This window comes from Microcoleus sp. B3-A4 (genome assembly GCF_036705385.1).
Classification (GTDB): domain Bacteria; phylum Cyanobacteriota; class Cyanobacteriia; order Cyanobacteriales; family Microcoleaceae; genus Microcoleus.
The window spans coordinates 1-56,506 of record NZ_JAUBUI010000040.1 but is presented as its reverse complement, the minus strand read 5'-3'; the positions used below and the strand labels follow the sequence as shown (position 1 = coordinate 56,506).

Here is a 56,506-nt window from a genome sequence, read left to right as displayed (position 1 = left end):
AAGACTCAGGTGTGCATATTTAAATAACCACATTAAACTCAGTATTTCTGCTTAGTTAAAAAGCGGGATGCTCCCCAACCGCACCGCCATTTCGCACCCGTGGCGGTGCAATTTTTCCGATCGAAGGCAATCGCTGGCAGGTGCTTCTCATCGGGGGCGATCGCGATTATCCGCCCGCAGACGAAGCAGGTTTTCTAGAATTTGCCCGCACTTTGCCAACCCCGACAATTTATGATGCAATTAAAGACGCAGAAGCGATAACACCTGTTTATAGTTATCGAGGTACAGAAAACCGTTTGCGCCACTACGAGCGGCTCCCTCGTTACCCTGAAAACTTAATAATTATCGGTCATGCAGTTTGCGCTTTTAACCCGATATACGGACAGGGAATGACGGTTGCTGCGCTGGATGCTCAGATGCTAGATGAATGTTTGCAAAAGCAAAGAAAGCAGTATCCAGAGGGCGATTTAACAGGCTTTGCACGACAATTTCAACAAAAACTAGCAAAAATACACACTATTCCCTGGATATTTGCCATCAGTCAGGATTCTCGCTATCCGGGAAGTGAAGGTGCAAAACTAAACCTCGCTACGAGGCTGACAATTGATTACATGGATCTGGTGTTAAAACTGCTCGTCAGAGATGCTAAAGTTTGTCAAGCTTTTTTGGAAGTTCTGCACATGATTGAGTCGCCGACGGTACTTTTTTCTCCCAGTATTGCGCTTAAGGCGATCGGGCAATTAGTCACCGGAAGTCAGAAGGCGGAATTAAAATAAAGAGTTTATACAGAATCAGGTTATTTTTGCCAATTCTATTTTTTCAGTACCGATGAAGGGAGATAAACGCAAATGAAACTCTTTTCAGCTACGTTTATTTAAGCTGATATTATGTCTGCTCAAACCTGCATGATAAAAAGCGTGATCTTTTTGACTGCGGTTTTCTGGTATTTCACGTAATAAGATGGGTAAAATACAATTTCGTACCCCTCTTGTCGCTTTGTGAAATAAATTTAATAATTTATTTCACAAATTATTTGTAGTTAGGACTTAGCTACCAAACTCAAGAAACCGGATTTTTTACCCATACCTCTCGCGCTTTACGCTATATTGTGGTAAAAAAATCGGTTTCTGCATCCTAGACTAATATAGACTTGTGCAATTCTCAATTCCCAGCCAAACAATCTAATTGTTCTTGCATTTGGGCGGTAACTCGATCGAAACAAGCATCAACATAATCGCGATCGCGCGCCGCCTCCGAACCGTACCTCTCAAATACAATCGGTTCGCACACGCGAGTCCGAATTTGCACGGGTAAAGGCAAGTTTGGCAAAGGCCCAATACTCAATCCCCAAGGCAATCCCAAATACACCGGAAAAACCACCGGATCGATGCCCAACAACCACGGCATCCCCCATTCATGCAATTGCTTAACTTGTTCGTACAAATCTGCCAAAACTATCAAAGTATCGTGTGCACCGTGCGATACAATCGGTACAATTGGCACTTCTTCTCTCAATGCTAATTTGATAAATCCCTTGCGTCCCGCAAAGTAGATTCGATCGCGCAAATGGTGGGGGCGAAAAACATCTTGGGCGCCGCCCGGATAGACGAGAACTGCGGCATTTTTCCGCAAAGCTGCGATCGCCATTTTCGGATGTGCCTTGAGGGCTCCACACTGAACCGCCATGCTAGCAATATCAGGAGAAACTTGCCAAATCGTCGGGTGCATCAATCCGTAGGCCAAGCGTTCCGTGCCGTACCTGCGAAACCATTCGTAGAGGAACATAAACATATCTGGAGCGGCTATTCCCCCGTTGTGAGAACCGACAACGAGCATTTTTCCGTTCGCGGGTACGTGGTGCCAGCCGTCGCTTTGTACGCGAAAATAGTAGCGGTACAGCCATTCCCAGATTGGCAACAAAAGCTCAATGAAGTCGGGATTGCGATCGTCTAAAGATAGACCGTCAAAGGGATACTTAGAGGATTTGCCGTCTTTTTTGTTAGTAGTTTTTGTCACTGCAAAAATATTTAACGTTTTGGTCATTGTATAGCAGAAGGAAGAAAGCTTGAGCTATCTAAGAGAGAAAGAAGAAGAGAGAATCTCAGTTGTGCTTTTACTTTTCTTGTGCGTGCGAGCGGGAAGCTCGCACGCACAAAAAAGGATTTTTACTCTCATTAATATGCTCCCCTTCAGAAGGAACCTACCTCATTAGTTTCAGCAAGAAAAAACGTTCTAACTGTCGAGTGCGGTTGCTATATCAATATAATTAAATCAGAAATTGCACCAATATTTGGTTTCTAATTTGAGCGGGCTGGTTTTGTTCGGAGGTTTTGTGCGGGTTGTCTATTTTGTTGGCTCAACCTGCCTTTTGTATCTTTAAACAGACAGGTGATCGAACCGCAGCAGGCAAAGTAAAGCGTCAGCGAGTAAATATAAAGAAACCATCCAAGTTCCTTACTTAAGAGCCAGAACCAAGGCCACCCGAAGTCGAGGAACTACAAGCCGGCGTTGCTGCGACTAGAATCCTTAATGGAAATGTCTCCACAGGAACAAAACTGTTTGGAAACAGCTACAGCAACTGTAGTTGGCCGATCGCGCGGCGGCTTTAGCCACAAAAACACAACCCTGCCTAAAGCCCATTGGTTTCCGTTTTGGAAGATTTTATCAAATTGAGGCCACCCATCGGGTCAATGCTAGCGATTTGCGCTGTTTGCCGCAATTTTAAGTAAGGTGCGATCGACATTTGAGTTATGCCAGCGAGATCGAAGAACTGTATGCGGCTTGCGGCACCCGACTAGGACGATGGGGTCGATCGCACCAATCGCCTGTCACTCAGAATCTTGGAGGATCTCAAGCACCATCTCGCTCTCGAAGCTGCCAAGAATTCACCGGAAATGCAGAAAAATATTACTCAACTGCAACAACTGGCAGCTAAATGGTTTAACGAACACCTGACAAGATCTTGACGGACAACAAATGACTTGCATTCCTAGTAAACTCTCACCCATTTAAATAGTTAACAGTTAACTTTTGACAGTTGACTTTCCCACTCCCTTACTCTCCCGCTTTCCCCCTCTCGTCTTCTCCCCCTCCCCCGCTCTGCCATAACGAGCAATTTATAGGCGCAGCAGCTTAATTTTTGTTGGCTTAACTCTCAGCAAAAAATAAATTATATAGATAAAACTTGACTTACAGGCATAAAAAATGTTATGTAGAGCTTTTTCCTGGAAGACAAATCGATTTTTTTGCTATATTGACCTGCAATAAAGATAATAGTTTTGATCAGATGAGGAGTTGAACGGATGAAAAACTTGAGTTACTGGAACAAACCCGCTGCATTGCTGGGCGCGATCGCGATCGCAGCCGGAAGTTTGCAAGCAAATGCGGCAAATGTTGCCACCCCATCAACATCCACTGCCCGTCAGGATGCTGAAAATAGTTCATTTGAAAATAGCGCCACCTTTCAAATAGCCCAAGCTGGCAACACTTGCCGCAAAGTCACTCCCAAAGAAGGTTTGACCGTTCGCCAGAACCCAGACCCCAAATCCCCTAGAGTTGGCGGTGTACCAATTAACACTCAGGTAACGCTCTCCCAGGGCGCTACTTCAGTTAAAGCCTCCGACGGCCGCCTCTGGATTCCAATTACCGCTCCCGTAAAAGGGTATGTAGCTAGCGGATACCCCAACAACGAGGCTAATTTAGGTTCGTGCACGACAGCAAGCACAATTAGTCAAACTTCCCCTAGTCCGGCACCAGCACCGGCACCTGCTGCGACACCTGCACCGGCCCCTGCTGCGACACCTGCACCGACACCGAGTCCAAGTCCTGCACCTGCTGCGACACCTGCACCGGCACGGACTCCAAGTCCTGCACCGGCACCAGCACCAGCACCGGCACCAGCACCAGCACCAGCGCCTGCACCAGCGCCTGCACCAGCACCAGCACCAGCGCCCGCACCAGCACCAGCACCAGCGCCAGCACCAGCGCCAGCACCAGCGCCTGCACCAGCGCCTGCACCTGCAACGGGTCCCGTAAGTCTGTGCCGCCAAGTAGAACCTCGCGTAGCGCCGAGGGGTCTAGCTATCCGCACCGAGCCTTCCAAGACTTCTGTGGTTAAAGGCGGTGTGGCAGCTAACGGTCAAGTAACGCTTGTGCCGAATTTCCAGTTAGTGAAAGATAAGAATGGAGAAGACCGCAATTGGGTTGAGATTTCAGCCCCTGTGGCCGGATTCATCTCGGCTGGAAATTTGATCATGTGTAAGTAAACTTGTGAGTTCGATCGCTCTTTTTGACTAAAAGAGCGATCGACACCAAAAATAGTTTTAAGATTGTCGCGCAGCCAGGGAACAACGCCGAGCCCAGACTGCTTCTGGGGCTTACGAATGAATAACTTATTTCTATCGGGAAGCAGGGGTAGCGAATCTTTCTGTGCGTCTGTTTTTCGTGACTAGCGTCAAGTCCTAGCTTGGTTCCTCGCAACCCACGCGGGATGAATGAATTTAAGCAAAAAGCCGATCGACCTTTCTACTGACAGCGGCCGCTTGCCCAATCTTGGTCTCCGCGATTTGGTTGACACTTCGATTGTCGGCCAATCCAGACAATTTCCCACTTATTTTGCCTGAGTCTGAGTTCGATGCGGTGCGGCATTCCGGCAACAGAATCGTCAGCTAAACCGACGACGGTTTGGACAATTACCGCTGTTTCTCGCGTGGGATATTCAACCGAAATTTGGTCGCTTTTTCTGCCTTCAGATTCTTCATCGAGAATAAAGAGTTTTGCTGCGATATCTTTGGGATTGGAGACGGTAATTTTGCGATCGGCAAGGAAGTGTTTAGCGTTAATTGCTTCGTAGTTCGATCGGGCGGCGGGCTGCCCCATTGCTGCAATGGGAATTTGGATGCTGGCGAAAATAGCTAGGAAAAAGAGCGATCGCTTGAGAGTTGATTAGTTCATTAGGCTTCAGATTGTGCCAGAAACTTTTGTCTTCGAGATGCGAAAGCCGCCAAATCTGCCTCGGTGAATTGAGTTTGCTGCCATGAGGGGCGGACAAGCAGTCGATCGCACCAAGCTTGAATTTTTGGATAACCGTCTATGGATACACCAACCTGCGACGACAGCAAAGGCACGACGGTACCGGCAGTGCACTCGGCAAACGTCACATTGTTGCTACCGAAAAAAGGGCGATCGTCCAACAAACCTTCAAAAAATGCCAGCACAGTATTGACTTTTTCCTTCGCCTTTTTTATTGCTTGAGGTTCAGGATTCCCCCAGCCCATTTTTTCGCTGATGAGGGGGGAAAGGGCCGGCCCAAGTTCGTTAATCGTGACCAATTCTACCATTTTCACAACTGCCAAATCTTGCGGTTCTTTCGGGAGCATTGCCGGTTCGGGATACTTCGTTTCTAGATAGTCAAGAATTGCCAGAGACTCGAAGACGGTGAAGCCATCATCGACCAAAACAGGGATGCGGTGAAAAGGATTGATTGCCACAAATTCAGACTGCAAGTGATCGCCGTCTAAGTGGATTTCTATTAATTCAAAATCGAGGTTTTTTTCTAAAAGGGCAACCCACACGCGGCGGGAGTTGGTGGAAATGGGAGTGTGATAAAGTTTCATAATTGGTGTGCCTGGTTATTCAAAGGTAATAAAAGCCACATTTTGATTGTGCACCTTAACTCTCATTTGATTTATTCTCTCCAACTTTGTCCTCTCCAGTTTCACCGTCTCCACTGTCGGCTAAGTTGTTACTTTTATCTGAAACTTCATAATTATCCATAATTTCGAGCAATAAACGCTTTAGATTCTGATCCGGTGGGCGTTTTTCAAATTCTGCGTGCGTGTAAATCCATATAAATCCCACTTTTTTTTCAATACAATTGATGAGATATATAAGTCGCCCTTGTCCTGCTTCTCCACTAGAAATTTGAGGCATTTTAAATTCTAATTTCCACAATTCCCATCCATCACGGCTAGTGCCTTTAGGCCACTGCTCCAAATGTCCTAAAGGTGGACGAGGACGAGGTTCAATACTCAAAATTTTGATAAATTTTTCAATAAGGGCGACAAATTCCGCTTTTCCTTGTGGATTTTTGCGATATCGATCGCGGAGCAGTTTTTGCTGCGTTTTTTCAAAGTTCGTTAAAAGCTTGATCTGAAATTTGCCTGAGTCGTTCACACGCTTCCTCCGCACTCATATCTTTACTATTTTCCCAATCTGTAAAAGCCTCTTCTATTGCTTCAGATAGTGCTTTTTGATAAGCCAGATCTTCGCGTTCAACTCCACTCAAAATCGCATTAACAAGTCTGTCAAAAGCATTCTTATAAGCTACATAACTATCAAATTCACCTTTAAGTGCAATCCAAGGTAAAATAATAGCCAAAGAAAAACGACGTAAAAGTTCTATAAAAAATCCCTTAATCCCTTGATGAGGTTCAATTAAGGCATAGGCAAAAATTTTGAGTAATTCTCTCGTTTCAGGGGGAATCTGCTCCCAACGAGCGTCAATTATTACAGCTAAATTGTTTGCTTTTTGAGTCAATTCCCAAAACTGTGAAGCGCTAGACCTGCGCGGCTGAAATATCTGCCGAATTTCACTGGGAGTAATTGTGATAGTGGCTGACATTTACCTGACCTCTTGCGATGCGATCGCTTTACGGATACTCAATAATTCTTAGTATATCAGTCAGGCCCTAAAAAAAATTTAGCTGTCATTACCAGTACACAGGTCATTATGAAAAAGGCGGGCCCTAGAGCCCGCCCCATCAAACGATCGATTAATTAGTAATCGAAGTCGCCGCCACCCATGCCGCCGCCAGCGCCAGCAGCAGCAGCGCCATCCTTCGGTTCAGGCTTGTCAACGACGATGCACTCGGTTGTCAGCACCATACCAGCAATAGATGCTGCATTTTGCAGAGCAGAACGAGTCACCTTCGCAGGGTCAACAATACCAGCTTCAAACATATCGACAAACTCATTTGTCGCTGCGTTGAAACCAACGTTGAACGGCTTTTCTTTGACGCGCTCAGCAATCACAGCGCCATTCAAACCAGCGTTTTCAGCAATCCGCTTCAGAGGAGCAGCCAGAGCCCGTGCCACAATCAATGCACCGGTCAATTCTTCGCCCTTCAGGCTGCTGTTAGCCCACTCTTCCAATTGAGGAGTTAGGTGAGCCAAAGTTGTACCGCCACCGGGGACAATTCCTTCTTCTACTGCAGCTTTGGTAGCGTTAATCGCATCTTCCAAACGCAGTTTGCGATCCTTCATTTCTGTTTCGGTAGCCGCGCCGACTTTGATCACTGCGACGCCGCCAGCCAATTTGGCCAAACGTTCTTGCAGCTTTTCTTTGTCGTAGGAAGACTCGGTTTCGTCCATTTGACGGCGAATTTGTTCGCAGCGGGACTTGACCGCAGCTTCGTTACCTTCGGCAACAATTGTGGTGCTGTCTTTGGTGATGGTGATGCGGCGGGCTTTGCCGATCATGTCGAGCTTGGTATTTTCCAGTTTCAAACCGGCATCTTCGGTGATTAGTTGACCGCCGGTCAATACGGCGATATCTTCTAACATGGCTTTGCGTCGATCGCCAAAACCAGGTGCTTTAACAGCAGTCACGTTCAACACACCGCGCAGTTTGTTGACAACGAGGGTAGCTAGAGCTTCTTTCTCAATGTCTTCTGCAATGATCAACAGCGGGCGGCCGGAACGAGCTACTTGTTCGAGCACGGGTACTAAATCTTGTACCAAAGCGATTTTCTTGTCTGTCAGCAAGATGAAGGGTTCTTCTAGAATCGCTTCCATCCGCTCAGTGTCGGTGACGAAGTAGGGAGAAATGTAGCCTTTATCGAAGCGCATCCCTTCGGTGATTTCCAATTCGGTGGTCATAGACTTCCCTTCTTCCAGGGAAATCACGCCTTCCTTGCCCACCTTGTCCATTGCGTTAGCAATCATTTGGCCGACTTCATCGTCGTTACCAGCAGAGATGGAGCCGACTTGAGCGATGGCTTTGGAATCTTCTACTTGTTTGGCGTGTTCGGCAATTTTTTCTACCAAAAACGTGGTTGCTTTGTCAACACCGCGCTTGAGGGCGATCGCATTTGCGCCGGCTGCTACGTTCCGCAGACCTTCTTTGACCATTGCGTGAGCCAAAACGGTAGCTGTTGTGGTACCGTCGCCTGCTGCGTCGTTGGTTTTGGAAGCTGCTTGACGGATCAGGGCAACGCCTGTATTTTCTACGTGGTCTTCTAGTTCGATTTCTTTGGCGATGGTAACACCGTCATTAACGATCTGAGGAGCTCCGAATTTCTTTTCTAGAACCACGTTACGGCCTTTGGGGCCGAGGGTTACGGCCACTGCTTCGGCCAAAATGTCCATACCGCGTTCGAGGGCGCGACGTGCATTTTCGTTGTAGATGATACGCTTAGCCATAGTTTTTGGGGATGAGAGGGTTTAAGATTTTGGATTGGGGATGATGGATTTTAGTCATTTGTCCCGTGTCATTAGTTGTTTGGCGGCGTTCGCTTTAAACTAATGACTGATGACTAAGGACTGATGACTAATGATTAATTAGTTAACGATCGCCAGAATGTCTTTTTCTGCAAGCAAGACGTATTCGTCTGTGCCGAGTTTGATGTCGGTGCCGGCGTATTTCGAGTAGAGAACTTTGTCGCCGACTTTGACTTCCATTTCAGTGCGGCTGCCGTCGTCATTGCGCTTGCCAGGGCCCACGGCCGCGACTTCGCCTACTTGGGGCTTTTCTTTCGCTGTGTCGGGCAGAAGGATGCCGCCGGCGGTTTTTTCTTCGCTAGCGCTTACTTTTACGAACACGCGCTCGCCTAACGGTTTAACGGTAGAAACACTCAGTGATACTGCTGCCATAAATAAATCTCCAGATTACAGATTGTCGTGAGTCAGTCGTCAGGGGTCACGATGAAAGCAACAGCGGACTACTTACAACTGACATATTAGCACTCTCGACTCCTGAGTGCTAATTTAGCTTTAGTCAGGGTCGATCGCAACTTAGTTGTCAGTACGGGTTCCCGAACCGAGCATGAGTTGGAGGCAAGGAGAGGTGGGAGTGGGGGCTATGGTGATGACTTTAGACCGCTAACCAATTACTTTTGATTGATGAAGACAATGACAGAAAATAACGAGGAATCTTGCAGCCAAGGCTTGAGCGCTTGCGTCCAAAGCCTGGGAATCGCTCAAATCGAGCGGCATATTTTTATTTGTGCCGACCAAACCGTGCCCAAGTGCTGCGATCGGCAAACCAGTCTGGAGGCGTGGAATTACTTAAAAAAACGCTTGCAAGAATTGGGGTTGGACAAGCCAAGTGCCACTCGACCAACCTGCGTCTTTCGCACGAAAGCCAATTGCCTGCGAGTATGCGCGTCTGGCCCGATTATGGTAGTCTATCCAGACGGAGTGTGGTATCGCGACGTTACTCCACCCGTCATTGAGAGAATTATTCAGGAACATCTCCTAAACTCAAAGGTAGTTCAAGAATACGCTTTCTTGACTCATCCTTTGCCTGCGCCTCGTGAGGCGGAGCCAAACATTTAAGTGTAGCGCTGTTTAAAGTACAGGGTTATAGGTAAAGTGTTAAATTTAAGGTTAAGGGTGAGAATTTGAGACAGTTTGGCGTCCGGGCGATCGCACCTGCTACAGTTCAATAAAACTGTAGTTAGGTTCTTGTCTTCCTTGTGCGGCTTCCCGTGTTCCTTGTGTTTCTCAAAAGGTACAGTAAAAAAAATCGATCCGAGGAACTGTGAAATTTTGTGCAAAAATTTCTCAGTGGCAGACACTAAGCAGGTTGCCAAACTACACTAGAAACAGTTAAATACGTAAGTAGGGAGTCTGCTTAAATTTCTCTATATCAGAAGTACCATTTAAAACCGGGGCATTAACCTGAAATTGAACCGATCGAGATTAAATATTTAACTTGGGCTCTGTTAGGGAGTTTCCAATCAATCAAGGCTGATCTTGATAGGGCGATCGTGAATTACAGGTTTGGGCTGCATTCCAGGTTGTAAGACACTCACGAACAGCCCTCAATTATAGGTTGGAAAGCGGTAATACCCGCCCCGCTTTCCCTCACCGCCATCCCTTCAGCCGACCGTCGTCCTCCACCCCCAGCCGGGTGGCGGGGGACTGACGGAAAAAACAGAAGTGAAAACAAGGAAGCGTGCGGGATACTTTAGCGGGAATAAACATGACAAAGGACAATAATTCAGGAGAGCAAAAACGGCTGATGCTGGTTGACGACGACCCCAACTTGATCTTGCTCGTCAAGGACTACTTGGAGTTTCGGGGTTACAACGTCATTACAGCAGAAAACGGCAGAGACGCTCTGGAAAAACTAGAACTAGAAGTTCCCGACTTGATTATCTGCGATGTGATGATGCCGGAAATGGACGGCTACACTTTAGTCAAACACATCAGAGAAGACCCTCGCACTAACTGGATTCCGGTTCTTTTCTTGTCCGCAAAAGGTCAAAGTTCAGACCGAGTAAAAGGCTTGAGCACTGGGGCTGACGTTTATATAGTCAAGCCTTTTGAACCAGAAGAACTGGTAGCCCAAGTGGAATCTTCTCTGAAAGCAGCATCCCGCTTGATTCGCCACTCAAATCCCGGTATGGAGAGTGGCCCAAAAATTAAGGCGCGCCGCAATGTCGAATTGACTCCCACTGAGTTAAAGGTGGTACAGTTGCTAGCCCAGGGTATGGCAAACCGCCAGATCGCAGACGTGATGAATGTCAGCCAGCGGACTATCGAAAGCCACGTCAGCAATATGCTGGGCAAAACAGGTCTGCACAACCGGACAGAGTTAGCTCGCTGGGCTCTTGAAAGCAAAAAGGCTTGAGCGGAGGTACTCTGCGCTATGAAATCAGGGGAGCAAAATCTACTGCTATGCGCTTCGGTATGCCTGCTTGGCGGTAGGGCGGTGGGCGCGGTAGTTTGAAGGCGCCATTAACCTTGACACGGCAGCCGGTATTGAGTTACTAGGCGTATATTTTTTGAGGGTACCTCGCTCAAATGCAAGCAGGCTTAAAAGAACCCTCTGGCGGTAGAGCCGAAAATATGAAATACTGGGGAGATGGAGTTTTCTGAAGTTTAATCTATTGCCTCAGTTAGCTCCATGTTGCTAAAATGTGATATTTAGATTAACTTCTTTCTACAATTATTAGGTCTAAGTTTCTATGACAAACTTAATGAACCGCCTTTCTATTTTTGTGGACGGGAACAATATGTTCTACGCTCAACAAAAGAACGGCTGGTTTTTTGATCCTCGCAGGGTGCTCGAATATTTCAAAACTTCGCAGCCGAATGTCATCTTGATCAATGCTTTCTGGTATACGGGCCTGAAAGACCCCCAAGATCAAAGGGGATTTCGAGATGCTTTGATCAGTCTAGGTTACACGGTTCGCACTAAAATTCTTAAGGAATATTACGACGATGCTTCGGGCAGATATTCTCAAAAGGCTAATTTAGACATAGAAATTGTGGTTGATATGTTTAATACCGTGGATCAATACGACCAAGTTGTGCTGTTTAGCGGGGATGGGGATTTTGAGCGGGCGATCGAGCTGCTCCGCTCGAAAAATACTCATATTACTGTGGTATCAACCGAAGGAATGATTGCTAGAGAGTTAAGAAATGCTACAGATAGGTATATAGACCTAAATGAAATTAGGGAACATATCGAGAAGATGGATTATTAGTCAGTAGTCATTAGTTATTAGTCATTAGTCATTAGTTATTAGTCATTAGTCATTAGTCAGCAGTCATTAGTCAGTAGTTATGGGTTAGGGGTTATTAATTATTCGTTATTGGCGCGAGACAGGGGACTGGTGACTGGAGGCTAAAATCCAGAAAAACGGACAAGTAAAAATCAGGAAAACACTTTTTAGAGCTATGAAAACTCAACCAAGTCAAGACCGGATTATTATTTTCGATACGACTTTGCGGGACGGAGAACAATCTCCGGGTGCATCTCTGAATGTTGATGAAAAGCTGACGATCGCTCGCCAGTTAGCGAGATTGGGCGTGGATGTGATTGAAGCGGGTTTCCCTTTCACCAGCACGGGAGATTTCGAGGCAGTCCAAAAAATAGCCCGATCGGTTGGCACGGAAGATGGTCCGACAATTTGCGGTTTAGCACGGGCGAGAAAGCCGGATATTAAAAGAGCAGCAGAGGCTCTGAAACCAGCAGTAAATTCGCGAATTCATACGTTTCTGGCTACGTCTGATATTCACTTGGAGCATAAGTTGAAAAAGACGCGGGCTGAGATTCTGGAAATTGTGCCGGAAATGGTGGCTTACGCTAAGTCTTTTGTGGATGATGTGGAGTTTTCGCCGGAAGATGCTTGTCGCTCGGAACCGGAGTTTTTGTATCAGGTTCTAGAACGGGCGATCGCAGCCGGTGCGACTACTGTTAATATTCCCGATACTGTAGGCTACACGACTCCGAGCGAGTTTGGGGCTTTGATTCGGGGAATTAAGGAAAATGTGCCCAATATCGATCGCGCAATTATTTCGGTTCACGGTCACAATGACTTAGGATTGGCTGTTGCTAACTTTTTGGAAGCTGTGAAAAATGGCGCCAGACAGTTAGAATGCACGATTAACGGGATTGGGGAACGGGCGGGAAATGCAGCTCTGGAAGAGTTGGTAATGGCGCTGTACGTGCGGCGCCAATATTATAATCCTTTCTTGGGCAGGCCTGCGGATTCTGAGGAACCGCTGACAAATATTGACTCGCGCCAAATTTACAAAACCTCGCGCTTGGTTTCCAATTTGACGGGGATGTTGGTGCAGCCAAATAAGGCGATTGTGGGAGCAAATGCTTTCGCTCACGAGTCGGGAATTCACCAAGACGGGGTGCTGAAAAATAAGCGGACATACGAGATTATGGACGCTGAGTCGATCGGCTTGACGGAAAATCAAATCGTCTTGGGTAAATTATCCGGCCGCCACGCTTTTCACACTCGCTTGAAAGAGTTGGGTTTTGAAATGGCAGACGATGAGCTAAATAAGGCTTTTGTCAAGTTTAAAGATTTGGCAGACAAGAAAAAAGAGATTACTGATTGGGATTTAGAGGCGATCGCCAATAACGAAGTGCACCAAGCACCGGAACTTTTCCGCTTAGAATTGGTGCAAGTTTCCTGCGGCGACAAATCTCGCCCGACAGCAACTGTCACTGTGCGGAATCCGGCGGGGGAAGAATTGACCGATGCTGCGATCGGCACTGGGCCTGTGGATGCGATTTACAGGGCAATTAACCGGGTGGTAAACGTACCCAACGAGTTAATCGAGTTTTCTGTACAATCGGTGACAGCAGGAATTGATGCGATCGGCGAAGTAACAATTCGCTTGCGCCACGAAGGCAAAGTATTTTCCGGTCACTCAGCAAATACCGACATTATCGTAGCCTCCGCAGAAGCATACATCAGCGCTTTAAATCGCCTGTATCAGGCATTGCAGCATAGTGCTGAAAAATCCTCCGAACAGCCCACTCAGATCAGAAATGAAGTTGTTGCAGAAGCACAGCGCTGATAAATTTCTTGTCAGCCATTTTTCTTGAAACAAACCGCAGACGAACCCAGATCGAAGCAGATAAATCTCAATTAATCTGCCTTGCTCCGGGTTTATCTGCGGTTTAAAATTACTTTTTTTTCCTCATAACCAACTATTGAAAAATGCAAGACGAAACTTTAAAAAAAGAGCGGCAATTCCACGATGCTTGGGCATCCACAATCGATATTGACGGCATTCGAGTCAATGATTATTTTGAAGCTTGTACCGCCCCAGAAAATAGATTTATCGTCCAGCAAATGGGCGATATTACAGGCAAACGCCTGTTAGATTTAGGCTGCGGCGCGGGAGAAAATAGCGTTTATTTTGCTAAAAAAGGTGCGGATTGTGTGGCGGCCGACTATTCTCAGGGCATGGTAGAAGTTGCTCTGAAATTGGCAGAGAAAAACGGCGTCAAAATAGAGGGTTGCACGGTGAATGCAATGGCGCTGGATTTCCCGGATAATAGTTTTGATATTGTTTACGCTTCTAATTTGCTGCACCATTTGCCGGAACCTGAAAAGGCAATTCGCGAAATGCACCGCGTGCTGAAGCCTGGGGGAAAAGCTTGTTTTTGGGACCCGATGAAGCACAATCCGGTGATTAATGTTTACCGCAGGATGGCTACTGAGGTGCGGACTGAGGATGAAACTCCTTTGGATATTAATATTGTGAATTTTGTCAAGTCTTTGTTTTCCGAGACGGCTTACGATACGTTTTGGCTGACATCGCTTTGGATTTTTTTGCGCTTTTATTTAATAGAAAAAGTGCATCCTAATGAGGAGCGTTATTGGAAAAAAATTATCATTGAACAAGAGAGATTGAAACCGGAATACTCTCGATTAGAAGGGTTGGATGGGTTTTTGAAGAAGTTGCCTTTGATGAAGCGTTTGGCTTGGAATTTGGCTGTGGTGGCAACGAAGTAATTAAAAAAAGTACAATAAGTCAAAGCATTTAATTAAGAGGGTAATTATGCCAGAAACTATTACTGCTATCTACGAAAACGGGGTTTTGCGTCCCCTGAGCCCTTTGTCATTGAATGATGGGGAAACTGTGCAGATCAAAATTGTAACGGAAGTGTCGCCGGAAGAGCTCAAGGGCGATCGCGAAAAGGCGATTACGTTGATGGATGTACGAAAATTGATGGGTTTGCCAACAAAACAGTTTAAGCTAGATGCAGCCGCAGAACAAAAGCGGCGCGAACTGTTTGAAAAACTCAAGGGAAGAGTGGGGAAACCTCTTTCTGAAATCGTTATTGAGGATCGCGGCCCATGGTAAATGCCTATTTCTTAGACACCAGCGCTTTGGTTAAACGGTATGTGCCTGAATTGGGAAGTAATTGGATTCAATCAATTACTGTTCCTGCAGCAGGTAACTTTCTCGCGATTTCTCAGATTACTTGGGTGGAGGTATGCAGCGCTTTTTCACGCCGTCAACGAGAGGGTAGTCTATCTGTCGATGAGGTTGACCAACTTATGGGAGATTTCCGCACGGATTTTGACAACCAGTATGAAGTTCTTGAAGTAGATCGCACTTTGATAGAAACAGCGGGCGCACTGGTGATGCAAAACCCGCTGCGGGCTTATGATTCTGTGCAATTAGCGTCAGCTTTGCGTGTTCAATCTACTCTCCTTTCCGTGCCAGATACTCAACTGGTTTTTGTTTCGGCGGACAACAGATTGCTGGATATTGCTCAGTCGGCAGGGTTGGCGACTGATAATCCTAATAATTATCCGTAATCAACCTGTTTGTAGTGAGGAATGCAAGTCTTCATACAAATCAGAGGGCTAAAGTCCTCACTAGAAAATAATTTTAGTGCGATCGTTATTTAGATAATTTCTTTCAAAATTTTAACTAAGATTTGATTCTGTTCTTCCGTACCTACACTAATCCGCAATTTGTCTTCCAATCGCGGCTGATTGAAGTATCGAATCAATATTCCCTGTACTTTCAGTGTTTGATAAATTCTTTCTGCATCGCCGTTTGGTGGCCTAACTAACAAAAAGTTGGTTTGCGAGGGCCAAACGTCAAAGCCTAATTCCTTGAAGCTAACAGCTAGTTTTGCTCGCGAAGCCTTAATCTTTTCAGAGTTGGCTATTTTGTGGTCTTGATCTGCGATCGCAGCCGCCCCCACTGCATAGGCTAAAGCATCCACATTATAGCTGTCTTTGATTTTATTTAATTCTGCCAGCAGTGCCGGATTTGCTATGCCAAAACCCAGCCTCAATCCTGCGAGGGAATAACCTTTTGAAAGCGTTCTCAAAACTATAACATTACTGTATTTTTTTGTCAATTCCAAAGCATTTTCTTCGGCGAAATCTACATAAGCTTCGTCGATCACAAGAATGCCCAATAACTCTTTAGCCAGTTTCTCCAAATCTGCAAGAGATATGGCTGTTCCCGATGGACTGTTTGGCGAAGCTACAAATGTCACTGCACCCTGGGCTGCTATTAGCAAATCGACTGGTAACTTGTAGTCGTCTGGATAAGGAACCTCAACAAATTCTGCATCTTGAATTGCTGCCAAAGTGCGGTACAATACATAGGTTGGCGCGGGACAAACAATCTGTTTTCCAGATTCCCCCACAGCGCGAACTATCAAATTTAATAAATCGTCGCTGCCGTTACCTACAACAATCCAATCGTCAGCCACTCCAAAAACTTTACTAGCAGCAATGCGGAAAACTTTGCCAGTTGGATCGGGATAGCGCCGCAGCATTTCTCCGTCTATTTTCTGAAGCACTTTTAAGGCTTTGGGAGAAGGCGGATAGGGATTTTCATTAGAATTTAGTTTAATAATTTTTGTGCCTAGCGGTGGCTGTTCCCCTGGCACATAGCCAGACATTTCGTGGATGCTTTTGCGAAAGTAATTCATCTATTATCTGCGTTTATCTGCCTTCATCTGCGGTTAAAAAAATCATATCAAACAATTAGTGACTATCCGCGTTATACCCAAATCAAGTAACTTTTGCATATCTGGTCGATCGTCCACCGTCCACGCCACAATGTCAACTCCCTGACTCCGGCTTTCTTGAATTAGCGCGGGGTTTTCCAGCAACACGCGATACAGACTGCTAATCAAATTATCCTGATGGGCTACAGCTTGAGCTAATTGAGTTTTGTATGCTTCTAGATTAGCAACAATGTGTCCGATCGCCAAATCGCCAGATAGCCGCCGCACTTGTTCCAGAAATCCATCGTTAAAGGAAGTAATAACGCATTTTTGTTGGATTTCTTCGCCCTTCAAAGTATTGACAAAATCCGCGACATCTGCATCAGACCACTCGCAGTGAGGTTTGACATCAAAGTAAAGAAATTTGTCAACATTTTTGAGGATAGCTAATGATTCTTTTAAGGTAGGAATTTTTTCTTGTGAAAATTCATCGCTAAACCATTTTCCCGCATTAAGTGTCTGCAATTGAGACAGAGTGTTTTCCCTAACTTTGCCAGAAACTCCAGTGATTCTATCTAATGTGGCGTCGTGAAAAATTACTGGTACGTTGTCGGCGGATAGCTGGATGTCAAATTCGATCGAATGAGCTCCACGGGCGATCGCCAGTTCAAAAGCTGCTAAAGTATTCTCCGGGGCGATCGCCGAAAATCCCCGATGTGCGATAATTTCTACATTCACTGTCTTGCACCCTCTAAAAAATCTGCCACAGTTTGATTAAAAGTTTCCGGTTGAGTCAAAAAAGACCAGTGATTCCCCGGTACTTTTGCAACGGTAAGATTTTTCAAGTATCTCTTGTATGGCTGCATTTGCCAAGCCATGCGATTTACGCCTTTTTCCGGCTGTACAAACAAAGTCGGTATCTCAATATTTTCAGTTAAACCGGCAACTTTCATCACTTCTGCAAATATCTGATTTCTGGCTGCAATCGCAAATTTACTGCCCCAACTTCCGTCGGATTTTTGTTCGATTTGGTGTTGGAATACCATTTGCTGCACGTCACTCCAATCTGCGTATTCTCCCGATTGTTTTGCTGCTGCTTCTGCTTGCGATAAAGTCGCAAACGGGCCCACACATTTGAGACAGTCTAATTTTCGGTAAACAATTGGCAGGGTGAGTTTCATCGCGGCGGGCATTTTGGTGATGAAGATGGGGTCTACTAAAATCATACTGCAAAAGCGCTCGGGATTTTGCCTCGCCCAAATCGCTGCTAGTTTTCCCGTCCAAGAATGTCCTAAAATGTGGGCGTTTGGCCAGTTGAGATGTGCCATCAAAGCTTCTAAATCTGCGATCGCACTTTCAAAAGTATAGTCTGTTTTCGGTTTGCTACTCTCTCCGTGACCGCGCATATCTGGCGCTACAATATGATAGCGGTTGGAGAAATAATTGCCCAAGCTATTCCAGACACACGCACTATCTGCTAAACCGTGTAACAGCAGCAAACGCGGAACTTTTTCTTTCCCTGTTTCTGCCGGCCATTCTAGGTAGGAGAGTTCGATGTCTGGTAAGTGCAAAGTCTTACGAGTTGGCATAATTAGGGTATTTTATAGTTGAATAAATGTGATTTAATTTTTTTTAGGAACAGGCAAGATGCCTGTTCCACAAAGAGTGAAGTTTATTGGACTGTTTTCCTAAACAGGCTTTTCGGCTTATTTCACAAATAATAAGTCTTTTTCTTGTGGGGAGTAGGGATTGGGCTTCTAGCCCGCCCTTCTGACCTAATTTTTGGTTTTCAAACTCAACAAAATAAACTGAGTTTTCTGCGCTTCATCAAAATTGTCGTCACTGACCAAAACTACACTTTTGCTGCCATCTGGCAACTGCGGTCCGAGGGTCATTCCCTCTAAATTGTACAGCGGAATTCCGAGTTCGCTTAAGTCTAGCAGCAACTTTTTTTTAACAGGTTCGACGGCAACTCGTCCTTTAAAACTCTGAATTCTCGAAGTATCTGTAGCCGCCCCAACCGCTAATTGATAAATCCTAGCGCTGTATCCCGACAGCCCAAAAGAACGTTCTAAACTCAGAATCTGACCGCCACCGACTGTTACTAATTCTGTTAAACCGTTCAAAATAGTCAGGGGAACTTGGTCTAAATTGTAAAGATTTTCCGAGACTAATTGCGGCGTTTTATCGACTATGACATAATGTAAAAGACGGAGTTTCTTTTCCTTTTCTGGGTCTAAATCTTGCATTAACGGCGCTTCCGTAGCTGCGAACAAACGAAACGGATCGAGACCGCCCGGACTAAAGGTTTCTGGGTCAATGCTTAAAGATTCAAAACCTAAATTTTCCAGCACTCCTTGCTGCTGTTTTTCATCGCTGGTATCGGGAATATAGCGCTTTGGTATCGGCAATTTTCCCCGCATTTGCCCTGTTTTGAGGTCGAATTCTCCGAGAAAAGGAGGGATGCCAGCATGAGTGACGCCTTCGTTGGCGACAAATACTGAGTTGCGGGGAGAAAGGGCGATGCCTTCGGGATTGATGGAACCCCAAGAGAAGGTTTCACCGTCTGCTTTTTTGAGGGAGGTAACGCCGTCAACGGTAACTTTTTTCAGACGAATATTGCCGGGGTCACTTGATGTGAGGTCGAGTCGGAGACTATAAAATCTCGCTTCTCCATTTTCGCTGGGGTCGTCGGAAAGAGCGTAAAAGCGATAAGCTTTGGAAGTGACTGCGCTAATACCTTTGGGGTCGTAGGTAATTCCTGACAAACCGCCGACTGGTACTCCTTCAAAATTCATTTTTGGCAATTCGTACTCGCCCAAAAATTCTAGGGACATTTCTGGAAAAGAGCGGTCTTTTGCAACTGCGGGAGGGGGGGCGCAAGCTGTGCAAACAGTTAAGAGAATTAGGGCTAGACTAAATAAGCGTAAAATACGTTGGCGAAGCCCTCGAAGAGGATCGCCCAGCGTCTTTAAATGCCCATAATTGCTCAGTACGGTAATTTTTATTTTGTTGCTCTTGTTGAACAGTTTGCTTTTGTGCCATCTTTGTGACATAATTTATACCGTTTTGTAGATATGCAAAACTTGATGTTTCGAGAAGGAATGCCGAATCGCGGCAACCAAATTTTGAGAATGAGAAGTTCTGTACCAATTGGGTGCTTGCTTTTCCTGTGGCTGTGTGCTGGTTCTATTGCTAGCGCCCAAACTAATCCACCAGCCCTCGATCAATTTTCTCCTAATCCTCTAGAAATTACCACACCCGATCCCCTAACTCCCGCTAATGAATCTTTGAGCAGCACTCAGCGGGACGAACTGACAGCGGCTTTGGAAGAGTTAAACTTAGAAGCAGTGGCTAAACTGCAAGCTGGAGACGGCGCGGGTGCTTTTGAAATTTGGTTCCGAGAATTGCGGCTGCGGAGGTATCTGGGCCCGGCGGCGGAAATTTCTGCTTTGAGTCGGGTGGGAAGTGTTGCTTGGAGTAACGGTAAAAACCTCGAACTACAGCTTATTACCAAACGGTTGCAAGCAATTAAAAAAGAAGTCAAATCCCAAGTACCACTTAATACTGAGTTGCTCCCCACCTTCGCTGCGGCTTTTCAGCAGGTGCGCGCTAAAGGCCCAACTGTAGAAGTTTACCAAGAAATTCTCGAAAATGCGCGCCAAAACCAAGATATATTGGCTGAAGGTCAGATTTTGAAGGCGATCGGGCTAATTCACATCAATTGGTTGAGTTACGATAAAGCTGCTCCCGTGTATGAGGAATTGGCTACTTTAATTCAGGAAAACCGCGCTTTATTTGCTGCTAATTCTGCTGTGGAAAATTCTGCTGTTGTTGCGGGAAACGGTGCACCTCCGCAGCCTGTAACTCCTCCAACTGAGGTAGAGACTCTGAGACAATTGGCCTACGTTTACCAGCAGTCGAAACAACCCCTAAAGGCGATCGCAGCTAGGGAAAAACTAGCATCAGTGTATGTCAACCTGCAAAATCCCAGCGCTATACCACCGCTCAAAATTGCGATCGCCAGTGATTACCAAACCATAGGTCAAATCAATTTAGCCGCTCAATACTATCAGGAAGCCTACAATTTAGCCGTTCCCATTCAACAGTACGGCCAAGCTAGTGAAGCTTTGGATAAATTAGCTTTACTTTATCGAGCGCAAAAGCAGTGGGAGTCTACTTTGCGGATTTATCAAATGCAGTTGCTGTTAGAAGAGCGGGCTTACAATTTCTACGGTTTAATGAACGCTTATGACAATATCGGTCAAGTTTATCAAGAGATGAAGGCTTACGCTAAAGCTTTGGAATCCTATCAACAAGGGTTGGACGTGGCTAAAAGATTGGGGCACAGACAAGAGTATTTTGCTAAGAAAATTCAAAAAGTTAACAAGCAATTACAAAGGACTTCGTAGTTGTCAGCAGGCAATAATACCAATTTGCGATGCGAGTAATTTAAAAGCAGTAAGGTGCGCCTAGCGCACCCTACACAACTACTTTTGACTGGTAACTTTCTCGCGAGATAGAATAATATACTACATCTGTTTCGTAGTAATGAGCATTTTTTTCATATTTCATGCCAACTTTCTGTATCACCCGCTGAGAGGCGATATTTTCTGGTCGGGCGATCGCAACTATTCTATCCAACTTTAATATTTGAAATCCATAGTTTAGACTAGCAAAAGATGCTTCAGTCGCCAATCCTTGATTCCAATAAACTTTGTCGAGGGTATAGCCTAGCTCAACTTCCGGTGTGTTGTCCAGAAAACCCAGTCCGCAGCGACCAATCATTTTACGGTCTATTTTATGTACTACAGCCCACATTCCGAAGTTGTTTTCTTCCCAACGTTCGAGCATGGTATGAATGGCGATTTCTGTTGCTTCTCTAGTTCTAGCTCCTGCGAGGTATTTCATTATTTCCGGATCGCTGTAGATGCGGTAAAGAGCGTCTAAGTCTTCAGGCGTAAATTGTCTCAGATATAATCTGGCTGTCTCTATCTCTTGCATGATAATAATATAACTTCTACCAGTAGATTATAATACCATTTTTGTGTGGCTACAAACCTTTTGGTTGGGTTTCGTTCCTCAACCCAACCTACTGTTTACTGATATTCATGCAAAATATTGATTCTATTTGTTACAATTATTAATTAGATATATTGTACAGTTTTTGGCATCAATGACGATTTCCTCACCAGTAGCAGAAACCAAAAACCAACCCGGCCGCGAAACAGACTGGCGGTTATTCATGAGGTTGGCATCTTACGCAGGGCGCAGCAAACGCTTGTTGATTATTTCGATCGCACTATTAGTACCGCTAGCAGTCTCAGGAGCAATTCAACCCATTCTCATCGGACAGGCAATTTCGGTAATTCGATCGGAACCTACCTACGAATTCTTGCGGGGATTGTCTCTATCTGCTGCCTTGAATATTTTGGCTATTTTGCTCATGCTAACTATAACACTTAGATTAGCACTGCAATCAGTTCAAGGCTATTTAGTCACGAAAGTAGGGCAAATAATTACTACAGATATTAGAAATGATTTGTTCGCCCACGTCACATCGCTAGCAGTGAGATTTTTCGATCGCACTCCTGTCGGTAAATTGATGACTCGCCTCACCAGCGATGTAGAAGCTTTGGGAGAGGTTTTCTCTTCGGGGGCGATCGGCATTGTCAGCGATTTATTTTCAATTTTAGTAATTGCCATTTTCATGTTTACCATGCAGTGGCAACTAGCTTTAATGTTGGTGCTGATAATGATACCAATTACCGCAGTCATAGTTTATTTCCAGTACCAATATCGCATAGCAAATTACAATACCAGAGAAGAACTTTCCGATCTCAACGCCCAACTGCAAGAAAACTTGACCGGTATTGGCGTAGTGCAGCTATTCCGCCGCGAAAGATTCAACTCAGAATTGTTTCGCGTCACCAATAAACGCTACATTAAAGCAGTTGACAAAACTATATTTTACGACTCAGCCGTATCTGCTACATTGGAATGGATTGCTTTAGTGGCGATTGCAGCCGTTTTGTGGATGGGTGGTCAAAAGGTTTTAGCCGGTAATCTTAACTTCGGTACTCTCTCTGCATTCATTTTATTTGCTCAGCGTCTCTTCGATCCGCTGCGGCAATTTGCGGAGAAATTTACCGCGATTCAAGCAGGATTTACCGCCGTCGAACGGATTAGCGATATTCTTAACGAACCGATCGAAATTAAAGATCCAACTAGCGGGAAGAAGGAAGAAGGAAGAGGGAATAAGGAAGAAGGAAGAGGGAAGAGGGAAGAAGGAAGAAGGGCAGATTATTCACCCTTGTTGATAACTGGACATCCAGAGGCAACGGCTTACAACTTGGCTCCGTTCGATCGAGAATTGGCAGATAATCATCAAAATCCAGCAAGTTCGGAATATCGTTTATTGCCTAACAATCCCAAACTACCCCCCTCCAACCCCCCCAAGCTTCGGGGGGGAGAAAATGCCAAATCGCAGAATTCTGAATCGGGAGAAATCCAATTTGACAACGTGTGGTTTGCTTACAAAGAAGACGAATATGTGCTGCAAAACCTCAATTTCACCATCAAATCCGGCGAAAAAGTAGCATTAGTCGGCCCTACCGGTGCGGGCAAAAGTTCGATTATCCGTCTCCTGTGCCGCCTTTACGAGCCGACGCGAGGACGGATTCTGGTTAATCATGTCGATATTCGGGATTTGCCTCAAGCAGAGTTGCGGAGGCACATAGGCGTGATTATCCAAGATGGCTTTCTATTTGCTGGTGACGTGAAGAGCAATATCAGCCTGGGAGAAAGTTACTCGATTGAGGAAATTCAAGCAGCAGCAGAAAAGACAAATGTTGCGCGTTTAATCGAACAGTTGCCTCAAGGTTACGACACGCAATTGCGGGAACGGGGGACGAATCTTTCGGGGGGACAAAAGCAATTATTAGCGTTTGCTCGCGCCGCCATTCGCAATCCCAGTATTTTAGTTCTAGACGAGGCTACTGCTAGTTTGGATGTGGGTACGGAAGCTTTAATTCAAGAAGCTCTAGAGCGTTTGATGGTGGACAGAACGGCGATTATTATTGCTCACAGGCTCTCGACTATCCGAAATGTCGATCGTATTTTAGTGCTCAAACGCGGGCAGTTAGTAGAATCTGGCAGCCACGAAGAGTTGTTGCAGCAAGAAGGGTTGTATGCCAGTTTGTACAATTTGCAAATGCTGGGAAGTTAATATCTGAAGGAGGAAGGAAGAGGGAAGAAGGAAGAGGGAAAATTCTCGGAATCCTCAGATACCCGGCTTCTGAAAGAAGTCGGGTATCTAAAAGAATCTAAAATCTAAAATCTAAAATCGGATCACTTGCCCGAAATCATTTTCCCCAGGGTTTCCGGCAGGTGAATTATATGCTGGAAAAGCTGATTTGGGCCGATGCCAAACAATAACTGCATCGTCAGCACAATTGCTGCTAAACCCATCGCTGTACCGATGCTGGCTTTCAACACTTTAAAAGCCCAATTAAAGACTAGCCAAGAAACAAGTAACGAAGCAATTAAGATAATTAGTTCTATTGGCATATAACATTTTTAACTCTATTTTAACTCTACATAACTTACGCATCAATACCAAAGAAACCGGGTATTTTATCAGTGTTAAATGCTCAATTTCAGTATTTCCTTAAAAAAACCCGTTTCTGCGTCCAAGACTACTCTACTTATTACTTTAAGCAATACTGCCGCGCTTCCGTGTTTCCTTATAAGAAATTCCGACATTTTTTAAGCCTGCTTTAATCATTTGCTGCTCTAACAAAGCGAAAAAGCGACTTCGATCGCCCCCCGTGACTACCGCTTGATTATGAGCTTCTGCTAGCGTCACCGGATACCCGCCACCTTTGTGTACTTGAGCCAGCATCATTCCTAATGCTAAATCTAGCTGTGCTGTATCTTGTGCTACCCATTCCGGCACTTCTATTCTAGCAATTTCTGTGCCAACGTGAACATAACAGAAATAGACGGAATTAACACCGTACAAATCTAAAATTCGAGCTTGGGATTTCCACAAAGGGCTTCTTTGTCCCGGTGACAGGATTGTTGCCCACAAGATGGCATCCCGCAAGGGTTCAAATTCTTGACAAGGTGCTTTATCGGCGAAAGAAATTGTGGCGGCAAATCCGACGTTCGGGCAATTTGTCATGCAGTCTGGTACTTCGTGGGTGCAAGCTTCAAACCGTAAAAAAGATAAGCTTTCGCTGCTGCGAGAAGCGCTTAAGTATCCTAACAGCGGAATTCCTGCTAAACGCAACTTGTCCCAAGCTTCTAAAATTGGCAGCAAAATTTGATCGCGTGCTTCGCTGGGTAACTGTTCCAAAAACCAATAAATCAGGGAACCGTCTACCATTGCTAAAGCTGGCGCGGGCAATTTATTGTCGTTAACTTTTGCCCAATTGCAGCCCATTTCTGCTAAGGCAATTGCTTCGGAAACGGCGCGTCGGTATCCCATCCATTCTTCGGTTCTAATTCCCCACTGCCGCGAACCGTACAAGTCTTCGGGTTTGTAGAAAACCTCGGGTACGCTGTCTAAAACTGGGTGGCGGCTTTGTCCGTAGTGCAGCATGACTGTGCCGACGTTTAGCAGGTAGCAGTAGGCTATTTCGTGATGGTTTGGGGAAATTTGCGATCCGTCTGTGGCAAAGACTGTGTGAGCTGCGGGGGGTGCGGTAATGTAGGTGCGATCGTCTAAGGGCTCGATCGGCGTGGCAGCATTGAATAAAGTGCGATCGCGCCAATTCTCTTGCAATTCCACCAATTTTTCCTGTTCCGCTGCAGCCTTTACCAGCAAATTCTGAGCCACTTCCAAACGCTGGCGAGCGGCCTGAGCTTCCACATTCAAATGTTGGCTCATTCCCTGCATTGCCTTGGCTGCTTTAGTTAAATCGAGCATGGGTTTTAAGTCTCAATATTAGAAAGCTTGCAAGCTAAGAAATTATCAAAACACTTTTCAATTTTTTGGTTCCGAAGCTTGTTTTTTTGTCACACACGCGGTTTGATAAACTAAAATACTTCGTACCCGCCCGCAGAAATAGTAAAAAAACCGGGTTTTTGAGGTCAAGAGTACCTGAAAAAAAAACCTTTTTTTTTGTCGAGATCCTTGCTTTTTTGAGGAATTTCGGTTATATTATATCTTATAATGGGATAGTGGCAAAAATAATATTTTTGCCACTATCCCATTATATTAAAATACCATGTCTACGCCGCAAAAGTCAACAAAAAAGATGTAAAATGTTGTGATTTTTTTTGACTCTGAAAATCGAAAAAAAATCACCACTGTCAACCAATCTAATATCAACAGTCGTTCGGCAGCCAATCTGCAAAATCTCCGGCAAACTGGGACAGAGAAAGCAATTGAACAGGTGGATTTTGAGCCACAGATTCCCGTTCTGGCAAAGTATTGTAACCCCAATCAGCCAAAAATAACCTCACCTGAGATAAATCCGGCTGCTGCTTCACCGACAGCAAAGTTTTTAACCGATCTTCCACAAACCAAATAGTCGAATCTTTGCCAGACGCGGCCAAAAATTCCCGCAAAATTTGGTGTTTCGGCTTGTTGTATTCCTTGCCAAAAATCAACTCCGACGGCATTTGTACGCCTGCTAACTGCAAAAGTTCCCGAACAAAACGGCCTTCCTTTGTAGTGACGATCGCCACTTTCACCGAACTCTCCTGCAACGAGTGCAAGCGATCTGCAACCCCTGGATAAAAGCGGTGCAAAGACAGCCACCCAGGTAAATCCTCAGCAATCCAATTATCGCGCAATCCGTCTAACATAGCACCGACAGACTGCGCTTTTAAATTATTTTCGGTCAACAAATACGGTACTATATTGGGCCACTCTAGCAAAATTTGCTCTGGGGAAATTCCTGTCAGTAGTGCGCGGATCAGCAGTGGCATTTCCCAACCGGTTTCGATGGCGGGCCGCACTCGGTAAAAACTCAAAGCTAAATCTGGATCTGGGACTGTTTCGACTGGTTTCCAGATTTGACAGTAGGTACGCCAAGCGGTTTGGAAATATTCGATTAGTCCGTCACAAATCACACCGTCAAAATCAAGAGCTAGAATTGTCGGAAAATTATTAGCCATCAGTGAATCGATTTTAGATTTTAGATTTTGGATTTTGGATTGAAGAAAGCGACCTCACGGATAAATCCTGGGACTGGTTATCGGATACTATTTTTTGGTTGTGCCAGGATAAAGACGGGGGCTTGTACCCTGGCTGCTTTCGGTCACTGGATTGAAGAATTGAAGAATTGACTATGCAAACACTCAGCAATGATTGGTGAACAGTCGTTATTAAAAAGACTGAACTAGCGGTTGAGCGGCAATCGATTCTAGTCCTTGGGACTGCAACAATTGCGTCCACTCGGTCGTCAGCCGCGAATCATCGGGTGCGAGGCGCCGCATTTGGGCTAGAGTAGCAAGAGCCTCGTACCAAATCCCATTTTTAGCATAAGCAATCACCTTAGCCATAGGGTCGGGATTTGCCAAATCGCTCTTGAGAGTTGCCTGCGGTTCAATTCGCTGCATCCATCCTTTAACAATATAATCTCCGGAACGCTCCAGAGGATCGCAAGCTAGTGCAAACGACCACACATATCGCTTACCAACCTCAATATTTTTTGTCTTGCCTTTCTCAGAAAGGCTAACTCCCACAATTCCGGCTTTGTCATTTTTGATAGTAGTTTCGTAGACTACTTCGGATTCATCTTCATTTAGCAAAACAAACTCTACTTGAGCTGCGGGTTGAGAAACATATACAAAAAATGTTGGCGATTCGGTTAGTGTTAAACCAATATTGCTTTCAGGTATTAAGGGAGTAATGGATAAACCTTCCCGCAACTGACAGCCTCGATGCGTCCCCCCTTGCCGGTTGTCGGGGGCTGTGACATCTGGGGGTTTGAAATTAACATTCTGACTCAGCAGAATGGGTGCAGGCACAGCCTGCATCGGTGTAAGCAAACTCGGGAGAGTAACGGCGATCGCCAATACAGTCATCGCCAGTGCAGTAAAATGTATAAAACGTTTCATTTTTCCACCAACTTGTATAAATATTTATAGACCGAATCTCTAATGTTAACCCGGAGTTTTAGCCCCGGGCGCGATCGAGTAAATCGGTCAATTTTCACCTCCCCATAGGAAGACCGACCAAACTTCAAGAAATATCGACATTTAAAGAGGCGCAACCAGTGGTTGAGCAGCAACTGATTCCAGTCCTTGGGACTGCAACAATTGTGTCCACTTCGCTGTCAGCCTCGCATCCCCTGGTGTCTGACGCCGCATTTGGGCTAAAGTAGCGAGAGTTTCATACCAAATCCCATTTTGAGCATAAACGTTGAGCCTGGTCATCGGGTCGGGGTTTGCCAAATCCCTCTTGAGAGTTGCCTGCGGTTCAATTCGCTGCACGAACCCTTTAACAACTACATCTGCCGATCGGTCTTCGGGGTCGCAAACCATCGAAAACGACCATACGTATCGCTTGCCAACTTCAAGGGATTTGTTGTTGTCTACGCTAGCAGGAATACTAACTCCAACAATCCCGGATTTGTCAACTTTAAAGGTTTTTTCGTAGACCACTTTGTCCTCATTTTCGTTGAGCAAAGTAAACTCTATTTCGGGTGAGGTGTTAGGAATATAGACAAAAATTGTGGGAGAATCTGTTAGGGTTAAACCGATATTAGTTGGAGGCACTAAAGGAGTAATAGATAAACCCGCTGGACAAAGCTTGCTGCCGCGATGTGTCCCTCCTTGTCGGTTTGCGGGGGCTGTTACGTTGGGAGGCTTGAAATTAACATTTTGACTCAGCAGAAGCGGCTGGGATTGTGCGCGCATCGGTGCAAGTGAACTGGGTAGGGTAGCTGCGATCGCAGATACGGCGACCGCAAGTGTAGCCCGATGTAGAAAACGTTTCATTTTGTTGTACCTTTCACTATAATTGCAAACACAGGCATTCGCAGATGGCGACCAATATTTTTGAGCTGCTAGTCGAGGGCGCAAATACACAATTTAAACCTTGACATATCATCAATAACATTAATTAATTCGAGCGGCAAGTCGATTCTCTGTCGCAAACATCAGGTTGCCTAGATCGCAAGTATCATTGTATACATTTGCTCGCAACGTACTGTAAATTTTTGTAACAAAGCGGTCGGAGTTTCCGAGTGTTCTAAGATGGAGGAAGTCTCCAGCAGGCGGGAAATGTGAAACAACTGCTGTTCCAGAAACAAGTCAAACTTTTATGCTGGGATAATGAGTAAAATATCTAACAAAATTCGATCGGCAGTGGCTCAATTGAGTCAACTGTATAAACCATCACTAGCATTGGCTAAGTCTGTATTAATTGCCAGCGCGGCAGTAACATTATCCTTGATGGGAGCCAGACAGCTAGGAATACTCGAACCAATAGAATTAAGCGCTTACGACCAAATGGTGAGGTGGCGTCCCGACGAAAAGCCAGACTCGCGCTTGTTAGTTGTGGGGATTACCGAAGCAGACATTCAGAAACTGAAACAGTGGCCGATATCCGATCGCAAAATAGCTGAAATCTTACAAAAACTAGAAAAAATGCAGCCGGCAGTCATCGGTTTAGATGTACTGCGAGACGTACCTTTAGGAGACGGGCGCGAGGAATTAACTAAAATTTTACAAAAAAACGATCGCATTATCGGGGTATGTTTAGTCACCGACGGAAGCCCGGACAATCCTGGTTCTCCGCCTGCGCCGGGGCTGGCAGAAAACCGGGTGGGATTTGCAGATTTCGGAGTCGATGCGGGTGGCATACTCCGCAAGGCTTTATTATTTATGAAACCACCGACAATTGAGGGCAAATCCTCGGTAGACAAACATCTTTGCAATGACGACTCTCAAGTTTTAGCTTCATTCAACCTCCAGATAGCACTCCACTACCTGCAAGGGCAAAAAATTTCTCCCGAAATGGCACCAGATCAATCTTTATGGCTGGGAAAAACCCAATTAAAACAACTAGCAAGCAATGACGGAGGATACACAAATACCGAGGTCAGGGGATATCAAATATTAATTAACTATCGTTCCAGGCGGCAAGTTGCCAACCAAGTCAGAATTACGGATGTTTTAGAGGGGAAAGTTGACCCAAATTTAGTTAAAGATAAAATAGTGCTCATTGGTTATACCACAGAAACCGTTAAAGATTTCTTTTATACTCCTTACAGTGGGCGAAAGCAAAGTAACCAATTCATGCCTGGTATCGTGGCACACGCACAAGTAGTCAGCCAAATTTTGAGTGCAGTTTTAGACAACAGACCGATGTTATGGTTTTGGCCGGAATGGGCAGAAATTTTGTGGATTTCGGCATGGTCAATTGTGGGAGGAACCGTGGCATCGCGGATGGCTCACCCAGCGCAGTTGGCGCTGACCTTCGCAGCCATGCTGTGCGGGTGCTGCGCGATCGGCTTTGGGATTTTTCTGTTGGGAGGGTGGGTGCCTGTGGCAGCGCCAGCCTTAGCATTAATCTTAACTGGCGGTAGCATTGTATCAGCAGACAGATTTAATAAAGCCGGATACGGGAAAGCAATTAGCGATCGAGTAAAACAAGTCTTCAAAATCGAAATAGACCAAGCCAAAAAAGAACAGCAAGTCGCAGAAATCACAGAATCTGATTTCTTTAAAGAATTGCAGCAAAAGAAAGATAAACTGAGAATTAGCAAACAAGAAACCTCGGAAAAAGTACCTTCCGAACCCCAAGAAATAACTGCAAGTACCCCAGAACTTCCCAAGGCCGAAAGTCAGACAGACGAATACCTAGCTCAGTTGCAGGAAAAAGCCAAACAGTATAAGCAGCGCGTCCCCGTGACTGAATCGGAAAGCGGCTCTCAAACGGGTGCGATCGATGCGGGCGGCGGTGCTAGTTCAGCCGAAACCAAACCGGATGACGAGTTCAGCGATTTGCAAGCCAAAGCCAAACAGATGCGGCAGCGCAGGGGCGCACAAAAGAGCATAAAAGATGAAAAAATTGATAGTTTAACAGATAAGGAGGATTTGGGGGACAAGGAAGAATGACAGACAACTCGACTGCATCATCGAGAATTGCATCATAATGGGTTCTCGCCGTTTCTTACCCTCATACGCAGATCATGTCCAAAATCATCTCTGTCCACTCTTACCGGGGCGGAACTGGCAAATCGAACACGACAGCAAACCTGGCATCTATTATCGCTCGCGACGGAAATCGGGTCGCCATTGTGGACACAGACATTCAATCACCGGGGATTCACGTGCTGTTCGGTTTCAGCGAGAGCAACATGGATCACTGCCTGAACGATTACCTGTGGGGCCGGTGTCCGATCGCGGATACGGCCTACAATGTGAGTTCGCTGCTGCCCAAATTAGCTAGTAACGGCAATCTCTACCTGATTCCTTCGAGCATTAAAGCAGGGGAGATAGCGCGAGTTTTGCGGGAAGGCTACGATGTGGGACTGCTTACCGACGGCTTTCAAGAACTGATCGACGTTTTGAACTTAGACTACCTATTTATAGACACGCACCCGGGGCTCAACGAAGAAACCCTCCTCAGCATCACCATTTCCGACATCCTGCTGCTGATTCTGCGTCCGGATCAGCAAGATTTTCAGGGAACGGCTGTCACGGTAGATGTGGCCCGCAAATTAGAAGTTCCCAAGATTTTGATGACGATCAATAAAGCCCCAGAATCCCTGGATTTCGAGGATTTGAAGCAGCAAGTAGAGAGTATTTACAACATCCCAGTAGCCGGGGTACTGCCCCACAGCGACCAGATGATGCTGCTCGCCAGCAAGGGAGTGTTTGCGCTGCACTTCCCTAACGACCCTCTAACTAAGGTGGTGGAAGCGATTGCAAAACAGATTGTGGGATAATTGGTGCAGCGAATGCCGATCGCCCGCCCAGGAGTTTTGCTTTCGCTTTCCATTCTTGCGGAGCGATGTCCTCCTGCGTATCCCGAATATTTGGTTCAAGACTCAGGAGAATGGTGACAAAATGAGATACAAATAGATTATGAGAATTTGTTAAAAAACTTTAGGAGGAGAACTCATGGATTTTGACTTCCGCATACTAATAGTATTGATGCCCGTATTGTTGGCGGGCGGCTGGGCTGCTTACAACATCGGCAGTATAGCTGTCAAACAAGTGCAGAAATTTTTGAACAAGCAAGCTTAAACTCAGCCTCTTTTCAGGTAATTCCTCAGCCGACTGTTTTTTGAGATACAAAAACAGCCGGCTGATTTGTGCATGGGCTCTGCGGAAGCGATGGCTGAGTTTTGGCGGGCAATTTACTACTGCAGAGAGATAGGGCGAAAGCGAAAGAAAAGTTATCTTCAAAACTTAGGCAGAAACCAGGTGCGATCGACCAAACTACTTTGTTGCAGCAAACGCGCCTGGGTAAAAAAACCCAGTTGCTAAAGCGAGGCGATCGCGTAACTCTGGATTTTGATCTTTTGGGTTCTACTCAGGAGTTTTGAGTAGAGTGCCATAAAATATTTGGCAAGCACCTTCTTGCAGAAAATATGAGACAATCACAAAAGTATTTGCCCTGACAATCGCCCTCAAAACTGCGAAGTTTAACTTGTAGGGAATATCGGTCAAATTGTCAATGTTTAATTCCTATATCTTTAGATAGATTATGCTTTTTCCCCGATCGAGCGGCATTTTACTCCACCCCACATCCTTTCCCAGTCGATTTGGCATGGGAGACATGGGAATAGAAGCATATCGCTTTATTGACTTTTTAGTAGAGAGCGACCAGCAATACTGGCAGGTATTGCCGCTGGGGCCGACAGGATACGGCAATTCTCCTTATTCGTGCTATTCAGCAATGGCGGGAAATCCGCTGCTGATCAACCCAGAACTGCTGCGGGACGACCAATTGCTCGCCGATGAAGACTTCGCTAATTTACCAGAATTTCCGCTCGATTATGTAGACTTCGAGCGGGCGATCGCCCTGAAAGTGCCTTTGCTCAAAAAAGCTTGCGAAAACTTCAAAGCCAAAGCATCCCCGATCCAGCAAAAAGAATTCTCAGGTTTTTGCGAAAGCAAAGAGAATTGGCTGGAAGATTACGCCTTATTTATGGCACTCAAAGATCACTTTGGCGGTGTTAGCTGGAACAATTGGGAGCCCGAAATTGCCCGTCGAGAACCCAAGTCCCTAGAGAAGTGGCGCCAGCAGCTAAATGCTGAGATTTATTACTACAAATACGTCCAGTTTGAGTTTTTTCAGCAGTGGACGGAGTTGAAAAGCTATGCTAATATGCGGGACATTAAAATTATTGGCGATATTCCGATTTATGTAGCTCACGACAGCGCGGATGTATGGTCTCATCCAGAAATATTTTGCTTGGATGAAGCCACCGGAGAAGCAGCTTTAATGGCGGGAGTTCCCCCGGATTACTTCAGCAATACAGGTCAATTGTGGGGCAACCCCGTCTACAATTGGGAGAAGTTGCAAGCAAATAATTTTGAGTGGTGGGTGCAGCGTTTTGAAGCGATTTTCTCTTATGTAGACGTGACTCGGATCGACCACTTTCGAGGATTTGAGGCTTACTGGGCGGTGAAGCGCGGACAAGAAACTGCTATGTACGGAGAGTGGATTAAAGCGCCGGGAACAGCTTTGTTGGATGTAATTAATGAGAAGTTTGGCAACTTGCCGATTATCGCTGAGGATTTAGGGGTAATTACTCCAGAAGTGGAAGCTTTGCGCGATCGGTTCGAGTTTCCGGGAATGAAGATTTTGCAGTTTGCTTTCGGCGCTGGACCCGACGATCCTTTTTGGCCTTTCAATTACGATCGCAACTGCGTAGTCTACACCGGCACTCACGACAACGACACTACTGTCGGATGGTTCAATCAACTCCAAGACTACCAAAGAGAGGAAGTTTATCGTTATTTGGGCTGCATCGATCCCCAAGGAATTCACTGGTCTTTAATCCGCATGGGTTGGATGTCGGTAGCTAATATGGCAATTGTGCCGTATCAAGACTTGTTGGGTTTGGATACAGACGCGCGGATGAATTTTCCGGGGAAAGCAGAGGGAAATTGGGGCTGGCGGTATCGACCTGAAGCTTTGAATTGGGAAGTGCGCGATCGGCTCAAAACCATGACTTACATCTCCGGGCGCGCTCCTAATAAACATTGATAGTGGAGAAGGGGTAGTTGGTAATGGGTAAGAGGTAAGGGGTAATAAGTCAATAAAGACGGACATTCTAATTAAAACCTGTGGACTGCCAGCTATTACCTATTCCCGATTACCCCTTAACAATTACCAATTAACACTTACCCTTCATTCTTTGGCGGTGCTGAAGGCGGGAGTTCGTTTGCTTTAAAAACAACTTCTTTGGCGACTCCAGGAACTCCCAGTGGTTCGGCTTGTCCGTTATTAACAGCAACCATTACCCCGCCGGCGTTACCTGCTACCACTACTAATTGCTTTTGAGCCCCCCAGGTGCGAACCGTCCCTGAAGGCAAAGTTCCCTCAAACTCTGTTTTACCATCGACTTCAACCTGCATCCACGATTCTGCTTTAAAAGTGACGTTAACCATCACTGGTTTATTGCCAGATTTATTTAAATTTTGACCGGTTCTTACTGCTTCGACAGCCTCGTAACTATCCGGTTTCTGATTTTGTGAGGATCTCGATGCCTCAGCAGCTAAACGAGTTTGTTCTTGCTGCCCAAGCGCTAGTTCTTCGGCTCCCGCACCGTTTTTTGCGGTAACAGAACCACTCATCAACTGAGATAAGACATTGACCGAACAGATAATTAGAAATGTGTAAAAGAGGTAGAGGTGCATCGGCCGCAACTGAGGCCCATCTTGCCAGGATAGCTTGGTTCTCGATCGGGGCGACGGTTCGATCGGGAAAAAGTCGGCAAACTGAGTTCCGTCCAAACCCATTGCTTCAGCGTAGCGCTTGATCAAACCCTGAGTGTAGACGGGTTCGGGAAGTTGGTCGAGTTGACCGTCTTCAATGGCTTGCAGCAGATTCCGCCGAATCATTGTTACCACGGCTACTTTGTCCAAACAAATCGAGTGCTGTTCGCGGTACTGGCGGAGTTGAGCCCCAATTTCTGCTAGCTTCTTCTGAGCTGGTTCTGGCTCTTGGGAGTATAGTTTATTCTTAGTTGTTTTGAAGAATAAAAACAATAAATTCTTTGTCATATGCTGTGCTCCTGGGAATTTACTGGCACGCTTATTGATGTTAGGTTGACTAGATTCCATAAATAAATAATTTCCGCATCTTCTAGGGGTCGGCAGCAGCCTGGTGGCAATATTGGCGAACCGGGCCGCTGCAATTGAATCGGGCCGATGGCTGTGCGGTGCAGGCGCACCACGGGATATCCCAACAGCTCGGCAGTTCGCCGAATCTGCCGGTTTCTGCCTTCTGATAGAATGACTTCTAACAGAGTTTCGTCAAGCGCGCGATCGATAACTTTAACTTTCGCGGGCAAAGTTTTTCTGCCGGACAAGATGATGCCCTGACGCCACGTTTGTAGTATGCGTTCCGGGGGATCGCCCCGTACCCACACCTGATAAGTTTTGGCGATCGAGTGACGCGGATGGGTCAAACAAAATGTCAGCTTACCATCATTGGTAAGCAAGAGGGCGCCGGTGGAATCTGCATCTAAGCGTCCTACGGGGTGGATGCCTTGACCGGAGCGCAGTTGGGGTGGCAGCAAGTCGAGAACTTTAGATCGGGCCCTGGGATCGCTGCAAGTAGAAACTACGCCTGCCGGTTTGTTGAGCAACAGATAGACCTTTGCGGGTCTATCCGTTGGTTTCACCGGGACTCCATCGACTTGGATGAGATCGCGATCGGGATTCGCTTTTTCTCCTAAGTGAACAATATTGCCATTAACTCGGACTCGTCCAGCTACAATCATCTGTTCTGCAAGACGGCGAGAGGCAATGCCCCACTGGGCGAGGATTTTTTGCAGCCTTTCATCAGACATGACGGGAGTGTGGAAATCCCCAACCAGCCAGCGGTGGGGAGGAAACACGACACGGTTAATTGATTAACCGTACTAGCAATGCTCAATTCCTGATTGGGAATAAATTATAATGCTGACCAATTATTACAGGACGCCCGGCAAGAGTGCAGATTGTCCTTGTGCCCGGTGCAGATTGTCCTGATGGCATTACCCTGAATGCTGTGCAAAAACTACGAGGAAAAGACTCGCGGCAGGCACAGGTTTGCACCGTTGGTTTGCGGCCGGTTTGAAAGGTTTGGGTCTGACCCGACCATAAACCAACACTACCATAAATCCCGTACTCCTGGTTAAATTTATACGCTCGATCGCGAATTTTTCATCGGGATCGCACAACTCGTGAATTACCCCAATATCCCAAGGGGGAAAAGGTGAGAAGTTTTCTGCTTCTGGCGTTGCCGATCCCAGATTTCTGCTTGGTTTTGGAGTTAATCGGACTTGTGTTCATCAACCCGGTTTCTAAGGAAAATCAGAGGTTGACAGCGGTCTATCTGTGCAGAAACCGGGTTTTTGAGGCCGGATGTGCAAGTTCGAGTTAAATTTCTGTGCTTGAATATTAAGGTTTATATTCTGAAATTGTTTATGACTGTCGATCGAAACTCTCTTCAATTTGACAATAGAGATGGGGCTGGTGGCTCTTGTGGCACTGGTAATCTCGGCGAGGAGCCCGGGAAACCTTCGCCGAGTCAAGGCAGCCGGATCGCGAGCGCGGTTCTGTCTCCGGCGGTGCAGTTGTGGCTGCGATCGCAAGTTCAGCAGGTGGACGAGTTGAAGGTGAAAATTGAGGGGAGCGATCGACAAATCTTCAGCGGTGCGATCCCCAAAGTCACGGCTGCTGCTCGCGGTGCTGTGTATAAAGGACTACACCTAACTGAAGTGGCGATAGAGGGCTGCGGCATTCGCATCAACCTCGGTCAAGCTCTCAAAGGCCAACCCCTGCGCCTCCTGGACTCAGTTCCCGTTACAGGCGTTTTGAGGCTCAGCCAAGCGGATTTGAATGCGTCGCTGAAAGCGCCTTTGCTTGCTGATGCTTTGAGCGAATTTTTGCTGCCAATGCTGCCGCTGACAGATAGGGAAAAGTCGCTGAAGTTGCAAAATTCACAGATTGCAATTGAGACGGGTTTGTTGACGCTTTCGGCGGCAATTTTGCTCGCTGGCGGTAGGCAAATTCCTTTTGTATTGCGGACTGGTTTGGGGATAGCCAGCGGTCGCGAATTGATGTTTGAATCACCAGAAATCGAAATGGATGGAGAATTAAAGAGCAGTGATTTCAATGGTTTTAAAATTGATTTTGGGCCGGAAGTTGAGATAGAAGAGTTGACTTTGAGTCCGGGGGAGATTGTTTGTCGGGGAGGAATTAGAGTGTTGCCTTAGTTAGTTGACTGTTGACTGTTGACTGTTGACTGTTGACTGTTGACTGTTGACTGTTGACTGTTGACTGTTGACTGTTGACTTTAACCTGGTTCCTCGGCAGATCCTGGGAATACATACCCAATTCCCAATTCCCAATTGCCAATTCCCAATTCCCAATTCCCAATTCCCAATTCCCAATTCCCAATTACCGATTAATTAGAAAAGAGTCGATCGCGGGCAAAAATAAAGTCACAAAATAGTAGACTAAGGGCGCGGTAAAAACATAACTGTCGGTACGATCGAGAATGCCACCGTGACCGGGGATCAACTGTCCCGAATCCTTAACACCGGCGTCTCGCTTCATCATCGACTCAGTTAAATCTCCCAACAGGCTAGCAACGCCAATCAATAGACCAAAAGCAGCCCCAGTATACGGCCACGCCGGCCAGTGTAAATACCAAGACCCAACGACGGCCACGGCGATGCTGCCGCAAACTCCAAATACGGCACCTTCAACAGTCTTTTTGGGGCTGATGTGGGATAGGCTAGTGCGGCCGAAGAATTTGCCGACAAAATAAGCCCCAATGTCAGCGGCCCAGATGCAGAAGAAAGCCAGCATCAGCGAAGTCAATCCTAAAGATATGTGGCTGGAATTTGTCCAAGATGGGGACGGGTAAATGTTAACCGGCAAATTGCTTGCTACTGCTTGCGAAAGTTGGGTTGTAGCAAGATTGCCTGGGTCGAGGCCGACTCGCAGCCGTACCCAATAGCTGGGCAAATAACCGCCGTAGAACAATCCTAAGACTGAGGAGGCAATATCGGCGATCGTCGATAATTTAGGTTGGAATAACAGGTAGAAACAGATTAAAGTTCCCGCTAAAGGGAACATGGCATCTACGAGTTCCGGTGCTAGGGCGGCAGTAATTAATAGCCCTTGACTGACGGCTAAGGTAGTTTTGGCAGCGGGTGCAATGCCTTTAGCCCTGGCTAATTGAAAATATTCCAATTGACCTAGGTAGACGATGACTCCAAAGCCGACGGTGAAGTACCATCCGCCCATAATAATCATTCCCAAAGCAAGGGCGATCGCAACTATTCCACTCAGGATACGAGACCAAGGCATAAAATGAATTTCTCTTGCAGACGGCGGTGGGTAATTCGATTTTAGATTTTAGATTTTGGATTTTGGATTTTAGATTTTGGATTTTTCTAGATCACGAGTTGATCCCTTGCACAAAGAACCCTTATCCCCCATCCGTTATCCAATATCTCAAGTTAGGCGGTCAATCCAGCTATGGTGGCCCCTATTCTTAAGTATGAAGGTTAAGTGAACTTAAAAAAGATTAAGAATTACAGAATTAATTCGTGTATCCGTGTCAAAATTCCTGTTGTGCCTTCTTCTTCCTTCTAATCCAGCTTTTCGCCGCTGAGAATAAATATGGGATTGACGGCGGCAAAGGTTTGACTCAGACCGCGAGTCTCCAAGCGGTTGACGGCGGACTGCACTACCTCGATGTTGCGGACTTGCAACTCGGCGAACCCTTCGGAAAGGGCGTAAAGATTTTCTAAATTCGAGGCTGTGGCGACAACTCTACCGTGGGGTTGCAAGTACCGCCAGACTTCTTGGAGAATGGCTTTAATGGGGCGACCTCCTTCGATGCAGACTCGGTGGGGGGTTTGGGGCAGGTTTTCCAGGCATTCCGGGGCACTGCCTTCTATGACTTCTACGTTGTCGAGCTCGAATCGATCGCAATTTCTGCGAATCAAGCTTGCTACTTCTTCATCCCTTTCGACGGCGATAATCCGACCTTTAGGACACAGCAAACCTGTTTCTACGGCGATCGTACCAGTACCTGCACCGATGTCCCACACCACTGAATCTGCTTGCAGCCGCAGGTGGGAGATTAACAGCAGTCGGACTTCTCGCTTACTCATGGGAATTCCCGGTAAACGTTCAAATAAGTCATCCGGGATGCCTGGAGTGACGTAGGGCCAAAGCATAGTTATATTTTTGATTTTTGATTTTTGATTGAAGCAAGACGGCAGTTGGAACTCGTGGAAGAATTAGTAGAAATTCTGCCAATTTCCCCCAAGCCTTAATATTTACTGTCGCACAACCTTGAGAGTTTGGAGGTTTCTATCGCTACAACCTGTGATTTTGCCGCCGGCGGCAAGGATTTGTTGCAGGTAGTCAACGGCTGCTGGGGTAATGATTTCACCGGGCATCAAGACTGGTATTCCTGGGGGATAGGGACAGATGAGTTCGGCGCTGAGTCGATCGACTGCTTTGTCTGCGGGTACTGTTTCCGCTGGGAAAAAGAAGGCCTCCCGGGGGGAAAGGAGAGGGGGAGAGGGGGAGATTGGGAGAGTGGGAGATTGGGCAAATCTTCCATCGGACATCGGACTTCTTCTCTCGGACTTCTTCTTTCGGACTTCTTCCTTCTTCCTGACATCCGTTACATCCGTTACAGAATCCGTTGCCGAACTTTCTTCTTCCTTCTTCCTTCTTGCTTCTAAAAAAGTACAAGCTTTAACTAAATTGTCAATATCTAATTCTGTATTTCCCAAGCTGATAATAAATGTTAGATGTTGGGGCATGGGAAGTTCTGCGGTAACGGCGAGTTGAGAGTGCAGAATTTCATCGGCTGCAAATCCTGTGATTCCTAAATCTGATACTTTTACTGTTAGCCTGGTGCGGTCTAATGCTGCAAAACCAGGTGTATTTAACGGTTCTAAAACAGATAAGCCTGGAATTTGACTGATGCGCGATCGCGCTTTTTCTGCTAGCTGTAAAGTTTGCGCCATTAACTCTTTGCCGTGGAGTGCGATTTGTTGGCGGGCTGCGTCTAGGGAGGCTAATAGTATGTAACTCGGACTGGTAGATTGTACTAACTCCAATGCTCTATTTAATTTTTGGATATCTATACGATCGCCCTTGACGTGCAGCATCGATGCTTGTGTCATTGCACCGAGGGTTTTGTGGATTGATTGTACTGTTAAATCTGCACCTGCTGATAGTGCTGGTTCTGGCAAGTTTGGATGAAAGTTAAAGTGCGCGCCGTGGGCTTCGTCTACTAATAACGGTATGTTGTATTGATGGGTAATTTGGGCGATCGCCCGCAAATCTCCGCAGACGCCGTGATAGGTGGGATAAACTATCATTACTGCTTTCGCGTCGGGATGTTGTTCTAATGCGGAGGCTGTGGCTTGTGGGGTGATGCTGTTGGCAATATCCCAATTCGGGTTGTACTCTGGACTGACAAAAATTGGAATTGCACCGGATAAAATCAAACCTGAAATCGCCGAGGAGTGGATATTTCGAGGCAAGATAATTTTATCGCCGGGGCTGCAAGTTGCTAAGATGGCGGCAATAATTCCGCAAGTCGAACCGTTAGCCAAAAACCGAGTTGAGTGGGCTCCAAAAGCTTCGGCGGCTAAGTCTTGAGCTTCGGCAATTGCACCTTCTGGGTTAAAGAGATTATCTAATTCCGGCAATTCCGGCAAATCCGATCGAAATACTGTCGCACCGAATAAGTCAATTAGGGGTTGAGAGATTCCTTGTCCGCCTTTGTGTCCGGGGGCATAAAATGGGGCGTGTGGCTGATTTGTGCGATCGCGCAAAGCATCTAATAGGGGAGTTTTTGTTTGAGAGTTTGCTGGTGACACGATTAATCTTGATTGCTGTATTTGATATCTAAGTAGAGCGATATGAAAAAACAATAATATCTTGTAGGGCCGGATTGAGGCAGTATCTTTACTCTCAGGCAGTTTCTTGCTGTACTCACGCGCCCTCCCCATCTAATGTTTATTTGTAACCACCTACTTAGTTTAATGCCAAAGGCATAATTTTATGCAGACGTAATAGTTAATTATAGCTATTTAGATAGATGTGTCCGCCGCAATCGTGAGTTTAAAATTATGATATAAAACAAGACCACAACTCAGTTATTGTTGTTGTAAAACATAGCTAGAAGTGGCGACAAAATGTTTTTGGAACATCTCTATTAGCGAGCAAAAAACTAACATGATTTTCCCCAACCCTAGTCCATTTCCAGGCCCGCAGATTCCCAGTACCGAACCGGGGCTGCCGACTATACCCGCATCGCCACCAGTGCCGGGCCCCGTACCCGAACCGATTCCCGGCATTGTACCCGAACCGGTACCTGCGCCAATTCCGCAGCCAATTCCCGAACCCCTGCCGGAAACTGTACCTTCTCCAATTCCTCAGACAGTGCCGGAGCCTATTCCTCAGACAATCCCTGAACCTGTGTAAATTATGTTTTAGTCGATCGCGAAATTTAAGATTGTTTGTGAGGTTGATCGCAAAAACCGGGTTTCTCCAAAGTCCTCAATCTTTTTGTGGAATATCAGACTTGAAAAAACTCGGTTTTTGCGTAGATTATCGATTACTTGAAGTTGAGCGCAGTCTCTTTACAAAGGTCAACATCAAGCAAATCAGTCGATCTGCCGTCAGCGTATTCGGCCCTGACATCAAAAACACAGCCCGCATCCGAACCCTCGTAGTCAGCTTGATCCCACTCAAACTCTGCCTTTTCCCGATCGGCAATCGGGTCGCCTAACTCGTTTTTTCCCCAAGCCTCCTTATCAGGAGGAGACATATAGATGGCTGTCATCGTCTTGCCGCTGTTGTTAATCACCGAAATTGTGACAATCTGAGCGAAAACGCTAGCTGCTGTGAGTCCTAACAGAGGCAGCGACAGCCCCGCAGCGATCGTCACTTTGCTTAACCATCGGTTAACCATTGAGCCATCTACCTTAAGTTGTATATTTACTCAAGCTTAGCAGTGGAAGTTAAAACACACAAGTCATATATATTGCTATTCCTTATGATATTTTGATACAGTGATATGTTTCTAAATAGCTATGCTTACTGCCGGAATTGTCGGACTGCCTAATGTTGGCAAATCTACTTTGTTTAATGCTCTGGTTGCTAATGCCAAGGCGACTGCTGCTAATTTTCCTTTCTGTACGATCGAGCCAAATACGGGTATCGTGGCAGTGCCAGACGAACGGTTGAAGGTGCTGAGCAATATTTCCAATTCCGCGCAAACTGTGCCGACGCGGATGGAGTTTGTGGATATTGCGGGTTTGGTGAAGGGCGCGAGTCAGGGGGAAGGACTGGGAAATCAGTTTTTGTCTCACATCCGGGCTGTAGATGCGATCGTCCACGTTGTCCGCTGTTTTGACAATGATGATATTATTCACGTTGCAGGTTCTGTCGATCCCCAGCGAGATATTGACATTATCAATCTCGAATTAATTCTAGCAGACTTAGCTCAAATTGAACGCAGGCTCGATCGAACTCGCAAACAAGCCCGCAACAACAAGGAAGCCCAGGCTGAAGTGGACGTGCTCGAAAAATTGGTCGCGGTTTTGAATGCGGGGAAACCGGCGCGCCAGTACAATTTCACAGATGAAGAAGCTGAATTAGTTAAAGGTTTGGAATTACTGACAAACAAACCAATTATCTATGCTGCTAACGTCTCTGATGACGATTTAGCAACGGGAAATAGCTATGTCGAACAAGTGCGGGAAGTAGCAGCTAAAGAAAATGCTAAGGTTGTCATAGTTTCGGCGCAAGTTGAGTCAGAATTGGTGGAGTTATCAGAGGAGGAAAGAACGGATTTCCTAGAATCTCTGGGGGTAAAAGAAGGTGGCTTGAAATCTCTGATTCGAGCTACTTATGAATTATTGGGTTTGCGGACTTATTTTACTAGCGGCCCGAAGGAAACTCGCGCTTGGACGATTATCGCGGGAATGTTAGCACCGCAAGCTGCGGGGGTTATTCACTCTGATTTTGAACGGGGTTTCATCCGGGCAGAAACTGTAGCATATGAAGATTTGGTTGCTACGGGCGCCATGAATGCGGCTAAGGAAAAAGGCTTAGTTCGCAGTGAAGGAAAAGAGTATGTTGTACAAGAGGGGGATGTGCTGTTGTTCCGATTTAATGTTTAGCTTTTTTAAGGAGATGGCCAAATGAAGCTCGACATCTTTTCGGTGGCAATTGCTTGGCTGGTTAATTCTGTGAGCTTTTTTATTCTTTCCAAGTTGCCCATCGGGGTAGATATTGACAGTTTTGGAAAAGCGATGATTTCGGCTGCCGTTTTTGGATTGCTGAATGCTTTGGTGCGGCCGGTTTTTGTGGGAAATGTTGAACCAGTTGCGTTGCCAACTTATAGCTTGTTTGCGATGGTTATCAACGCTGCTATGTTTGGATTGGCGGCTTGGCTAGTGGAGGGATTCCGGTTGCGGTGGGGAATTTGGAGTGCTTTGCTGGGGGCGATCGCCCTCGGTTTTATTAACTCTCTTCTCTATGACGTGTTGGATAAGCTGCCAAATGTACGGTAGATCAAGGTAACGCGCGGGCGGAAGGAAGGGGCGGGTTTATTCATCCTGTTAGTTATCGCCAATATTTCAGGTGAAACCCGCCCCGACGGCAAATATTTTAGGTGTAATTCTCCCATATCAGGTATTTGTTTTTTGGTATTGGTTGAGTTATTAGCCTTCGCAGTAGTCGATAAATTTGTCTGGAACTAGGCGCAATTCGCCCGAACGAAAGCGATCGAGCGGCATCCAAAGTGCGGTAAATATCCACTCTCCGTCTGCAAAGGCTAGACTCTCCAATTGATAAAATTTGGGGTCGACAAATTCGCACTGATAGAGTTGTATTAGTTCGTGTCCGGCTTCGCCATTAAAAATAAAAAAATTTTCCAAACAAGCCAAATATTTGATATTTGTTAACTCGGCTTTAATTTCTTCTTGAAACTCTCTTTGCAAAGCGTCGATGCTGTGTTCTCCGAATTCTATGCCACCGCCCAGAGCTCGGTAAAATGTGTCTTGTTTGACCGGATCTTCGCATTCTGAGACGAAGATGCGATCGTGCGATCGAATTAATCCTAAAACAATGACGCGAATTTTACCTTGCATAATATAGCCATCAGTCATCAGTCATTAGTCATTACGCATCAAAACCAAAGAAACCGGGTTTTTTGCCCTTCAAGGGTTGTAACAAAGTATTCAAGGGAAAAAACCCGGTTTCTGATTACTCGTGCGTCCAGGACTATATTATCTCTGTATCCGTGTCATCCGTGTGATGCCCACGTTTAATTATCGGCGGCAAAACCCTCTCTGCTCCTCCTATTTTCAATTGGCCAGTCTATATTTTCACCGCCGATAATTAGTTTTTCAATCGTTACGAATTCTTTGCTGAGTTGCTGGAAAACATTAATCAAAACATCGAGCCCAATTGCATCGCTAGTACCCAAATCAAACCAGCAGCGAGCCCAAGAACCTTGATACTCCATTTCTCCCATATTGTGCATCAAAGCCATCATACTTTGGTCGGCTAGATTAACATCGTAATTCATATCACTGATATCTAAGCCTTCATCTTGAACTTGCAAATTTTCCGCATTAAATCCTCCGAGTTTTCCCAAGAAAAACCAAGAGTCAAACACTTCTTCAACATACTGTTTTTCACCGTTTGAAGGCACGTTGCTGAACTTCAGCCAAATCCAGAGGTCAAAGGGGTTAAACTCGCGAAACTCTACTTGCATCAATTTTATCAAAGAAAGGGAATGGAATTGCAGGAATTGGATTGCAGGAGAGAGGAAAAGTGGGAGAGAGGGAGACAGGGAAAATTTTCCTCCTGACTCCTGACTTCTGACTTCCCCTCTGACTCTTTTTATAGTGGTGGTAAGGCTGCCGGCCCCCAGACTCCATCTGCATCTCTGATTTTATCGCGCATCGGGTCGCAGGCGCGAGATTGGCTGTCGAGACGGTTACGGGTTCTGCACTGCTGAAAGAAGATTTCGGCTACTAAACTGCGGGGCAGTTGGTCTGGTTTTGCTAAGGCGGCGTCGAAGTTTTTTCGGGCTTCCTCAAGTAAGGTTTTGTTGCTGTCTTTCGCCTGGGATTGGGAAAACAAGATTTGTCCTTTTAGATAGAGAACTTCGGGATTGTTTGGCGTTTCTGCTAGGGATTTGTTGGCAAATTCTAAAGCGCGATCGTACTTTTTCAAGTCTCGATAGCCGACGGCGACCCCACGATAAGCTAAGTAGCGGGGAGAGGCTTTTTGTTCGAGTCTTTGAATTGCTTCGTTGGGGTTGGAAAAGGGCAGGTTTGTGGCTAGCATTAAGTCCATGTAGCCTTTTATCAGGTTGAGTTCGGGGTCATTGGGAGCTATTTTTTCGGCGGCTTCTAGGTATTGAAATACTACTCGCAATTTACTCACAGCTTGGGGCGCGCCTTTGGCTGTTCCTTCTTTGGCTATAATGTTTGCCCCTTCTAGAAAGTGGCCTGCTGCTGTGTAGATGTTGCCGCGCAGTGGGTTGGTTTTGCTTAATTGTTCGCCGACTTCGCGGGTTTTTTGCGCGTAGGAATTCATCGAGTTGAAGTCTTTTTCGATGTATGATAGCGAGGCTGCCATCGCATAGACTAGCGGTTCGTTTGGTTCGGCTGATAGGGCTTGTTGAACTTGAGTTTTTGCTTGTTTGTAGTTTCCTTGCTGAAACATTGTTTTGAAAGCGGTCTCGGTATTGGGCCCGATCGCCTGCGGGTTGCTGGTGCGAAAGGGATCGCCCGCTAATGCGGAGTTAATGCAGATGCTGAGGGCGATCGCGAGTGCGAAAGGGATCGCCCGCACTGTCTGTTTAGAACTTAACATTTGCTTGCCAAGCGATGCTAAAGGGGTTTTCGTCATCGTCAATTCTCTGAGTGGAATATACTGTAAACTAGAAACAAGAGAGTTAAATTCTCAAACTCTCGGGTCGCGACCAAAAAAAGAGTGAAATTTGCTTGATTTTTTGTGGTTGTTGAGGTATATTTAAATAATGCAAGTGTGACTTGTATAATATATTAAAGAACAGATTTCCATTATTAAAATATAATACCATGAAAAAACCGAAAAATCAAACACCAATCCTGAAAAAAAAGGAAATCGTTGTAAAGATTTATGTAAAATAATTGTGTGCGATCGGCCCAAGCTAGAAACAAATCGCTGAGGCTGGATAATTAATCCGTGTATCCTTGTCAAAATTCCTGTAGTGCCTTCCTTCTCCCCAATTACCAATTGCGTTAATGCTTTATCTAAAAAACTTAGTATATCACCCTACCGCCTGTCCGAATCCTATTCTGAAAAATATTAACTTAGAACTGCCCTCGCAGCAAATGGGGCTGATTGTGGGCCGCAGCGGTTCAGGCAAAAGTACGCTATTAGAAATATTAGCAGGTTTAGCGGAAAAAACTAGCGGCGACATCCGCTGGCGCGAACAGGAATTAACACCGGAACACTTGCAACAGTTAGGAGGTTTAGTGTTCCAGTTTCCAGAAAGGCATTTTTGCGGAGGCACAATTTTAGAAGAATTGCGGTTGGGACATCCTGAATTGGGACAAGAACAAATTAACTCAGCAATGGCAGAAGTGGGACTCGGACATTTGCCGCTGCGGGCTTCCCCCCACGCTTTGAGCGGCGGACAACAGCGCAGGGTAGCCCTGGCAGTGCAGCTAATTCGGCAGCCGCATTTGCTACTTTTGGACGAACCGACGGCGGGTTTGGATTGGTCGATGCGGCGGCAGTTGGTAAGCTTGTTGAGTAAGTTGAAAAGTCACTGGACTTTGTTGATTGTTACTCACGATGCTAGCGATTTGTTGAGTGTAGCCGATAAATTTTGGACTTTAGACCACGGGGATTTGCTGGAGGTCGATCGGGCTAAGTTAGAAGCTAAGGAAACGAGTTGCGTTTGATTTTTATGGCGTTGCCAATGGTTTCCCGGCGAATAGAATTCGCGTCTAGACAAACGAAGTCCGCCTAAGCGGACAGCAAGAAAAAAGTGAGAATAGAATTAGATGATAAATGAGATTAAAATGTCTGTGTTGCCCCAGATGAATGAGTTGTGGCAAAAAACGCTGAATTGGCAGCCGAATGAGTCGCAGCAACAACTATTTCAGCGACTTTATGAGTTAATTGTCGAGGGAAATCGCTCCTTGAATTTAACTCGAATTACTGAGCCGATGGAGTTTTGGGAAAAACATTTGTGGGATTCTCTGCGGGGAATTGCCAGATTGCTGCCAGCTAATCACAATTCGGCGGAAAATCCAGAATTGGCCGCCGAGTCGCTGCAGAAAGCGATCGACATTGGGACTGGTGGGGGTTTTCCGGGGTTGCCGATCGCGATCGCCCTGCCGCAACTATCAGTTACTTTGCTCGATTCTACTCGCAAGAAAATTGATTTCTTGGAAACAGTTTTGCCGTCTTTAGGGATAGAAAATGCTGCGACTTTGTTGGGCAGAGCCGATGAAATTGCCCGAGTGCCACAGCACAAACAAGCTTACGATCTAGCAGTTCTCCGAGCAGTGGGAGCCGCTCCTCTCTGCGCTAAATGCGCGCTGCCTCTGCTGAAAAATGGCGGTTTGGCTGTACTATACCGTGGGAATTGGACGGTGGAGGAAGAAACGGAGTTGCAAAGGGCGATCGAGCATTTGGGCGGCACAGTTGAGTCAGTCGAAGCATTCACAACGCCGACGAGTCAGGGGGCGCGGCACTGCGTTTACTTGCGGAAAGCTGTACAGCAGTTCGAGCGTCCCGTGCGCTAGCTATAGCCGTTTTTCAATACTAACTATGCTTGCCAATAAGATTGCACTTGTCACAGGTAGCTCGAAAGGAATTGGTGCTGGCATCGCCCTTGAATTAGCCAAATCTGGTGCCGATGTTTGTGTCAACTATTGCGGTTCTCCAACATCTGCGCGAGAAATAGTCAACCAGATTCACTCACTCGGGCGTCGCGCTATCGCCATTCAAGCAGATGTCTCCCAGCGCGATCAAGTGGAAAGGATGGTGGATACGTGCGAGCAAGAACTCGGTCAAATCGATATTCTAGTGACAAATGCGATCGCCAGCGTCCGAAACACCTTGCTAGAAACTAAATTTGAGGATTTACAGCGGACACTAGAAATAGGGGTGTACGGTGTGTTTCACATCTGTCAAATAGTCGCCCGCCGTATGGTGGAAAGGAAGGCCAAAGGCTCGATTATCCATATCTCATCCCCGCACGCCCATTTTCCGTATAAGGGTGCGATTGACTACAACACCACCAAAGCAGCCTGTCATCACCTCGTTCTTTCTATGGCGAATGAACTGATGTGGCACAAAATTCGGGTCAACATCCTAGAGCCTGGGTGGACTGATACTCCGGGTGAGCGACGCTGGTACAGCGACGAATTGCTTGAGTCGTTCAGCAACCAAATGCCTCTTGGTAGGATGGGCTTCCCGGAAGACTTAGGCAAAGCAGCAGTTTTCCTGGCATCTGATGCGGCTGGTTACATCGCGGGCAGCGTGTTAAAGGTAGATGGTGGATTGTACATTGAGGGCAGCCCGAGTTTGACAGCAGAATCAGAAAATAAGTAGGTAGGCGGCATTAAACTGAACCATCTAACAGTATGGAAACATTGCTCAGTCAGCCACGCTTAAGGCTCAGGGTATTTTACAATCGTTTAACTTAATTGCCTTTTACAGCGCCTACCTACTTAAAACAAAGTTTGTTGTTGAGCTGTTTGCGCTCAATCGCAACAACAAGCTTTTTTGAACTAAGCGCTAGCCTTTTCGTAGCGCTTGTTAATTTCCGCCCAATTAACAACATTCCACCAAGCTTTTAAGTAGTCGGCGCGAAGGTTTTGATATTTGAGATAATAAGCGTGTTCCCAAACATCGTTACCCATAATTGGATAGTTGCCATCTATTAAAGGCGTGTCTTGATTTGCCGTAGTTGTAATCTCCAGTTTGCCAGCTTTATTGCGGACTAGCCAAACCCAACCGCTGCCAAAACGCTTGGCGCCGGCATCGTTAAATTGTGTTTTAAAATCGTCAACACTGCCGAAAGTTTGCTTAATTGCTGTTGCAATTGCCCCTGTGGGTTCGCCGCCGCCGTTGGGACCCATGATTTCCCAAAACATAGTGTGATTTAGGTGTCCGCCGCCATTGTTACGCACTGTTGTGCGAATATCTTCCGGTACTTTGCTCAAATCTCGCAGCATATTTTCAGCACTCATATTTTTGAGCTGCGGGTATTTGCTGACAGCATCGTTGAGGTTTTTAACGTAGGCGGCGTGGTGTTTGTCATGGTGAAATTGCATTGTCCGCGCATCGATGTGCGGTTCTAAAGCATTGTATTCGTAAGGCAAAGGCGGTAGTGTAAAAGGCCCGGGGGTTTGGGCAATTTTTGGACTTTCTGCAACTGGACTTGCTTGAGGTACATTATTTCCTGACGCTTGGCAAGCACCTGCGGTAATAGCTCCGACGGTAGCAGTCAGCAAATACAAAAAATCTCGGCGTTTAAGAGTCATAAAAAGTACCTAAGTGAATTATTAACTGTTTTATCTCAGATTAAAGCAAAATGGGAGTGAGTTGAGAAAAAAAGTTGTATCGCCCGAATGGATGAGACGGATGGGCGATGGTTGTGAGAGTTTCTCAAGTATAGGCTAATTGTGTGCGCGTAACTAACTCACGTGCTCCGGTTCACCAACCCGGTTTCTGTCTTGAAACCGGGTTTTTTTTTGATTATTCTTGGGACAAGCGCTGGATGGCTTCGCCTCCAAAAAGCCGATCGGCTGCTTGAAGAATACCGGGAATTTTAGCAGCGTGGGGACTGTGGGCTAGACAGCGGCGCAAGTCTAATTCATTGAGGCGATCGGCTTTTTGGCCCGGGAACCAGTGACTGGCATTACCTAAGAGGTTGTAGCGCATCTTGCAATAGTCGATCGTATCGTAAGCCTGCGCCAAATTCCACAGCCACAGAATCACATAAATATTAATACCTCCGGGAGTATTTTCGATAGTTGGTAAACCCACGTGCCAAGTCTTAAACCAATCTTCTCCTAATGTATCAATAGCTGCTTTTTCTAACTTTTCTAATATCGGAGTCAAAATTTCATCGGCTCTATCTAACAATTCTAAAACTTTGAGATGCTCGTTAAAATCTTCAGGTTTGGCTGCGCCCAAGCTCAAAGTGTGTACTTGCGGATGCGACAAACAAAACAAATCATTAAACACCATCGGACTCAACGGATAGCACAAGTCTACCAATTTTTGCGGCGGCCTGTAAAGCTGACCGCCTTTGTCGGAAGGACTGATAATAAAAACGCCCATATCGTGACGTTTAGCAGCTTCAATTGCCTGCCAATTAATTTGATTGATGTAGTACCAGTGCAAATTAAGATAATCAAATTGATTAGTTTCTATTGTTTTGACAATCACATCCGTCGGGCCGTGGGTTGAAAAACCAATAAACCGAACTTTGCCTTCTGCTTGCAACTTTTTCGCCACATCCATGCAGCCGCCCGGACGCATAGACTCCTCTAGCAATTCCCACGTATTAATGCCGTGTAGCGACAGTAAATCGACGTATTCTAGTTGCAAATAAGCTAATGATTTTTCAAATTCGTCGCGGAACTCTTGGGAGTTCGGTTTGGGACTAACTTTCGTTTGTACTATCAACTTTTCGCGGGAAAATTTTGGAAAAATCCACCCCAATTGCATCTCGGAAGTGCCGTAACCGCGAGCAGTTTCTATGTGATTGATGCCGCATTCAATCGAGTAGCTAATCGTCGATTCTAGATTTTGTTGATTGTCTAGGGGAATTTCATTGGCTGGCACGTCTTGCCATTTGTACTGATATCTCATGCCACCGCAGGAAAAGACGGGCATGGATAATTCTGTGCGACCGAATCTGCGATATTGCATCATCATAATTAAAGTCAAAGCTATAGCAGAAAGAAGAAGGAAGTTCGGCAACGGATTCTGTAACGGATGTCAGGAAGAAGGAAGTTCGGCAACGGATTCTGTAACGGATGTAACGGATGTCAGGAAGCAGGAAGATGTAACAATCGCAAGGGTTTCACTGATTAAGAACTTCTTAATAGTCTTGGCGGTTGCTATAGGGTAAGAAACCTTGTTTTTGGTGTTTTTGCCGGTTGTAACTGCCATATTGCAGCATCCTCCTGAACAGGCAAGATGCCTGTTGTACAAAGAGTTATTGCAGCATTCTCCTGAACAGGCAAGATGCCTGTTCCACAAAGAGTTATTGACCACCAGGGGGCAGTTTTGACTATTTAGAAATCTCCCGTACTACTGGTTTGCCGTCTGTGATTTCGCCGACTAAAACCAAATCTGTACAGTCTACAAACAAACCATTTTCTAACACACCGGGAATGTTATTCAAGCTTTTTTCCATTTCTCCCGGATTGGCAATCTCATCAAATTTGACATCAATTACCATATTACCTTGATCGGTAATTACCGGGCCTGCTTTTTTCACGCCCATGCGGAGTTCGGGTTTGCCGCCCAATTTTTCAATGGCGCGCATCACTGGTGTTAATGCCATCGGTATAACTTCGATGGGTACGCGAAAAGTTGAACCCAATTTATCTACCATTTTGGAACTGTCAACTACTACAATAAACTGAGCTGCGAGGTAATCGACTACTTTTTCGCGGGTGTGGGCTGCGCCGCCACCTTTAATTAAGTTGAGGTGGGGATCTACTTCATCAGCGCCATCAATAGCCACATCAATTCTGTCGATTTCATCTAGTGTTGTCAGCGGTACTCCGTACTGTTTGGCTAACACTTCTGATTGAAAAGATGTAGGTACTCCCTTGATATCTTTGAGTTCACCTGATTTTATGCGATCGCCCAATGCTTGAATAGTATAAGCTGTAGTTGACCCCGTGCCGAGTCCGACAATCATACCAGATTGTACGCGATCGGCAGCAGCAAAGCCGACTTGCTGTTTCATCAATTTTACGGGATCTTGTTCTGTGGTCATTTTCGGTACTCCTCAATAGTTTTAAAATTATACCATTTAATGAAAATCGGATTTCTTGATACTTATACTTGGGATTACAACATTGAAACTCCTTACCGCGAACCTTTGGGCGGCACTCAGTCGGCTATTTGTTACTTAGCCGAGGCGTTGGCTGCACAGGGAAACGAGGTATTTTTGCTCAACAATACTTCCGAGCCGGGGATGTCGCGCGGCGTTGATTGCAGGAGGCGCGTGGGGGACAAATCTAATTTAGAATTGCTGCGATCGCTCGATTTTTTAGTTATAGTCAATATACTCGGCAAAGCGGTGAAAGTTAAGCCACTTTTGGGGGAACAAACTCAATTAATTTTGTGGATTCATAACGAGCCGGGCTTTGTATTCCTCGAAAATTTTAAAAATGAGCGAGAAATCAATGCTTGCGATGCCTTTGTATTTGTCAGCGACTGGCAGCGCGAGCAATTCCATCGGCGCTTTGGGATTGACTTCAATCGCAGTTGCGTTTTAAGAAATGCGATCGCACCTTGTTTTGCTAATATTTTCCCCGATAATATTCCTATCCTCTCTCATAAATCTCGACCGCCCATTCTAGCTTACACCAGCACTCCATTTCGCGGACTCGATATTTTGTTAAAAGTCTTTCCCGAAATTCGTCAAGCTGTCCCCGGAACCAGATTAAAAGTATTTTCAAGCATGAAAGTACACCAAATAGACGACAATGATAACAGGCTTTTTTTCGGTCAACTTTACCGCGAGTGTCAGGAAACAGAAGGCGTCGAGTACATCGGTTCCGTACCGCAACCCGAACTCGTCCGGCAACTGCGTTCAGTCGCGGTTTTAGCTTACCCGAATACCTATTTAGAAACCTCATCTATTGCCGTGATGGAGGCAATGGCCAGCGGTTGCCGGATTGTGACGAGTGAATTGGCAGCTTTGCCGGAAACAACTGCTGGATTTGCCCGTCTAGTTTCAATGTCAGGGGTGGAAAATTTTGCATCTATAACTAATTGGAAGCGGGCGGGTAAGCCAGATTGGGAGGGATATACAAGGCGGTTTTTAGAGGCGATAGTCGGAGTTTTAAATGAGGGCACGGGTGCGGGCGGCGCAACTGCTGAAAATCATCTGAGGCAGCAGGTAGAATATATAAATCGAGGGTGTACTTGGTCTGTGCGTTCCCGAGAGTGGGTAGAATGGTTGAATATTATTAGTGTAAAAACTGTAAGAGTGGCAGAGCAAATGATAACGGAGTCGTTGGTGGATTCAGAAGCAGCTCAAGCATATTTTGTAAAGGGAAATCGGCTGAAAGATGCAGGTAATCTCGGTGGCGCTATCGAGAATTATCAGAAAGCTTTAGAGTTAAATCCAGGAGATGCGGAAGTTCATAAAAAGTTGGCGGAAGTTTATGTTTTGCAAGGAGAATTTGAAAAGGCGATCGCCTCTTGCAATCTCGCGATTAAATTCAAACCGGATTTTGCTGCAGCTTACTTGACAATGGGCAATGCCCAGCACGCTCAAGGCAAACTGGAAATGGCAATTCAAGCTTACTTGCAAGCTTTAGAAATTCAGCCAGAATTTGCCGAAGCCAGCGCGAATCTCGGCAGTATGTATTATAAGTTAGGGCAATTGGAACAGGCTGCAAATTATTACCAAAAAGCTCTGGCAATTAATCCTCAATTATCTTCGGTCAATCTGATGTTGGGCAGCGTTTTGCAGCAGCAAGGAAAGTTAGATGCAGCAATTAGTTGCTATCAAAAAGTGCTGCAACAGCAACCGGGAGATGCCAGCGCTGCTGAAAAACTATCGAGTTTGCTCGCACAAAAACAGCGGGAAACTACCGACAGCAACTTTATCGAATTAGAAACAGAATCAGGCGAAGCGCAACCAGTATCTGTCAACAAAGATGAAGGCTACGGCTTGCAGCCTTCGAGCATCAATTTGCCGCCAGCGCCCACCACTGAAACTTTAAATACACCCTTTACAAACCCCGCCGAACTTTCCGAACAAGTTACCTCGCTCAATGTTCCAGATAGCGGACAAGTTGCCAATTTTCAAGAAGTAGAACCCTACAAAAAACTGGCAGAAAATTTTTTAGTTGAAGGTAAAATTAAAGAGGCGATCGCAGCTTGTCAGCAAGCGATAAAAATCCGACCGGATTTCATCCACGCTTACGTCACTTTAGGCAATGCTTTGCAAGCAGAAGGCAAAAATGAAGCTGCGATTCGATCGTATTCTCAAGCCCTAGAATTGCAGCCAAACTTTGCGGAAGTGCGGGCCAATATCGGCAGTATGTATTTCAAAATGGGGCGTTTGGAAGAAGCGATCGCCCATTACCAGCAAGCCATTGCCCTCCGCCCCGATTTAGCGGGAGCTCACTGGAATTTAGGGAAAGTATATCAGCAACACGGCAACATTGAAGCAGCGATCGCCTGTTTTAAAAGAACATCCGAACTCAACCCGCAGCTAGTCGGTGCAGACTTCCACTTTAACTTAGGTAATCGACTTTTCAGCCAAGGAAAGCGCGACGAAGCCATCGAATGCTACGAAAAAGCGATCGCCATTAAACCGGACTGGGCTGAAGCTTACGGTAACATCGGCAGCGTGCGATCGCAACAAGGCAATCTCGATGCCGCCATCACTTACTATCAGAAAGCTGTAGCTTTAAAGCCGCACTTAGAAGTTTTGCACTTCAATATAGCCAACTCTTTTTTACAGCAAAACAAGTACGACGAAGCAATTACTAATTACCGAAATACTCTGAAAATCAAGCCCGACTGGCCGGAAGTTCACGCTAACCTCGGCAATTGTTTTTCGATGCAGGGGCGGCTGGAAGAAGCTTTAGCCAGCTATCAGCAAGCCCTGGCATTAAAACCGGAGTGGGCAGAGGTTTACTGCCGCATGGGACACATTCAGAAACAAGATAAGCCGTTGGAGGCGATCGCCAATTTTGAAAAAGCGATCCAATGCAACCCCAAATATAGCGAAGCCTACCAACAATTGTGCGACTTGCTAAGCCATTCCACCAACCTCGCCGGAGCCCGCAGCGTAGCCGACAAATACTGCGAAAACTGCGGCGAAAATGCCCTAGTCATGTCAGCTACAGCCTATGTCTTTTCGTACCTGCAATCAGGTGTCAGCAAACAGGCTATTCAGAAACTCGAAGAAATCGAAAACCTCTGCTACGAAAAGATCGAAACTTTTAGCGTAATGGAACTAAAACTCCTCTACGAAATCTTCTTGTTTGCAGTTTCTCACCTGCGAGACAATCGCGAAAAAAATGCCAGTTTCTACAGACTCGTTGCCAAAGAATACTACCAAAAAGCCGTCCCGCAGCGCCAGCAAGTTAACAGAAGCAACCTAGCTAATTACCGAACAAAAGAACAGCGTCATTTAAAAATAGGCTTCCTTTCCAAACACTTCCGCCGCCACTCAGTAGGCTGGTGCAGCGAAGCTTTAATTCGCGAACTAAGCCACATCACCCCCCACGTTCACCTTTACGTCACCGGGAAACTCCACCGAGATGAGGTTACGCAGCGGTTTGAAGACATGGCGGGCAAGTTTTACTGGCCTAAAAAATATCCAAACGGCTTTGCTGATGGCGGTGAAATCTTCGCCGAAGTAGCGCAAGACAACTTGGATGTTTTGATAGACTTAGACTCGATGACAGTCCCAACAAATGTCGAAGTGCTGTATCAATATCCTGCGGGGATTTGCGTGTCTTGGCTGGGATTCGACGCGCCCTACATTTCAGATAATCACTACTTTCTCTGCGACGAACACACCCATCCCCCAGGTGTGGAAAAAAATTACTTAGAACAGTTAGTAAGATTGCCTGTTTGTTCGGTAGCAATTGGCGCACTGCAAAGCATTCCTGTGAATCGAGAGGCGATTAGAAATGCTCTCGGAATTGGCTTAGATCAGATGACTTATCTGTGCGTTGCACCCGGGAGAAAAACCAATCCCGAAATGGTACGATCTCAAGTTACAATTCTTAAGGAAGTACCAGAGAGCGTGTTAATCCGCAAAGGTCAAGGCGACCCGGATGTTATTCACAGCACTTACCGCCAAGAATGCGAAATTCAGGGAGTAGATTTTGGTCGGATTAAGTTTATAGGGCAAACCAGAAGTGAAGAAGAGCACCGCGCTATTTATTATGTAGCCGACGTGCTTTTAGATTCCTATCCTTACAACGGCGGGACTCACAATTTAGAGGCTTTGTGGGCGAATTTGCCAGTGGTAACTCGCTCCGGCGACCAATATCTTTCGCGCATGGGTTACGCTTTTCTCAAAAGTGCAAATCTTGATGTTGGTGCAGCGTGGACTTGGGAGGAATATACGCAGTGGGGAGTTAAGTTTGGCCGCGATGCTGGTTTCAGAAATGCGGTGAAAGAGCATTTAGTAAAATCTAAACAGCCAGAACATCTCGCACCTTTGTGGAATCCTAAAAAGTTGGCTGAGGATATGTATGGGGTGTTTGAAAAACTGTTAGCTAAATAGGTGGGGCATTGGGCATTGGGCATTGGGCATTGGGCATTGGGCATTGGGCATTGGCATAGCAATCCCTCATCATTTGTGAACTCCTTTCTTACTCTCTTCTCTTCCTCTGTGCCCTCTGCGCCCTCTGCGGTTCAATAAAAAAAGAGATATCAGGTAGAGAAAAACGATTTCTGGATATTTTTACCCAACGCCCAGTAAAGTTTTGTAAAAAAATCCGTGGAAATGCGTAAAAATTCCGCGCCGAATCTGATAGATAAATAGGGCTTGCTGAATAAAAGCCAAAAGATTTACGAGGTTTGGGTTATGCGAGCGCACGATGGGTACTCAGGTGCAAG

General features: G+C 46.0%; 54 protein-coding genes. 24 read left to right on the top strand and 30 right to left on the bottom strand.

Annotation, left to right across the window (positions count from 1 at the left end):
- The first annotated feature begins 140 nt into the window (after window positions 1-140).
- Complete coding sequence (locus QUB33_RS17085; protein ID WP_333351782.1) at window positions 141-776, top strand: hypothetical protein; 636 nt, start codon at window positions 141-143, stop codon at window positions 774-776.
- Window positions 777-1,161: 385 nt separating this feature from the next.
- Here the strand turns inward: QUB33_RS17085 and QUB33_RS17080 are convergent, their stop codons facing one another.
- Complete coding sequence (locus QUB33_RS17080) at window positions 1,162-2,043, bottom strand: lysophospholipid acyltransferase family protein (protein WP_333351780.1); 882 nt, start codon at window positions 2,041-2,043, stop codon at window positions 1,162-1,164.
- 1,259 nt (window positions 2,044-3,302) lie between these two features.
- Between QUB33_RS17080 and QUB33_RS17075 the strand changes: the two genes are divergently transcribed.
- Window positions 3,303-4,265, top strand: coding sequence for an SH3 domain-containing protein (locus QUB33_RS17075; RefSeq protein ID WP_333351778.1), 963 nt, complete (start codon window positions 3,303-3,305; stop codon window positions 4,263-4,265).
- A 259-nt stretch (window positions 4,266-4,524) separates the two neighbouring features.
- On the opposite strand, the gene QUB33_RS17070 is transcribed toward QUB33_RS17075, so the two are convergent.
- From QUB33_RS17070 to groES, 6 genes are all read right to left on the bottom strand, one after another.
- Window positions 4,525-4,878 (bottom strand): hypothetical protein, encoded by a 354-nt coding sequence (locus QUB33_RS17070; RefSeq protein WP_333351776.1) that lies wholly within the window; start codon window positions 4,876-4,878, stop codon window positions 4,525-4,527.
- 74 nt (window positions 4,879-4,952) lie between these two features.
- A complete protein-coding gene (locus QUB33_RS17065; RefSeq protein ID WP_333351774.1) occupies window positions 4,953-5,615 on the bottom strand; it encodes a glutathione S-transferase family protein in 663 nt (220 codons plus the stop codon).
- A 55-nt stretch (window positions 5,616-5,670) separates the two neighbouring features.
- Complete coding sequence (locus QUB33_RS17060) at window positions 5,671-6,174, bottom strand: hypothetical protein (protein ID WP_333351772.1); 504 nt, start codon at window positions 6,172-6,174, stop codon at window positions 5,671-5,673.
- A complete protein-coding gene (locus QUB33_RS17055; RefSeq protein ID WP_333351770.1) occupies window positions 6,128-6,622 on the bottom strand; it encodes a hypothetical protein in 495 nt (164 codons plus the stop codon). Before QUB33_RS17055 ends, QUB33_RS17060 begins: the two co-directional genes overlap by 47 nt.
- A gap of 155 nt (window positions 6,623-6,777) precedes the next feature.
- The gene (gene groL / locus QUB33_RS17050) at window positions 6,778-8,421 is read right to left on the bottom strand and encodes a chaperonin GroEL (protein ID WP_015174510.1); all 1,644 of its coding nucleotides are present in this window, start codon (window positions 8,419-8,421) and stop codon (window positions 6,778-6,780) included.
- A 138-nt stretch (window positions 8,422-8,559) separates the two neighbouring features.
- Complete coding sequence (groES, locus tag QUB33_RS17045; RefSeq protein WP_006633072.1) at window positions 8,560-8,871, bottom strand: co-chaperone GroES; 312 nt, start codon at window positions 8,869-8,871, stop codon at window positions 8,560-8,562.
- Window positions 8,872-9,129: 258 nt separating this feature from the next.
- On the opposite strand from groES, the gene QUB33_RS17040 reads away from it, so the two are divergent.
- The 7 genes from QUB33_RS17040 (at window position 9,130) to QUB33_RS17010 (ending at window position 15,305) form a co-directional block, all read left to right on the top strand.
- Window positions 9,130-9,555 carry a ferredoxin gene (locus QUB33_RS17040; protein ID WP_333061726.1) on the top strand — a complete coding sequence of 142 codons (426 nt, stop codon included), beginning with the start codon at window positions 9,130-9,132 and terminating at the stop codon, window positions 9,553-9,555.
- A 649-nt stretch (window positions 9,556-10,204) separates the two neighbouring features.
- The gene (locus QUB33_RS17035; protein WP_333351767.1) at window positions 10,205-10,855 is read left to right on the top strand and encodes a response regulator transcription factor; all 651 of its coding nucleotides are present in this window, start codon (window positions 10,205-10,207) and stop codon (window positions 10,853-10,855) included.
- Between the two features lie 337 nt (window positions 10,856-11,192).
- Window positions 11,193-11,714, top strand: a complete 522-nt coding sequence (locus tag QUB33_RS17030; protein WP_006633075.1) for a LabA-like NYN domain-containing protein — start codon at window positions 11,193-11,195, stop codon at window positions 11,712-11,714.
- Window positions 11,715-11,907: 193 nt separating this feature from the next.
- Entirely contained in the window at window positions 11,908-13,548 is a 1,641-nt protein-coding gene (locus QUB33_RS17025; RefSeq protein WP_333351765.1) for a 2-isopropylmalate synthase, read from the top strand.
- Between the two features lie 143 nt (window positions 13,549-13,691).
- Window positions 13,692-14,492, top strand: a complete 801-nt coding sequence (locus tag QUB33_RS17020) for a class I SAM-dependent methyltransferase (RefSeq protein WP_333140383.1) — start codon at window positions 13,692-13,694, stop codon at window positions 14,490-14,492.
- Window positions 14,493-14,538: 46 nt separating this feature from the next.
- Window positions 14,539-14,844, top strand: a complete 306-nt coding sequence (locus QUB33_RS17015) for an antitoxin family protein (protein WP_333351763.1) — start codon at window positions 14,539-14,541, stop codon at window positions 14,842-14,844.
- Window positions 14,838-15,305: a type II toxin-antitoxin system VapC family toxin gene (locus QUB33_RS17010; RefSeq protein WP_333351761.1), complete on the top strand. Its 468-nt coding sequence runs from the start codon at window positions 14,838-14,840 to the stop codon at window positions 15,303-15,305. Before QUB33_RS17015 ends, QUB33_RS17010 begins: the two co-directional genes overlap by 7 nt.
- Window positions 15,306-15,394: 89 nt before the next feature.
- Here the strand turns inward: QUB33_RS17010 and hisC are convergent, their stop codons facing one another.
- From hisC to QUB33_RS16990, 4 genes are all read right to left on the bottom strand, one after another.
- A complete protein-coding gene (gene hisC / locus QUB33_RS17005; RefSeq protein ID WP_333351759.1) occupies window positions 15,395-16,441 on the bottom strand; it encodes a histidinol-phosphate transaminase in 1,047 nt (348 codons plus the stop codon).
- 42 nt (window positions 16,442-16,483) lie between these two features.
- Window positions 16,484-17,197, bottom strand: a complete 714-nt coding sequence (locus QUB33_RS17000; RefSeq protein ID WP_333351757.1) for a glycerophosphodiester phosphodiesterase family protein — start codon at window positions 17,195-17,197, stop codon at window positions 16,484-16,486.
- Window positions 17,194-18,048: an alpha/beta hydrolase gene (locus QUB33_RS16995; RefSeq protein ID WP_333351754.1), complete on the bottom strand. Its 855-nt coding sequence runs from the start codon at window positions 18,046-18,048 to the stop codon at window positions 17,194-17,196. Before QUB33_RS16995 ends, QUB33_RS17000 begins: the two co-directional genes overlap by 4 nt.
- Window positions 18,049-18,234: 186 nt before the next feature.
- On the bottom strand, window positions 18,235-19,515 hold the full coding sequence (locus tag QUB33_RS16990; RefSeq protein ID WP_333351752.1) for an esterase-like activity of phytase family protein: 1,281 nt from the start codon (window positions 19,513-19,515) through the stop codon (window positions 18,235-18,237).
- 21 nt (window positions 19,516-19,536) lie between these two features.
- On the opposite strand from QUB33_RS16990, the gene QUB33_RS16985 reads away from it, so the two are divergent.
- Window positions 19,537-20,871: a tetratricopeptide repeat protein gene (locus tag QUB33_RS16985; RefSeq protein WP_333351750.1), complete on the top strand. Its 1,335-nt coding sequence runs from the start codon at window positions 19,537-19,539 to the stop codon at window positions 20,869-20,871.
- A 70-nt stretch (window positions 20,872-20,941) separates the two neighbouring features.
- Here QUB33_RS16985 and QUB33_RS16980 read toward each other — a convergent pair whose 3' ends face one another.
- Window positions 20,942-21,463, bottom strand: coding sequence for a GNAT family N-acetyltransferase (locus QUB33_RS16980; RefSeq protein ID WP_333351748.1), 522 nt, complete (start codon window positions 21,461-21,463; stop codon window positions 20,942-20,944).
- 172 nt (window positions 21,464-21,635) lie between these two features.
- On the opposite strand from QUB33_RS16980, the gene QUB33_RS16975 reads away from it, so the two are divergent.
- Entirely contained in the window at window positions 21,636-23,687 is a 2,052-nt protein-coding gene (locus tag QUB33_RS16975; protein WP_333351746.1) for an ABC transporter ATP-binding protein, read from the top strand.
- Window positions 23,688-23,809: 122 nt separating this feature from the next.
- Here QUB33_RS16975 and QUB33_RS16970 read toward each other — a convergent pair whose 3' ends face one another.
- From QUB33_RS16970 to QUB33_RS16950, 5 genes are all read right to left on the bottom strand, one after another.
- Window positions 23,810-24,028, bottom strand: a complete 219-nt coding sequence (locus QUB33_RS16970) for a hypothetical protein (RefSeq protein WP_333351744.1) — start codon at window positions 24,026-24,028, stop codon at window positions 23,810-23,812.
- 145 nt (window positions 24,029-24,173) lie between these two features.
- Window positions 24,174-25,391, bottom strand: a complete 1,218-nt coding sequence (locus tag QUB33_RS16965) for a DNA double-strand break repair nuclease NurA (protein ID WP_333351742.1) — start codon at window positions 25,389-25,391, stop codon at window positions 24,174-24,176.
- A gap of 401 nt (window positions 25,392-25,792) precedes the next feature.
- Window positions 25,793-26,587 (bottom strand): HAD hydrolase-like protein, encoded by a 795-nt coding sequence (locus tag QUB33_RS16960; RefSeq protein WP_333351740.1) that lies wholly within the window; start codon window positions 26,585-26,587, stop codon window positions 25,793-25,795.
- Window positions 26,588-26,797: 210 nt separating this feature from the next.
- Window positions 26,798-27,532 (bottom strand): DUF928 domain-containing protein, encoded by a 735-nt coding sequence (locus QUB33_RS16955; protein ID WP_333351738.1) that lies wholly within the window; start codon window positions 27,530-27,532, stop codon window positions 26,798-26,800.
- Window positions 27,533-27,673: 141 nt separating this feature from the next.
- Window positions 27,674-28,414: a DUF928 domain-containing protein gene (locus QUB33_RS16950; RefSeq protein ID WP_333351736.1), complete on the bottom strand. Its 741-nt coding sequence runs from the start codon at window positions 28,412-28,414 to the stop codon at window positions 27,674-27,676.
- 336 nt (window positions 28,415-28,750) lie between these two features.
- Between QUB33_RS16950 and QUB33_RS16945 the strand changes: the two genes are divergently transcribed.
- The 3 genes from QUB33_RS16945 to QUB33_RS16935 all read left to right on the top strand — a co-directional run bounded on the left by QUB33_RS16945 (window position 28,751) and on the right by QUB33_RS16935 (window position 31,672).
- Window positions 28,751-30,538 (top strand): CHASE2 domain-containing protein, encoded by a 1,788-nt coding sequence (locus QUB33_RS16945; protein WP_333351734.1) that lies wholly within the window; start codon window positions 28,751-28,753, stop codon window positions 30,536-30,538.
- 74 nt (window positions 30,539-30,612) lie between these two features.
- Window positions 30,613-31,371, top strand: a complete 759-nt coding sequence (locus tag QUB33_RS16940; RefSeq protein WP_333351732.1) for a MinD/ParA family protein — start codon at window positions 30,613-30,615, stop codon at window positions 31,369-31,371.
- A gap of 175 nt (window positions 31,372-31,546) precedes the next feature.
- Window positions 31,547-31,672 carry a photosystem II protein Y gene (locus QUB33_RS16935; protein ID WP_190659386.1) on the top strand — a complete coding sequence of 42 codons (126 nt, stop codon included), beginning with the start codon at window positions 31,547-31,549 and terminating at the stop codon, window positions 31,670-31,672.
- Window positions 31,673-31,957: 285 nt separating this feature from the next.
- Here the strand turns inward: QUB33_RS16935 and QUB33_RS16930 are convergent, their stop codons facing one another.
- Window positions 31,958-32,098: a hypothetical protein gene (locus tag QUB33_RS16930; RefSeq protein ID WP_190659387.1), complete on the bottom strand. Its 141-nt coding sequence runs from the start codon at window positions 32,096-32,098 to the stop codon at window positions 31,958-31,960.
- Between the two features lie 37 nt (window positions 32,099-32,135).
- Here QUB33_RS16930 and malQ point away from each other — a divergent pair, with 37 nt between their 5' ends.
- Complete coding sequence (gene malQ, locus QUB33_RS16925; RefSeq protein ID WP_333351729.1) at window positions 32,136-33,644, top strand: 4-alpha-glucanotransferase; 1,509 nt, start codon at window positions 32,136-32,138, stop codon at window positions 33,642-33,644.
- 137 nt (window positions 33,645-33,781) lie between these two features.
- Here the strand turns inward: malQ and QUB33_RS16920 are convergent, their stop codons facing one another.
- Both QUB33_RS16920 and QUB33_RS16915 read right to left on the bottom strand, forming a co-directional pair.
- Window positions 33,782-34,663 carry a RodZ domain-containing protein gene (locus tag QUB33_RS16920; RefSeq protein WP_333351727.1) on the bottom strand — a complete coding sequence of 294 codons (882 nt, stop codon included), beginning with the start codon at window positions 34,661-34,663 and terminating at the stop codon, window positions 33,782-33,784.
- Entirely contained in the window at window positions 34,660-35,454 is a 795-nt protein-coding gene (locus QUB33_RS16915) for a pseudouridine synthase (RefSeq protein ID WP_333351786.1), read from the bottom strand. Before QUB33_RS16915 ends, QUB33_RS16920 begins: the two co-directional genes overlap by 4 nt.
- Window positions 35,455-36,072: 618 nt before the next feature.
- Here QUB33_RS16915 and QUB33_RS16910 point away from each other — a divergent pair.
- Window positions 36,073-36,864, top strand: a complete 792-nt coding sequence (locus QUB33_RS16910) for a DUF2993 domain-containing protein (protein WP_333351725.1) — start codon at window positions 36,073-36,075, stop codon at window positions 36,862-36,864.
- A 184-nt stretch (window positions 36,865-37,048) separates the two neighbouring features.
- Here QUB33_RS16910 and QUB33_RS16905 read toward each other — a convergent pair whose 3' ends face one another.
- The 3 genes from QUB33_RS16905 to QUB33_RS16895 form a co-directional block, all read right to left on the bottom strand.
- Window positions 37,049-37,966, bottom strand: coding sequence for a phosphatidate cytidylyltransferase (locus QUB33_RS16905; RefSeq protein ID WP_333351723.1), 918 nt, complete (start codon window positions 37,964-37,966; stop codon window positions 37,049-37,051).
- A gap of 284 nt (window positions 37,967-38,250) precedes the next feature.
- Complete coding sequence (cbiT, locus tag QUB33_RS16900; protein ID WP_190737050.1) at window positions 38,251-38,844, bottom strand: precorrin-6Y C5,15-methyltransferase subunit CbiT; 594 nt, start codon at window positions 38,842-38,844, stop codon at window positions 38,251-38,253.
- Between the two features lie 102 nt (window positions 38,845-38,946).
- Complete coding sequence (locus QUB33_RS16895) at window positions 38,947-40,509, bottom strand: aminotransferase class I/II-fold pyridoxal phosphate-dependent enzyme (protein WP_333351720.1); 1,563 nt, start codon at window positions 40,507-40,509, stop codon at window positions 38,947-38,949.
- Between the two features lie 358 nt (window positions 40,510-40,867).
- Between QUB33_RS16895 and QUB33_RS16890 the strand changes: the two genes are divergently transcribed.
- A complete protein-coding gene (locus QUB33_RS16890) occupies window positions 40,868-41,116 on the top strand; it encodes a gamma-aminobutyric acid A receptor, epsilon-like protein (protein ID WP_333351718.1) in 249 nt (82 codons plus the stop codon).
- 133 nt (window positions 41,117-41,249) lie between these two features.
- On the opposite strand, the gene QUB33_RS16885 is transcribed toward QUB33_RS16890, so the two are convergent.
- Window positions 41,250-41,606 (bottom strand): hypothetical protein, encoded by a 357-nt coding sequence (locus QUB33_RS16885; RefSeq protein WP_333351716.1) that lies wholly within the window; start codon window positions 41,604-41,606, stop codon window positions 41,250-41,252.
- Between the two features lie 121 nt (window positions 41,607-41,727).
- On the opposite strand from QUB33_RS16885, the gene ychF reads away from it, so the two are divergent.
- Both ychF and QUB33_RS16875 read left to right on the top strand, forming a co-directional pair.
- Window positions 41,728-42,819 carry a redox-regulated ATPase YchF gene (gene ychF / locus QUB33_RS16880; RefSeq protein WP_333351713.1) on the top strand — a complete coding sequence of 364 codons (1,092 nt, stop codon included), beginning with the start codon at window positions 41,728-41,730 and terminating at the stop codon, window positions 42,817-42,819.
- Window positions 42,820-42,840: 21 nt separating this feature from the next.
- Entirely contained in the window at window positions 42,841-43,212 is a 372-nt protein-coding gene (locus QUB33_RS16875) for a phage holin family protein (RefSeq protein ID WP_333351712.1), read from the top strand.
- A 150-nt stretch (window positions 43,213-43,362) separates the two neighbouring features.
- Here QUB33_RS16875 and QUB33_RS16870 read toward each other — a convergent pair whose 3' ends face one another.
- The 3 genes from QUB33_RS16870 to QUB33_RS16860 form a co-directional block, all read right to left on the bottom strand.
- Window positions 43,363-43,809 (bottom strand): NUDIX hydrolase, encoded by a 447-nt coding sequence (locus tag QUB33_RS16870; protein WP_333351711.1) that lies wholly within the window; start codon window positions 43,807-43,809, stop codon window positions 43,363-43,365.
- Between the two features lie 158 nt (window positions 43,810-43,967).
- Window positions 43,968-44,420 (bottom strand): DUF3531 family protein, encoded by a 453-nt coding sequence (locus tag QUB33_RS16865; RefSeq protein WP_190659407.1) that lies wholly within the window; start codon window positions 44,418-44,420, stop codon window positions 43,968-43,970.
- Between the two features lie 128 nt (window positions 44,421-44,548).
- Window positions 44,549-45,565 carry a Sll0314/Alr1548 family TPR repeat-containing protein gene (locus tag QUB33_RS16860; RefSeq protein ID WP_333351710.1) on the bottom strand — a complete coding sequence of 339 codons (1,017 nt, stop codon included), beginning with the start codon at window positions 45,563-45,565 and terminating at the stop codon, window positions 44,549-44,551.
- Window positions 45,566-45,942: 377 nt separating this feature from the next.
- Between QUB33_RS16860 and QUB33_RS16855 the strand changes: the two genes are divergently transcribed.
- From QUB33_RS16855 to QUB33_RS16845, 3 genes are all read left to right on the top strand, one after another.
- Window positions 45,943-46,608 (top strand): ABC transporter ATP-binding protein, encoded by a 666-nt coding sequence (locus tag QUB33_RS16855; RefSeq protein WP_006633111.1) that lies wholly within the window; start codon window positions 45,943-45,945, stop codon window positions 46,606-46,608.
- Window positions 46,609-46,728: 120 nt separating this feature from the next.
- Window positions 46,729-47,457 carry a 16S rRNA (guanine(527)-N(7))-methyltransferase RsmG gene (rsmG, locus tag QUB33_RS16850; protein WP_333351709.1) on the top strand — a complete coding sequence of 243 codons (729 nt, stop codon included), beginning with the start codon at window positions 46,729-46,731 and terminating at the stop codon, window positions 47,455-47,457.
- Between the two features lie 25 nt (window positions 47,458-47,482).
- Window positions 47,483-48,268, top strand: coding sequence for an SDR family oxidoreductase (locus QUB33_RS16845; RefSeq protein ID WP_333351708.1), 786 nt, complete (start codon window positions 47,483-47,485; stop codon window positions 48,266-48,268).
- Between the two features lie 179 nt (window positions 48,269-48,447).
- Here the strand turns inward: QUB33_RS16845 and QUB33_RS16840 are convergent, their stop codons facing one another.
- Window positions 48,448-49,203 carry a Fe-Mn family superoxide dismutase gene (locus QUB33_RS16840; RefSeq protein ID WP_333351707.1) on the bottom strand — a complete coding sequence of 252 codons (756 nt, stop codon included), beginning with the start codon at window positions 49,201-49,203 and terminating at the stop codon, window positions 48,448-48,450.
- A 214-nt stretch (window positions 49,204-49,417) separates the two neighbouring features.
- Window positions 49,418-50,599, bottom strand: a complete 1,182-nt coding sequence (locus tag QUB33_RS16835; RefSeq protein WP_333351784.1) for an aldo/keto reductase — start codon at window positions 50,597-50,599, stop codon at window positions 49,418-49,420.
- Here QUB33_RS16835 and QUB33_RS16830 point away from each other — a divergent pair.
- Window positions 50,562-50,801: a hypothetical protein gene (locus QUB33_RS16830; RefSeq protein WP_333351789.1), complete on the top strand. Its 240-nt coding sequence runs from the start codon at window positions 50,562-50,564 to the stop codon at window positions 50,799-50,801. The genes QUB33_RS16835 and QUB33_RS16830 overlap by 38 nt on opposite strands.
- Before the next feature lie 162 nt (window positions 50,802-50,963).
- Here the strand turns inward: QUB33_RS16830 and rpiA are convergent, their stop codons facing one another.
- A complete protein-coding gene (gene rpiA / locus QUB33_RS16825; RefSeq protein ID WP_333351706.1) occupies window positions 50,964-51,680 on the bottom strand; it encodes a ribose-5-phosphate isomerase RpiA in 717 nt (238 codons plus the stop codon).
- A gap of 39 nt (window positions 51,681-51,719) precedes the next feature.
- Between rpiA and QUB33_RS16820 the strand changes: the two genes are divergently transcribed.
- Window positions 51,720-56,171, top strand: coding sequence for a tetratricopeptide repeat protein (locus QUB33_RS16820; RefSeq protein WP_333351705.1), 4,452 nt, complete (start codon window positions 51,720-51,722; stop codon window positions 56,169-56,171).
- Window positions 56,172-56,506: the final 335 nt, after the last annotated feature.

Excerpts from the sequence above, each read along its gene's own strand:
- QUB33_RS17080 (WP_333351780.1), bottom strand. The coding sequence starts at position 2,043 with ATGACCAAAACGTTAAATATTTTTGCAGTGACAAAAACTACTAACAAA.
- QUB33_RS17075 (WP_333351778.1), top strand. The coding sequence starts at position 3,303 with ATGAAAAACTTGAGTTACTGGAACAAACCCGCTGCATTGCTGGGCGCG.
- QUB33_RS17070 (WP_333351776.1), bottom strand. The coding sequence starts at position 4,878 with ATGGGGCAGCCCGCCGCCCGATCGAACTACGAAGCAATTAACGCTAAA.
- QUB33_RS17065 (WP_333351774.1), bottom strand. The coding sequence starts at position 5,615 with ATGAAACTTTATCACACTCCCATTTCCACCAACTCCCGCCGCGTGTGG.
- QUB33_RS17055 (WP_333351770.1), bottom strand. The coding sequence starts at position 6,622 with ATGTCAGCCACTATCACAATTACTCCCAGTGAAATTCGGCAGATATTT.
- groL (WP_015174510.1), bottom strand. The coding sequence starts at position 8,421 with ATGGCTAAGCGTATCATCTACAACGAAAATGCACGTCGCGCCCTCGAA.
- groES (WP_006633072.1), bottom strand. The coding sequence starts at position 8,871 with ATGGCAGCAGTATCACTGAGTGTTTCTACCGTTAAACCGTTAGGCGAG.
- QUB33_RS17040 (WP_333061726.1), top strand. The coding sequence starts at position 9,130 with ATGACAGAAAATAACGAGGAATCTTGCAGCCAAGGCTTGAGCGCTTGC.
- QUB33_RS17035 (WP_333351767.1), top strand. The coding sequence starts at position 10,205 with ATGACAAAGGACAATAATTCAGGAGAGCAAAAACGGCTGATGCTGGTT.
- QUB33_RS17030 (WP_006633075.1), top strand. The coding sequence starts at position 11,193 with ATGACAAACTTAATGAACCGCCTTTCTATTTTTGTGGACGGGAACAAT.
- QUB33_RS17025 (WP_333351765.1), top strand. The coding sequence starts at position 11,908 with ATGAAAACTCAACCAAGTCAAGACCGGATTATTATTTTCGATACGACT.
- QUB33_RS17020 (WP_333140383.1), top strand. The coding sequence starts at position 13,692 with ATGCAAGACGAAACTTTAAAAAAAGAGCGGCAATTCCACGATGCTTGG.
- QUB33_RS17015 (WP_333351763.1), top strand. The coding sequence starts at position 14,539 with ATGCCAGAAACTATTACTGCTATCTACGAAAACGGGGTTTTGCGTCCC.
- QUB33_RS17010 (WP_333351761.1), top strand. The coding sequence starts at position 14,838 with ATGGTAAATGCCTATTTCTTAGACACCAGCGCTTTGGTTAAACGGTAT.
- hisC (WP_333351759.1), bottom strand. The coding sequence starts at position 16,441 with ATGAATTACTTTCGCAAAAGCATCCACGAAATGTCTGGCTATGTGCCA.
- QUB33_RS16995 (WP_333351754.1), bottom strand. The coding sequence starts at position 18,048 with ATGCCAACTCGTAAGACTTTGCACTTACCAGACATCGAACTCTCCTAC.
- QUB33_RS16990 (WP_333351752.1), bottom strand. The coding sequence starts at position 19,515 with ATGTCACAAAGATGGCACAAAAGCAAACTGTTCAACAAGAGCAACAAA.
- QUB33_RS16985 (WP_333351750.1), top strand. The coding sequence starts at position 19,537 with ATGCAAAACTTGATGTTTCGAGAAGGAATGCCGAATCGCGGCAACCAA.
- QUB33_RS16980 (WP_333351748.1), bottom strand. The coding sequence starts at position 21,463 with ATGCAAGAGATAGAGACAGCCAGATTATATCTGAGACAATTTACGCCT.
- QUB33_RS16975 (WP_333351746.1), top strand. The coding sequence starts at position 21,636 with ATGACGATTTCCTCACCAGTAGCAGAAACCAAAAACCAACCCGGCCGC.
- QUB33_RS16970 (WP_333351744.1), bottom strand. The coding sequence starts at position 24,028 with ATGCCAATAGAACTAATTATCTTAATTGCTTCGTTACTTGTTTCTTGG.
- QUB33_RS16965 (WP_333351742.1), bottom strand. The coding sequence starts at position 25,391 with ATGCTCGATTTAACTAAAGCAGCCAAGGCAATGCAGGGAATGAGCCAA.
- QUB33_RS16960 (WP_333351740.1), bottom strand. The coding sequence starts at position 26,587 with ATGGCTAATAATTTTCCGACAATTCTAGCTCTTGATTTTGACGGTGTG.
- QUB33_RS16955 (WP_333351738.1), bottom strand. The coding sequence starts at position 27,532 with ATGAAACGTTTTATACATTTTACTGCACTGGCGATGACTGTATTGGCG.
- QUB33_RS16950 (WP_333351736.1), bottom strand. The coding sequence starts at position 28,414 with ATGAAACGTTTTCTACATCGGGCTACACTTGCGGTCGCCGTATCTGCG.
- QUB33_RS16945 (WP_333351734.1), top strand. The coding sequence starts at position 28,751 with ATGAGTAAAATATCTAACAAAATTCGATCGGCAGTGGCTCAATTGAGT.
- QUB33_RS16940 (WP_333351732.1), top strand. The coding sequence starts at position 30,613 with ATGTCCAAAATCATCTCTGTCCACTCTTACCGGGGCGGAACTGGCAAA.
- QUB33_RS16935 (WP_190659386.1), top strand. The coding sequence starts at position 31,547 with ATGGATTTTGACTTCCGCATACTAATAGTATTGATGCCCGTATTGTTG.
- malQ (WP_333351729.1), top strand. The coding sequence starts at position 32,136 with ATGCTTTTTCCCCGATCGAGCGGCATTTTACTCCACCCCACATCCTTT.
- QUB33_RS16920 (WP_333351727.1), bottom strand. The coding sequence starts at position 34,663 with ATGACAAAGAATTTATTGTTTTTATTCTTCAAAACAACTAAGAATAAA.
- QUB33_RS16915 (WP_333351786.1), bottom strand. The coding sequence starts at position 35,454 with ATGTCTGATGAAAGGCTGCAAAAAATCCTCGCCCAGTGGGGCATTGCC.
- QUB33_RS16910 (WP_333351725.1), top strand. The coding sequence starts at position 36,073 with ATGACTGTCGATCGAAACTCTCTTCAATTTGACAATAGAGATGGGGCT.
- QUB33_RS16905 (WP_333351723.1), bottom strand. The coding sequence starts at position 37,966 with ATGCCTTGGTCTCGTATCCTGAGTGGAATAGTTGCGATCGCCCTTGCT.
- cbiT (WP_190737050.1), bottom strand. The coding sequence starts at position 38,844 with ATGCTTTGGCCCTACGTCACTCCAGGCATCCCGGATGACTTATTTGAA.
- QUB33_RS16890 (WP_333351718.1), top strand. The coding sequence starts at position 40,868 with ATGATTTTCCCCAACCCTAGTCCATTTCCAGGCCCGCAGATTCCCAGT.
- QUB33_RS16885 (WP_333351716.1), bottom strand. The coding sequence starts at position 41,606 with ATGGTTAACCGATGGTTAAGCAAAGTGACGATCGCTGCGGGGCTGTCG.
- ychF (WP_333351713.1), top strand. The coding sequence starts at position 41,728 with ATGCTTACTGCCGGAATTGTCGGACTGCCTAATGTTGGCAAATCTACT.
- QUB33_RS16875 (WP_333351712.1), top strand. The coding sequence starts at position 42,841 with ATGAAGCTCGACATCTTTTCGGTGGCAATTGCTTGGCTGGTTAATTCT.
- QUB33_RS16870 (WP_333351711.1), bottom strand. The coding sequence starts at position 43,809 with ATGACTGATGGCTATATTATGCAAGGTAAAATTCGCGTCATTGTTTTA.
- QUB33_RS16865 (WP_190659407.1), bottom strand. The coding sequence starts at position 44,420 with ATGCAAGTAGAGTTTCGCGAGTTTAACCCCTTTGACCTCTGGATTTGG.
- QUB33_RS16860 (WP_333351710.1), bottom strand. The coding sequence starts at position 45,565 with ATGACGAAAACCCCTTTAGCATCGCTTGGCAAGCAAATGTTAAGTTCT.
- QUB33_RS16855 (WP_006633111.1), top strand. The coding sequence starts at position 45,943 with ATGCTTTATCTAAAAAACTTAGTATATCACCCTACCGCCTGTCCGAAT.
- rsmG (WP_333351709.1), top strand. The coding sequence starts at position 46,729 with ATGTCTGTGTTGCCCCAGATGAATGAGTTGTGGCAAAAAACGCTGAAT.
- QUB33_RS16845 (WP_333351708.1), top strand. The coding sequence starts at position 47,483 with ATGCTTGCCAATAAGATTGCACTTGTCACAGGTAGCTCGAAAGGAATT.
- QUB33_RS16840 (WP_333351707.1), bottom strand. The coding sequence starts at position 49,203 with ATGACTCTTAAACGCCGAGATTTTTTGTATTTGCTGACTGCTACCGTC.
- QUB33_RS16830 (WP_333351789.1), top strand. The coding sequence starts at position 50,562 with ATGGATAATTCTGTGCGACCGAATCTGCGATATTGCATCATCATAATT.
- QUB33_RS16835 (WP_333351784.1), bottom strand. The coding sequence starts at position 50,599 with ATGCAATATCGCAGATTCGGTCGCACAGAATTATCCATGCCCGTCTTT.
- rpiA (WP_333351706.1), bottom strand. The coding sequence starts at position 51,680 with ATGACCACAGAACAAGATCCCGTAAAATTGATGAAACAGCAAGTCGGC.
- QUB33_RS16820 (WP_333351705.1), top strand. The coding sequence starts at position 51,720 with ATGAAAATCGGATTTCTTGATACTTATACTTGGGATTACAACATTGAA.